The sequence below is a fragment of the Rhodococcus wratislaviensis genome, from assembly GCF_900455735.1.
Classification (GTDB): Bacteria; Actinomycetota; Actinomycetes; order Mycobacteriales; family Mycobacteriaceae; genus Rhodococcus_F; species Rhodococcus_F wratislaviensis.
In genome coordinates this window covers 1,085,001-1,141,942 of record NZ_UAUI01000001.1, presented here as the reverse complement: position 1 = coordinate 1,141,942, position 56,942 = coordinate 1,085,001, and the positions used below count along the sequence as shown (strand labels likewise).

Annotated in this window: 55 protein-coding genes and 1 tRNA gene (2 of these 56 cut by a window edge); 43 read left to right on the top strand and 13 right to left on the bottom strand. The window is 67.6% G+C overall.

What is annotated here, in order from left to right:
- The 3 genes in view from DTA22_RS05235 to DTA22_RS05225 are tightly spaced (at most 19 nt apart) and all read right to left on the bottom strand, a layout consistent with a single transcriptional unit that may run on beyond the window.
- Positions 1-521 carry the 5' portion of a sulfotransferase family protein gene (locus DTA22_RS05235; RefSeq protein WP_112298667.1) on the bottom strand. It extends 637 nt beyond the left edge of the window, so only the first 521 of its 1,158 coding nucleotides appear in the window; the start codon lies at positions 519-521; the stop codon falls past the left edge of the window.
- A gap of 19 nt (positions 522-540) precedes the next feature.
- Complete coding sequence (locus DTA22_RS05230) at positions 541-1,329, bottom strand: SDR family oxidoreductase (protein WP_037238896.1); 789 nt, start codon at positions 1,327-1,329, stop codon at positions 541-543.
- 5 nt (positions 1,330-1,334) lie between these two features.
- On the bottom strand, positions 1,335-2,501 hold the full coding sequence (locus DTA22_RS05225; RefSeq protein ID WP_112298666.1) for a hypothetical protein: 1,167 nt from the start codon (positions 2,499-2,501) through the stop codon (positions 1,335-1,337).
- 93 nt (positions 2,502-2,594) lie between these two features.
- Between DTA22_RS05225 and DTA22_RS05220 the strand changes: the two genes are divergently transcribed.
- From DTA22_RS05220 to DTA22_RS05185, 8 genes are all read left to right on the top strand, one after another.
- The gene (locus tag DTA22_RS05220; RefSeq protein WP_037238782.1) at positions 2,595-3,518 is read left to right on the top strand and encodes a helix-turn-helix domain-containing protein; all 924 of its coding nucleotides are present in this window, start codon (positions 2,595-2,597) and stop codon (positions 3,516-3,518) included.
- Positions 3,519-3,638: 120 nt separating this feature from the next.
- The gene (gene cysD, locus DTA22_RS05215) at positions 3,639-4,556 is read left to right on the top strand and encodes a sulfate adenylyltransferase subunit CysD (RefSeq protein ID WP_037238785.1); all 918 of its coding nucleotides are present in this window, start codon (positions 3,639-3,641) and stop codon (positions 4,554-4,556) included.
- A complete protein-coding gene (gene cysC / locus DTA22_RS05210; RefSeq protein WP_037238789.1) occupies positions 4,556-6,406 on the top strand; it encodes an adenylyl-sulfate kinase in 1,851 nt (616 codons plus the stop codon). Before cysD ends, cysC begins: the two co-directional genes overlap by 1 nt.
- Entirely contained in the window at positions 6,396-7,526 is a 1,131-nt protein-coding gene (locus DTA22_RS05205; protein ID WP_037238792.1) for a 3'(2'),5'-bisphosphate nucleotidase CysQ, read from the top strand. The genes cysC and DTA22_RS05205 overlap by 11 nt, the downstream gene beginning before the upstream one ends.
- A complete protein-coding gene (locus tag DTA22_RS05200) occupies positions 7,523-7,924 on the top strand; it encodes a nuclear transport factor 2 family protein (RefSeq protein WP_037238795.1) in 402 nt (133 codons plus the stop codon). The genes DTA22_RS05205 and DTA22_RS05200 overlap by 4 nt, the downstream gene beginning before the upstream one ends.
- A 7-nt stretch (positions 7,925-7,931) precedes the next feature.
- On the top strand, positions 7,932-8,582 hold the full coding sequence (locus DTA22_RS05195) for a formylglycine-generating enzyme family protein (protein WP_112298665.1): 651 nt from the start codon (positions 7,932-7,934) through the stop codon (positions 8,580-8,582).
- Between the two features lie 80 nt (positions 8,583-8,662).
- Positions 8,663-9,655 carry a phosphotriesterase family protein gene (locus DTA22_RS05190; protein ID WP_112298664.1) on the top strand — a complete coding sequence of 331 codons (993 nt, stop codon included), beginning with the start codon at positions 8,663-8,665 and terminating at the stop codon, positions 9,653-9,655.
- Between the two features lies 1 nt (position 9,656).
- Positions 9,657-10,295, top strand: a complete 639-nt coding sequence (locus tag DTA22_RS05185) for a TetR/AcrR family transcriptional regulator (RefSeq protein ID WP_009474203.1) — start codon at positions 9,657-9,659, stop codon at positions 10,293-10,295.
- A gap of 7 nt (positions 10,296-10,302) precedes the next feature.
- On the opposite strand, the gene DTA22_RS05180 is transcribed toward DTA22_RS05185, so the two are convergent.
- Positions 10,303-10,929, bottom strand: coding sequence for a TetR/AcrR family transcriptional regulator (locus DTA22_RS05180; RefSeq protein ID WP_112298663.1), 627 nt, complete (start codon positions 10,927-10,929; stop codon positions 10,303-10,305).
- A gap of 192 nt (positions 10,930-11,121) precedes the next feature.
- Here DTA22_RS05180 and DTA22_RS05175 point away from each other — a divergent pair, with 192 nt between their 5' ends.
- Positions 11,122-12,498, top strand: coding sequence for an MFS transporter (locus DTA22_RS05175; RefSeq protein ID WP_112298662.1), 1,377 nt, complete (start codon positions 11,122-11,124; stop codon positions 12,496-12,498).
- Positions 12,499-12,550: 52 nt separating this feature from the next.
- On the opposite strand, the gene DTA22_RS05170 is transcribed toward DTA22_RS05175, so the two are convergent.
- From DTA22_RS05170 to DTA22_RS05155, 4 genes are all read right to left on the bottom strand, one after another.
- Complete coding sequence (locus DTA22_RS05170) at positions 12,551-13,534, bottom strand: quinone oxidoreductase family protein (protein ID WP_112298661.1); 984 nt, start codon at positions 13,532-13,534, stop codon at positions 12,551-12,553.
- Positions 13,535-13,619: 85 nt separating this feature from the next.
- Complete coding sequence (locus DTA22_RS05165) at positions 13,620-14,633, bottom strand: NADP-dependent oxidoreductase (protein WP_112298885.1); 1,014 nt, start codon at positions 14,631-14,633, stop codon at positions 13,620-13,622.
- Positions 14,634-14,638: 5 nt separating this feature from the next.
- The gene (locus tag DTA22_RS05160) at positions 14,639-16,159 is read right to left on the bottom strand and encodes an AMP-binding protein (protein ID WP_112298660.1); all 1,521 of its coding nucleotides are present in this window, start codon (positions 16,157-16,159) and stop codon (positions 14,639-14,641) included.
- A gap of 52 nt (positions 16,160-16,211) precedes the next feature.
- Positions 16,212-16,691, bottom strand: a complete 480-nt coding sequence (locus DTA22_RS05155) for a MaoC family dehydratase (RefSeq protein ID WP_037238816.1) — start codon at positions 16,689-16,691, stop codon at positions 16,212-16,214.
- 162 nt (positions 16,692-16,853) lie between these two features.
- On the opposite strand from DTA22_RS05155, the gene DTA22_RS05150 reads away from it, so the two are divergent.
- Genes DTA22_RS05150 through DTA22_RS05100 form a run of 11 tightly spaced genes read left to right on the top strand, consistent with a single transcriptional unit; the run spans position 16,854 to position 28,128 of the window.
- On the top strand, positions 16,854-17,672 hold the full coding sequence (locus DTA22_RS05150) for an SDR family oxidoreductase (protein WP_112298659.1): 819 nt from the start codon (positions 16,854-16,856) through the stop codon (positions 17,670-17,672).
- Positions 17,669-18,481 carry an enoyl-CoA hydratase-related protein gene (locus tag DTA22_RS05145; protein WP_112298658.1) on the top strand — a complete coding sequence of 271 codons (813 nt, stop codon included), beginning with the start codon at positions 17,669-17,671 and terminating at the stop codon, positions 18,479-18,481. Before DTA22_RS05150 ends, DTA22_RS05145 begins: the two co-directional genes overlap by 4 nt.
- Positions 18,468-19,721 carry an acyl-CoA dehydrogenase family protein gene (locus DTA22_RS05140; RefSeq protein ID WP_112298657.1) on the top strand — a complete coding sequence of 418 codons (1,254 nt, stop codon included), beginning with the start codon at positions 18,468-18,470 and terminating at the stop codon, positions 19,719-19,721. The genes DTA22_RS05145 and DTA22_RS05140 overlap by 14 nt, the downstream gene beginning before the upstream one ends.
- Position 19,722: 1 nt before the next feature.
- Positions 19,723-20,505, top strand: a complete 783-nt coding sequence (locus DTA22_RS05135; RefSeq protein ID WP_037238827.1) for an SDR family oxidoreductase — start codon at positions 19,723-19,725, stop codon at positions 20,503-20,505.
- Positions 20,498-21,532, top strand: a complete 1,035-nt coding sequence (locus DTA22_RS05130; protein WP_037238830.1) for a phosphotransferase family protein — start codon at positions 20,498-20,500, stop codon at positions 21,530-21,532. Before DTA22_RS05135 ends, DTA22_RS05130 begins: the two co-directional genes overlap by 8 nt.
- A gap of 10 nt (positions 21,533-21,542) precedes the next feature.
- Positions 21,543-22,304, top strand: coding sequence for a 3-oxoacyl-ACP reductase FabG (gene fabG, locus DTA22_RS05125; RefSeq protein ID WP_112298656.1), 762 nt, complete (start codon positions 21,543-21,545; stop codon positions 22,302-22,304).
- Positions 22,305-22,309: 5 nt separating this feature from the next.
- The gene (locus DTA22_RS05120; RefSeq protein WP_112298655.1) at positions 22,310-23,500 is read left to right on the top strand and encodes an acyl-CoA dehydrogenase family protein; all 1,191 of its coding nucleotides are present in this window, start codon (positions 22,310-22,312) and stop codon (positions 23,498-23,500) included.
- Positions 23,497-24,597, top strand: coding sequence for an acyl-CoA dehydrogenase family protein (locus tag DTA22_RS05115; RefSeq protein WP_112298654.1), 1,101 nt, complete (start codon positions 23,497-23,499; stop codon positions 24,595-24,597). The genes DTA22_RS05120 and DTA22_RS05115 overlap by 4 nt, the downstream gene beginning before the upstream one ends.
- A 35-nt stretch (positions 24,598-24,632) precedes the next feature.
- Complete coding sequence (locus tag DTA22_RS05110; RefSeq protein WP_112298653.1) at positions 24,633-25,616, top strand: NADPH:quinone oxidoreductase family protein; 984 nt, start codon at positions 24,633-24,635, stop codon at positions 25,614-25,616.
- Positions 25,617-25,627: 11 nt separating this feature from the next.
- The gene (locus DTA22_RS05105) at positions 25,628-26,416 is read left to right on the top strand and encodes a RhlG family 3-oxoacyl-ACP reductase (RefSeq protein ID WP_112298652.1); all 789 of its coding nucleotides are present in this window, start codon (positions 25,628-25,630) and stop codon (positions 26,414-26,416) included.
- Between the two features lie 53 nt (positions 26,417-26,469).
- Complete coding sequence (locus DTA22_RS05100) at positions 26,470-28,128, top strand: AMP-binding protein (RefSeq protein WP_112298651.1); 1,659 nt, start codon at positions 26,470-26,472, stop codon at positions 28,126-28,128.
- A 72-nt stretch (positions 28,129-28,200) separates the two neighbouring features.
- On the opposite strand, the gene DTA22_RS05095 is transcribed toward DTA22_RS05100, so the two are convergent.
- Positions 28,201-29,361: a N(5)-(carboxyethyl)ornithine synthase gene (locus DTA22_RS05095; RefSeq protein WP_160118492.1), complete on the bottom strand. Its 1,161-nt coding sequence runs from the start codon at positions 29,359-29,361 to the stop codon at positions 28,201-28,203.
- A 211-nt stretch (positions 29,362-29,572) separates the two neighbouring features.
- A tRNA-Arg gene (locus DTA22_RS05090) sits at positions 29,573-29,648 on the bottom strand.
- 166 nt (positions 29,649-29,814) lie between these two features.
- Between DTA22_RS05090 and DTA22_RS05085 the strand changes: the two genes are divergently transcribed.
- Positions 29,815-32,217, top strand: a complete 2,403-nt coding sequence (locus DTA22_RS05085) for a phosphoketolase family protein (RefSeq protein WP_112298649.1) — start codon at positions 29,815-29,817, stop codon at positions 32,215-32,217.
- A 9-nt stretch (positions 32,218-32,226) separates the two neighbouring features.
- Here the strand turns inward: DTA22_RS05085 and DTA22_RS05080 are convergent, their stop codons facing one another.
- Both DTA22_RS05080 and DTA22_RS05075 read right to left on the bottom strand, forming a co-directional pair.
- On the bottom strand, positions 32,227-32,961 hold the full coding sequence (locus DTA22_RS05080; protein WP_112298648.1) for a DUF305 domain-containing protein: 735 nt from the start codon (positions 32,959-32,961) through the stop codon (positions 32,227-32,229).
- Positions 32,954-33,874, bottom strand: a complete 921-nt coding sequence (locus DTA22_RS05075) for a DUF3105 domain-containing protein (RefSeq protein ID WP_037238855.1) — start codon at positions 33,872-33,874, stop codon at positions 32,954-32,956. The genes DTA22_RS05080 and DTA22_RS05075 overlap by 8 nt, the downstream gene beginning before the upstream one ends.
- 218 nt (positions 33,875-34,092) lie before the next feature.
- Here DTA22_RS05075 and argS point away from each other — a divergent pair, with 218 nt between their 5' ends.
- The 21 genes from argS (at position 34,093) to DTA22_RS04970 (ending at position 55,817) form a co-directional block, all read left to right on the top strand.
- Positions 34,093-35,745, top strand: a complete 1,653-nt coding sequence (argS, locus tag DTA22_RS05070; RefSeq protein ID WP_112298647.1) for an arginine--tRNA ligase — start codon at positions 34,093-34,095, stop codon at positions 35,743-35,745.
- A complete protein-coding gene (gene lysA, locus DTA22_RS05065; protein ID WP_112298646.1) occupies positions 35,742-37,163 on the top strand; it encodes a diaminopimelate decarboxylase in 1,422 nt (473 codons plus the stop codon). The genes argS and lysA overlap by 4 nt, the downstream gene beginning before the upstream one ends.
- Positions 37,160-38,473 carry a homoserine dehydrogenase gene (locus DTA22_RS05060; protein WP_005252944.1) on the top strand — a complete coding sequence of 438 codons (1,314 nt, stop codon included), beginning with the start codon at positions 37,160-37,162 and terminating at the stop codon, positions 38,471-38,473. Before lysA ends, DTA22_RS05060 begins: the two co-directional genes overlap by 4 nt.
- On the top strand, positions 38,470-39,552 hold the full coding sequence (gene thrC, locus DTA22_RS05055) for a threonine synthase (protein WP_037238866.1): 1,083 nt from the start codon (positions 38,470-38,472) through the stop codon (positions 39,550-39,552). Before DTA22_RS05060 ends, thrC begins: the two co-directional genes overlap by 4 nt.
- A gap of 44 nt (positions 39,553-39,596) precedes the next feature.
- Entirely contained in the window at positions 39,597-40,541 is a 945-nt protein-coding gene (thrB, locus tag DTA22_RS05050) for a homoserine kinase (protein ID WP_037238901.1), read from the top strand.
- Positions 40,542-40,869: 328 nt separating this feature from the next.
- Entirely contained in the window at positions 40,870-42,975 is a 2,106-nt protein-coding gene (gene rho / locus DTA22_RS05045; RefSeq protein WP_112298645.1) for a transcription termination factor Rho, read from the top strand.
- A 230-nt stretch (positions 42,976-43,205) separates the two neighbouring features.
- Complete coding sequence (rpmE, locus tag DTA22_RS05040; RefSeq protein ID WP_005252948.1) at positions 43,206-43,448, top strand: 50S ribosomal protein L31; 243 nt, start codon at positions 43,206-43,208, stop codon at positions 43,446-43,448.
- Positions 43,449-43,539: 91 nt separating this feature from the next.
- Entirely contained in the window at positions 43,540-44,619 is a 1,080-nt protein-coding gene (gene prfA / locus DTA22_RS05035) for a peptide chain release factor 1 (protein WP_037238871.1), read from the top strand.
- 53 nt (positions 44,620-44,672) lie between these two features.
- A complete protein-coding gene (gene prmC / locus DTA22_RS05030; protein WP_005571059.1) occupies positions 44,673-45,602 on the top strand; it encodes a peptide chain release factor N(5)-glutamine methyltransferase in 930 nt (309 codons plus the stop codon).
- Positions 45,599-46,255 (top strand): L-threonylcarbamoyladenylate synthase, encoded by a 657-nt coding sequence (locus DTA22_RS05025; RefSeq protein ID WP_112298644.1) that lies wholly within the window; start codon positions 45,599-45,601, stop codon positions 46,253-46,255. The genes prmC and DTA22_RS05025 overlap by 4 nt, the downstream gene beginning before the upstream one ends.
- Positions 46,252-47,433: a glycosyltransferase family 4 protein gene (locus DTA22_RS05020; protein ID WP_005252952.1), complete on the top strand. Its 1,182-nt coding sequence runs from the start codon at positions 46,252-46,254 to the stop codon at positions 47,431-47,433. The genes DTA22_RS05025 and DTA22_RS05020 overlap by 4 nt, the downstream gene beginning before the upstream one ends.
- 38 nt (positions 47,434-47,471) lie before the next feature.
- Positions 47,472-47,945 carry a hypothetical protein gene (locus tag DTA22_RS05015; RefSeq protein ID WP_112298643.1) on the top strand — a complete coding sequence of 158 codons (474 nt, stop codon included), beginning with the start codon at positions 47,472-47,474 and terminating at the stop codon, positions 47,943-47,945.
- A gap of 327 nt (positions 47,946-48,272) precedes the next feature.
- Complete coding sequence (atpB, locus tag DTA22_RS05010; protein WP_052033539.1) at positions 48,273-49,052, top strand: F0F1 ATP synthase subunit A; 780 nt, start codon at positions 48,273-48,275, stop codon at positions 49,050-49,052.
- An 85-nt stretch (positions 49,053-49,137) separates the two neighbouring features.
- Positions 49,138-49,383 carry an ATP synthase F0 subunit C gene (locus tag DTA22_RS05005; RefSeq protein ID WP_005252955.1) on the top strand — a complete coding sequence of 82 codons (246 nt, stop codon included), beginning with the start codon at positions 49,138-49,140 and terminating at the stop codon, positions 49,381-49,383.
- A 7-nt stretch (positions 49,384-49,390) separates the two neighbouring features.
- Positions 49,391-49,948: a F0F1 ATP synthase subunit B gene (locus DTA22_RS05000; RefSeq protein ID WP_037238881.1), complete on the top strand. Its 558-nt coding sequence runs from the start codon at positions 49,391-49,393 to the stop codon at positions 49,946-49,948.
- A gap of 5 nt (positions 49,949-49,953) precedes the next feature.
- Entirely contained in the window at positions 49,954-50,781 is an 828-nt protein-coding gene (locus DTA22_RS04995; RefSeq protein ID WP_174233739.1) for a F0F1 ATP synthase subunit delta, read from the top strand.
- Between the two features lie 62 nt (positions 50,782-50,843).
- Positions 50,844-52,487: a F0F1 ATP synthase subunit alpha gene (gene atpA / locus DTA22_RS04990; RefSeq protein WP_005252958.1), complete on the top strand. Its 1,644-nt coding sequence runs from the start codon at positions 50,844-50,846 to the stop codon at positions 52,485-52,487.
- Positions 52,488-52,535: 48 nt separating this feature from the next.
- Positions 52,536-53,516: a F0F1 ATP synthase subunit gamma gene (locus tag DTA22_RS04985; protein WP_005252959.1), complete on the top strand. Its 981-nt coding sequence runs from the start codon at positions 52,536-52,538 to the stop codon at positions 53,514-53,516.
- Positions 53,517-53,519: 3 nt separating this feature from the next.
- Positions 53,520-54,971: a F0F1 ATP synthase subunit beta gene (gene atpD / locus DTA22_RS04980; RefSeq protein ID WP_005252960.1), complete on the top strand. Its 1,452-nt coding sequence runs from the start codon at positions 53,520-53,522 to the stop codon at positions 54,969-54,971.
- 6 nt (positions 54,972-54,977) lie between these two features.
- On the top strand, positions 54,978-55,346 hold the full coding sequence (locus DTA22_RS04975) for a F0F1 ATP synthase subunit epsilon (protein WP_037238887.1): 369 nt from the start codon (positions 54,978-54,980) through the stop codon (positions 55,344-55,346).
- A gap of 48 nt (positions 55,347-55,394) precedes the next feature.
- A complete protein-coding gene (locus DTA22_RS04970) occupies positions 55,395-55,817 on the top strand; it encodes a DUF2550 domain-containing protein (protein WP_037238889.1) in 423 nt (140 codons plus the stop codon).
- On the opposite strand, the gene DTA22_RS04965 is transcribed toward DTA22_RS04970, so the two are convergent.
- Positions 55,818-56,393, bottom strand: coding sequence for a cob(I)yrinic acid a,c-diamide adenosyltransferase (locus DTA22_RS04965; protein WP_037238890.1), 576 nt, complete (start codon positions 56,391-56,393; stop codon positions 55,818-55,820).
- A gap of 54 nt (positions 56,394-56,447) precedes the next feature.
- Here DTA22_RS04965 and murA point away from each other — a divergent pair, with 54 nt between their 5' ends.
- Positions 56,448-56,942 carry the 5' end (the start) of a UDP-N-acetylglucosamine 1-carboxyvinyltransferase gene (gene murA / locus DTA22_RS04960; protein ID WP_037238892.1) on the top strand. It continues 780 nt past the right edge of the window, so only the first 495 of its 1,275 coding nucleotides appear in the window; its start codon is at positions 56,448-56,450; its stop codon lies beyond the right edge, outside the window.

Below are 56,942 nucleotides of genomic sequence, written 5' to 3'. Positions count from 1 at the left end.
CGCAGCAGTTGCCAGCACTCCTCGACTTCGCTCGCCGACATGTAGTGCACGCCCATGAATTCGGGGCGTTCGATGTGGTGGCGGCTGAAGCCCTCCTCGATCTTCTGGAACACGGGATTCGATTCCCACGTCTCGCGCGGCGGCCGGGGCTGAGGCATCTCGGTCAGCCACATCTCGAGGCCCTGATGAGACGGGTCCGCGGTGAGCAGCCGGTGCAGCGCCGTCGTCCCCGTGCGGGGAAGACCGGTGACGAAGATCGGCCGCTCGATCCGCACGTCCGCGTGTTCGGGGTTCTGCTTCCAGGCCGCCTCGCTCAGCAGCCGCGCCACCAGGGCGCCGCGGAGGAACACCCGGGACACCTTGCTGCCGAGCGGGGTCAGCTGCTCGTCGACGTGATACGAGTCCAGCAGGACGCCGAGGGCCTCGGTGTAGTCGTCCACGCCGAAGTCGGTGAGGCCGGTCAGGCGGGTGGCCGAGGCGTGAAGGTCCTCGACCGTGCCGACGGTGGTGCGCTCGCTCATGATGCTCCGGTTCTCGTCGCTAGTGATGGAATTCGCCGCAGTTGACGTCGAGGCACTGGCCGGTCACGGCGCTCGCCAACGGTGAGGCCAGGAAGATCACGGCGTCGGCCACTTCCTCGGTCGTGGGGAGCCTCTTCAGATCGGTGTTCGCGGCGGTGTGTTCGTAGATCTGCTCGACGGTCGTCCCGTACTTCTCGGCCTGGTGCGTGAAGTACTGCTTCAGCGTGTCTCCCCAGATGTAGCCGGGAGCAACGGAATTGACGCGGATCCCCTGTGGTCCCAGTTCCGTGGCGAGCGACTGCGACGTCGCGAGCAGGGCGGATTTGGCCATCTTGTAGCTGCCGTACCGCTCCTGGGAGTGCCGGAGCACCATCGAGTTGATGTTCACCACCGCCCCGTTCGCCTCGGCGAGCGCGGGGGTGAACAACTGGGTCAGCCGCAGTGCCCCGAGCACGGTCAGCTCGAAACTGCTGCGTATGTGGTCGAATTCCGTGCGGGCCAGCGGTTTCATCGACGGAACCGAGAACGCGTTGTTGATCAGCACGTCGACTGTGCCGTACGCGTCGACGGCCGCGGACACCAGATTCTCGGCCGATGCCTGATCCGTGATGTCGGTCGGGACGGTCACCGCGCGGCGTCCGACGGCGATGATCTCCTTGGCCACTTCGTCGAGGCGCGACGCGGTGCGGGCGGCCAGCACCACGTCCGCGCCCGCGTCGGCGCAGCGGACGGCGAGGGTTCGGCCCAGGGCCGGTCCGACGCCGGAGATGACGACCACCTTGTCCTGCAGGAGTTGTGGAGTAGTCATGGCCGTCACCCCAGCATCCGGTCTGCGACCGCGGCCTGGCGTGCGGCGATGCGTTCGGCGAAGTCCTCGGGCGAGATCTTGTTGGAGTCGTAGTGCGGCAGCGTCCGGTGGATCTCGTCGAACTTCACGACCTCGATGCGGGGACCGTCGTCCGGCGTCAGTTCGCGGGAGACGCGCTGCCAGCGGAATTGCAGGTACCCGCGGAGGTGCCCGACGGTGGCGATCCAGTTGGCGACGCCGGGATTGCGCTCGCTGACGACGAGCCTGATGTGGTCGTCGGGATCCACCTGGGACTGCGCGACATTCAGCGAGGTCTGGTGGTTGACGTAGTCGAGGGAGATATACCACATGCTGCCCAGCTGAAAACCCTGGTAGGGCACATCGGCTTTCGGGACGGTGATGATGATGGCCTCGTCGTCGGCGAGTTCGTAGTGCCCGACGGACGAGTACTGCGTGGCGAGGCCGCCCGGTGTCAGCCGCGGTTCGGTCATCGTGTTCACCGGCAGGTTCAGGTAGAACCACTCCGGGAACTGCAGCCAGGTCTTGACCCGGGAGACCAGGGCTCTGCCCGCACGGGCGTAACGCTTCTCGACGGCTTCCCGCGTGAGCGGGCCCGGAGCCGTACCCGTCGCATCCGCCCTGGCGATGCGGATGGTGCCGCGCTGCTGGCTCCAGTCGCTGTAGACCTCTCGGACCACCAGTTGCGACGAACCCGGTGCGAGGGTGAAGTAGTTGCGCCTGCCGGCGCTGTCGTCGGGGCCGAAACGCACCTCGAACGAGCCGTCGGGGGCGATGTCGATCTCCCGGTCGTCGAACGCGGTGACGCTGCCGGGAACGTGTGCGGCCGTGTAGTTTCCGCTCAGCACCTGGAAGCTCAGGTCCGCGGTGGTGCCGCGCCGCCCGGTGACCACGTATTCGCCGTCGTCGTCGATCCGCGCGCCGAAGTACAGGGTGTCGGGGTTGTCGAGACCCATCTTCATGTACGGGCCGGTGCCCGAGATGAACGTCGGGTGCGACCGTTCGGTGGCCCAGGCCGCGTGCGTCGTGGCGAGAATGCCGCCGGCGAGGTATTGGTAGCCCTCCAGCAGATCCTGTTCGGTGCGGATGTGGGGGGCGCTCTCGATCAGTTTCTCGGCCTCGGCCATGGCGTCGGCGAATGGGTCGGTCAGCACACCGTGCTCCTCACGATGGGGGTGGTACAAATATGTACCTGCGTGGTAGAACGTTGATGAACCGACAATAGAACGTGTTCTAAGGAGTGGTCAATGGGACACGAGGACGAGACGCCGGACAGGGCGCAGGGCCGGCGGTCGCCGCCCACCGAACGTGTGGTGCAGGTGCTCGACTTCCTGGTGGCGCGCAAGGAGCACCGCTTCGGGCTGTCGGAGCTGGCCCGGCAACTCGACATCAGCAAGCCCACCTGTCTGGGAATCCTCACCGAACTGGCCCGCGGCGGCTACCTCGTCCGGGATCCCGCCACGAAGACCTACGGCCTCGGGCCCGCACTCATCGCGGCCGGCCGCGCGGCACAGCAAGGATTCGCGGCCGGGCCGGTGGCGCGCAGGCATCTCGCCGTGCTCAGCGAGGAGTTCCGGACCACGTGCACGGCGTCGGCGGTGGTCGGCGACCGCATCGCCGTCCTGGAGCTGACCAGTCCGCCGGGCGTGCGAGCGGCCGCCAAGGTGGGGGAGATGTACCCGTTCGCGCCGCCCGTCGGCCTGATGTACGTGCTGTGGGACGGCGACGACGCGCTGCAGTCGTGGTTGCGGCGGGAGCCGACCCTGCCGGTGCGCCTCGACCGCGACCGGTTGCGCACCGTGGTGGACGAGTGCTCCCGCACCGGGTATCTCGTGGAGACGCTCACTCCGGTCGGTCAGCGCCTGCACACGCTCATGGCCGGGGTCGCCGCGCACGACCTGCCGCCGGAGTTGCGCGACGTGCTCGGTGAGATGGTGTCCAGCCTGGGGGAGCGGGTGTACCTGGACGCCGAACACGCGGACCCCGCCGCGCCGCACCCCGTCAGTCTCATCGCCGCGCCGACGTACGACGCCGAGGGGCATCAGGCCATGGTCCTGACGCTCTATGTGGGCGCCGAACTCGCGCCGTCCGACATCGCCCGGCGGGGCAAGGCTCTCGCCGCGGCCGCGGACGCGATCACGACGGAGGTGGGCGGCCGCCGGCCGCGGTGACGGTCGGGCATTGACCGCTATCTGAAACACGTTCTATTCTCGGAGGTGCATTCTTTTTCGACCGGGCTGGTCCAAATATGGACCAGTGGCCGGTAAGGCACTCGCGACGAGGAGTCGCCCATGACCGCACCGCCCGTGTACGAGTTGTCCCACCTCGGCGCGCTCGAAGCCGAAGCCGTGCACATCTTCCGAGAAGTGGCCGCCACGTTCGAGCGTCCGGTTCTGCTGTTCTCCGGCGGCAAGGACTCGGTGGTGATGCTCCACGTGGCCGCCAAGGCATTCTGGCCCGCGCCTCTCCCGTTCGCCGTCATGCACGTCGACACCGGTCACAACTTCGACGAGGTCATCGAGTTCCGCGACCGGACCGTCGAACGCCTCGACCTGCGCATGGTGGTGTCCAGCGTGCAGGACGACATCGACGCAGGCCGCGTCAGCGAGGAGACGGGTCCGCGGGCCAGCCGCAACCGGCTCCAGACCACTGCGCTGCTGCGTGGGATCCGGGACAACGGTTTCGACGCCATCTTCGGCGGCGCCCGCCGCGACGAGGAGAAGGCCCGCGCGAAGGAACGGGTGTTCAGCTTCCGCGACGAGTTCGGGCAGTGGGATCCGCGGGCGCAACGCCCGGAGTTGTGGAGCCTCTACAACGGCAGGCACCGCAAGGGGGAGCACATCCGGGTGTTCCCGCTGTCCAACTGGACCGAACTCGACATCTGGCAGTACATCAGCGGGGAGAAGATCGAACTACCGCCCCTGTATTACGCGCACCGCAGGGAGGTCGTGCCCCGCGACGGAATGCTGTTGGCGCACACCCGGTTCCTCACCCTGCTTCCCGGTGACGAGCCGTACGAGGCCCTCGTCCGATTCCGGACCGTCGGCGACGCCACGTGCACGGGCTGCGTCGAGTCGTCGGCAACCACCGCCGAGGCGGTGGTCACCGAGGTCGCCGCGAGCAGGCTGACCGAGCGCGGGGCCACCCGGGCAGACGACCGGATCTCCGAGGCCGGCATGGAAGACCGCAAGAAGGAAGGGTACTTCTGATGCCGCAGCTACTCCGGGTCGCGACCGCAGGCAGCGTCGACGACGGCAAGTCCACCCTCATCGGCCGGCTGCTGTACGACTCCAAGGCGATCTTCGAGGATCAGCTCGAGGCGGTCGAACGCACCAGCCGCGAACGGGGCGACGAGCACGCCGACCTGGCACTGCTCACCGACGGTCTGCGCGCCGAACGCGAGCAGGGCATCACCATCGACGTCGCGCACCGCTACTTCGCCACACCGCACCGCAAGTTCATCATCGCGGACACCCCCGGACACGAGCAGTACACCCGGAACATGGTGACCGGCGCGTCGACCGCCGACCTGGCCCTGATCCTCGTCGACGCCCGCAAGGGGATCCTCGAGCAGACGCGCCGCCACGCCTTCATCGCCAGCCTCCTCGGAATCCCGCACCTCGTGCTGTGCGTCAACAAGATGGATCTCGTCGGGTGGTCCGAGGACCGGTTCGAGGAGATCAAGGAGGAGTTCCGGCAGTTCGCGATCAAGCTGGAGGTCCACGACCTCACGTTCATCCCGGTGTCGGCACTGCGCGGCGACAACATCGCGCAACGCACCGTCAACATGCCCTGGTACGAGGGAGGGTCGCTGCTGCACTATCTCGAGCAGGTGCACGTGGCCTCCGACCGCAACCTCATCGACGCGCGGTTCCCGGTGCAGTATGTGGTCCGGCCGCAGCGCCGGACCGATTCCGCGCTGCACGATTTCCGTGGGTACGCAGGCACGGTCGCCAGCGGGGTGTTCAAGCCGGGCGACGAGGTGGTGGCACTGCCATCCGGATTCACCTCCACCGTCAGCGCCATCTGGGGTCCCGGCGGAACCCGCCTCGACGAGGCGTTCGCACCGTCGGCGGTGTGCGTGCAGCTCGCCGACCAGCTGGACGTGAGCCGCGGAGACGTGCTGTGCCGCCCCAACAACCGTCCGCTGGTCGGGCAGGAACTCGACGCGATGGTCTGCTGGTTCAGCGAACAGTCGTCGCTGACGCCGGATGCGCGGTACACGCTGCTGCACACCACCCGCGCAACCAGGGCGTCCGTCGTGCGGCTCGACTACCGCCTCGACGTGAACACCCTGCACCGCGACGAGTCCGCACAGTCGCTCTCGCTCAACGAGATCGGCCGTATCCAGTTGAGGACGTCGCAGCCGCTGATGTTCGACCCGTACCGCCGCAACCACGTGACGGGCAGTTTCATCCTCGTCGACGAGTCGACCCGGAACACCGTCGCCGCGGGCATGATCACCGGGCCGACGCTGTCCCGGTCCAAGGTGGTGTGGCACGCCGCGGCCGTCTCGCGGGAGGAGCGGGCGACCCGGGGTCGCACGGTGTGGCTGACCGGACTGTCGGCGTCGGGGAAGTCGACGGTGGCGGTGGAACTCGAGCGGCGCCTCGTCGCGGCCGGGGTGCCTGCCTACCGTCTCGACGGCGACAACCTGCGTCACGGTCTCAACGCCGACCTCGGTTTCAGTGCGGAGGACCGCGCCGAGAACGTGCGTCGCGTCGGCGCCGTGGCGCAACTGCTCGCCGACTCCGGGGTGGTCGCGATCGCGTCGCTGATCAGCCCGTACCGCGCCGACCGGGACCTGGTCCGGGAGCAGCATCGGGCTGCCGGGCTCGACTTCGTCGAGGTGTTCGTCGACACGCCGGTGGAGCAGTGCGAGGCGCGGGACCCCAAGGGCATGTACGCGAAGGCCCGCGCGGGGGAGATCACCGGATTCACCGGGGTCGACGACCCGTACGAGGCCCCGGAGAACGCCGAACTCGTCCTCCGGCCCGGGGACGGCACGCCGACCGAACAAGCCGAGAGAATTATGGAATTGTTGAGACGTGATCACTGACGCACGACTCGCGGCCGACATCGCCTCCGGTGCCGGTGCCCTGCTGCTGGACATCCGCACCGCGGGACTCGGATCGGCGGACGGTCGTGAACTGGGCAGGCGCGGCGACGTCGCCGCCGACGCCTTCATTCTCGGCAAGCTCTCGGCGGAGCGACCCGACGACGCGATCCTCTCCGAGGAGTCGGCCGACGACCGGTCGCGGCTGGAGCGTTCGCGGGTGTGGATCATCGACCCGCTCGACGGTTCCAAGGAGTACGGACTGCCCGGGCACTCGGACTGGGCCGTGCACGTCGCGCTGTGGGAACGCGGTCGCGGCATCACGGCGGCAGCAGTCGCGCAACCGGCGCTGGGCGCCGTGTATGCCAGTGACGACGACAGTCACGCCGTGCATGCCGAGCAACTCCCGGCACGACCACGGATCGTCGTGTCCGCCAGCAGGCCCCCCGTGTTCGTCGACGCCGTCGCGACGGAGATCGGCGCCGAGGTCACCACCATGGGTTCGGCCGGAGCGAAGGCGATGGCCGTGCTCCGTGGAGACGTGGACGCCTACATCCATGCGGGCGGGCAGTGGGAATGGGACTCGGCCGCACCCGTCGGCGTCGCCGCGGCAGCGGGCCTGCACTGCTCGCGGATCGACGGAACCCCGTTGGACTACAACGAGTCTCACCCGTACCTGCCCGACCTCCTGATCTGCCGGCCGGAGCTGGCCCGGCCCCTGCTCGCCGCGATCGCGACACACGCCACCGACACGGCCGACAGTGGCCGGGTCGCGATGGCCAGGGCCTACATCGATGCGCTGGTCAGCCACGACGCCACCAAGGTCCGTCTCGCGGACAACGCATGGCGGGTGGAGAACGGGCAGCATACGGGCGAATCGGGGGCCTTCATCCGGGACGAACTCGAGAACGGCCTGCAGTATCAGGCCATCCAGGCCGTGCGCGAACTCTCCTTCCACGAGTGGGGCGACAATGTGGTGGCCAGGTTCGTGCTCGACCTCGGGGCCACGCCCACCGAGGTGACGTCCGTCCGGATCACGGAACACTTCGACATCCCGGCCGGGGCGATCCAGTCCGTCATGGCCATCATCGAACCGTCCGCGATCGAAAGGGAGAACCGATGACCCCGGATCAACTGGTCACCCAATTCTGCGCCGAGTGGATCGAACCCGATCCGGCGAAGATCGCGGAGTACTTCGCGGAAGACGCCGTCTACCACAATATTCCGATGGAACCTGTCATCGGGCGGGACGCGATACGCGAATTCGTCGCAGGGTTCACCGCGGCTTTCGGCGGCATCGACTTCCGGGTTCACCGGCAGGTCACCGACGGCGGGCAGAGCCCCAACGCCGAGGAGTCGAGCGGTGTGGTGATGAACGAGCGGATCGACGTGTTCACGCTGAACGGCAACGTCGTCGAACTGCCCGTCGTCGGGGTCTTCGAGATCACGGACGGCAAGATCACCACCTGGCGCGACTACTTCGACATGGCGCCGATCCAGGCTGCTGCCGGCGGTGGATAGCGCTTCCATGATCGCCGTCCCCGCCGGGCAGGTGACGCTGTCGGACCGGCGAACCACCCGCAGCTGGAGCGTCGATCTGGGTGCCTTCGAGGTCGCCGTCCACCCGGTGACGCAGGGAGAGTACGCCGAGATCACCGGCGAGTGGCCGGGCACGACTCGGGGGGCGCGCCTGCCTGTCGACGGAGTGTCGTGGCGGGACGCGATCTTGTTCTGCAACACCCTGTCCGAGCGCGCCGGGCTTACCGCCGCCTATCGCGTGGCCGGCGACGACGTCATGTGGGACACCGCAGCTGACGGGTACCGGCTTCCGGCCGAGGCCGAATGGGAGCGCGCCTGCCGGGCGGGCACCACGGGTCCGCGGTACGGCCCGCTCGACGCGATCGCGTGGTATCGCGGCAACTCCGACGGCCGGTCGCGAGACGTGGGCGGCAAGCAGCCGAACGCATGGGGTCTGCACGACACCCTGGGCAATGTGTGGGAGTGGTGCTGGGATCTGTACGACCCCGAGGTGTACGGCACGTACCGGGTACTGCGCGGCGGTGGATGGTTCGACGAGCACTGGAGTTGTCGTGCGTCCGTGCGGCGTCGCAGTCACCCGACCTGTCGCATCGACGACGTGGGATTTCGCCTCGCCCGCGGGGTATTCGCTCCAAATTAAATATTGACGTCAGGTTCAAGTTAGCTCTACGCTGAGCTCGGGAGTATGACGACGGTCACACCCGGAGAGGGCGAGTCTGCATGAGCCAGATCAACACGGTCCGCGGACCGATCGACAGCGCCGAACTCGGACGCACGTACATGCACGAGCACGTGTTCGTGCTGACGCCCGACGTGCAGCAGAACTACCCGGACGAGTGGGGGAGCGAGGACGAGCGGGTCGCCGACGCCGTCACCAAGCTGCGCGCGCTCGCGGGGCAGGGCGTCCGGACCATCGTCGACCCCACCGTCGTCGGCCTCGGCCGGTACATTCCGCGCATCCAGCGGGTCGCCGAACAGCTTCCCGAGCTGAATATCGTTGCGGCAACCGGGCTGTACACCTACGACGACGTGCCGTTCTTCTTCCACTACCGCGGTCCGGCGCTGGATGCGATCGTGGGGGCCGAGGTCCCCGACCCGATGGTGGACATGTTCATGAAGGACATCGAAGTGGGGATCGCCGACACCGGGGTCCGCGCGGGACTGCTCAAGTGCGCGATCGACCACCAGGGGCTCACGCCCGGTGTCGAGCGGGTGATGCGGGCCGTCGCGAAGGCGCATCGCCGCACCGGCGTGCCCATCACCGTGCACACCCACCCCGGCAGCGAGGCCGGATTGCACGTCAGACGCGTGATGTGCGACGAGGAGGGGGTGCGGCCGGACCGGATCGTGCTCGGGCACAGCGGAGACAGCACCGATGTCGAGCATCTGACCAGCCTTGCCGAGGCGGGCTTCGTCCTCGGGATGGACCGGTTCGGGATCAATCTCGAGACGACGTTCGAGGCCCGCGCCGACACGCTCGTCGAGATGTGCCGCCGGGGATTCGCGGGGCAGATGGTCCTGTCTCAGGACGCCTCCTGTTACATCGACTGGATCGACCCCAACCTGATGGCCGCACTCCCGCAGTGGCACTACCTGCACATCGAGAACGACGTGCTGCCGTACGTCCGCGAGCGGGGTGTCACCGAGAAGATGATCACCGAGATGCTCGTCGAGGTGCCTCGGCGATACTTCGAGAACGTCGACACCTACTGACATGTCGCGCCCGCGAATCGCACCCACGCCGCCGGTCACGGCCCGGGGCGTCCGCACCCGCGATCGTCTCGTCGCCGCGGCCCGGGTGGTGTTCGAGCGCGAGGGGTACCTCGACGCCCGTCTCGTCGACATCAGCAAGGAGGCCGGACTCTCGACCGGATCGTTCTACACCTACTTCACGAACAAGGAGGAGGTGTTCGCGGCGGTCGTCGAGGTCACGCAGAACGATCTGCTGCATCCCGGCATGGGACGGGTCGCGGACGAAGGCGACGTGCACGCGGTCGTGGAGGCGAGCATTCGGGCCTACCTGCACGCGTGCCGCCGGAATGCGCGACTGCTGGCCCTGCTCGAGCAGGTCGCGCACGTCGACCCCGCCTTCCGTGAACTCGAACGCTCGCGGGACGAGACGTTCTACCGCCGCAACGCGCGGGCGATCGCCGATCTGCAGGACCGCGGTCTCGCCGACGCGTCGCTCGATCCGATGCTGACGTCGAAGGCGTTGTCCGCCATGGTCGGAAGGATGGCCTACAGCTATTTCGTCGGACCGCCGAGCGAGCGGCGATCGCTCACGTTCGAGCAGTTGACCGCCGGACTCGCGCGGATGTGGACGAACGCGCTGCGCGTCCCCGACCGCGTGTGAGGAGCTGTCAGTAGCCGGGTGCGTGGAGGATGCGCAGAACGAGGTCGGCGTTGATGTCGCCCAGCTCTTCCGGTGTGAATTCGCCGTCGGGGCTGTACCACCGGCAGATGTCCACCGCGAGCGACATGATCGCCAGGACCGCGACGCGGGGGTCGGGGATCAGGAACACCCCCTGATCGATCCCGTTCTGCACCTCTCGGATCGCCGCGACCCGGATCTGGAGCCGGGTCTCGGCGACCACCTCGCGGTGGTCGGGGGCGAGATGCCTGCTCTCGTACTGGGCGATGCGCGCGCGCCGGAAGTTCCGGGCGTGCATGATGCTGAATTCGCGGACCAGTGCCCGGACGCGGTCGATGGGGTCGGTGAACGGCGCCACGGCGTTCAGCACCAGCTCGAGCGCTCGCTCGTTCGACCGGCGGACGAGCTGGAACAGCAGATCCTCCTTGGAGGGGAAGTGCACGTACATCGCGGAGGGGCTCATCCCGGCCATGGTGGAGATGTCCCTCGTGCGGGTGGCTTCGAAACCCTTGTCGGAGAACAGTGTCGTCGCCGCGCGGAGCAGGCGTTCCTCGGATGTCGGCGGACCAGGGCTCGGCTCCTCGGCCGCGGACACGTCGTCTCGCAGTTCGGTCATCGGTGGTCCTCTCCGCCGTTTCGAGCTTCGTCCGCACCGGCGGGATTCGGCAAGATCAATCCCCTCGAGTGATTGACATCACACAGCTATTCAAACACACTAAGCAAGCGCTCACTGACTTGAAGTTGGCGTCATGTTCTGAAAAATCTCATTCCCACACCCATACGAAGACCTATCTCGAGGAGTGATCGGATGACTACATCCGCGGTGCAGCCGAGTAAGGACGCAGCCGGCGACACAGCCGTCTCGCGCACGCGTGCGCATCGGAAACTGCTTGCGGCGGGACTCGTCGGCAGTTCGATCGAGTGGTACGACTTCTTCCTGTACGGAACCGCTGCGGCACTGGTCTTTCCGCACGTCTTCTTCCCCGACTCGTCGGCGTTGATGGGCACCCTGCTCTCGTTCAGCACCTTCTGGGCGGGCTTCGTCGCACGCCCACTCGGCGGCCTCGTCGCCGGTCACTTCGGTGACAAGTACGGCCGCAAGCCGGCCGTCGTCACCTGCCTGCTGTTCATGGGACTGGCGACGTTCCTCATCGGCTGCCTTCCGGGCGCCGCGACCATCGGCGTCGCGGCCCCGATCCTGCTGGTGACCCTGCGGTTCGTCCAGGGCCTCGCGTGCGGTGGTCAATGGGGTGGGATCGTCCTCCTGCTGACCGAATCGGCGAGCCCGAAGCGCAGGGGATTCTCCGGGACCTTCGGCCAGATGGGCGTCTCCTTCGGCGTCCTGCTCGGCAACCTCGTGTTCCTCGGCGCCACCGCGGCGATCTCGAACGAGGCGTTCCTCGACTGGGGCTGGCGGATCCCGTTCTTCGCGAGCGCACTCCTGTTCCCGGTCGTGCTGTACATCCAGACCAAGGTCGAGGATACCCCCGAATTCCGGGACCTGCAGGAGGAGGCGCAGAAGAAGAACAAGACCGTCGTCCGCGCACCGCTGACTCAGGCGATCCAGGAGCACTGGCGCAAGATCCTGCTCGGCTGCGGCCTGCTGGCGGCCACCAACTCCCTGTTCTACATCTCCATTGCCGGCGTGCTCAGCTACGGCACCGCGGAACTGGGTATGAAGCGGAACGACCTGCTCGCGATCTCGCTGCTCAGCGCCGCGCTCACGGTCGGTGTCGTGCTGTGGTCCGGGCACATGTCCGACAAGATCGGGCGCAGGCCGATGATCCTGATCGGCGCGGCGATGATCATCGTGTGGGCGTTCCCGTACTTCTGGCTGATCAACACCCGGAACCTGCTGCTGTTCTTCATCGCCGTCACGGTCGGCAGCGTCTTCCAGTCGATGACCTATGGCCCGATCGCCGCGTACATGGGTGAACTGTTCGCTCCCAACGTCCGGTACTCGGCCGCGTCGCTCGCGTACCAGCTGGCGGCGATCACGGTCAGCGGCGGCACGCCGTTCATCATGACGGCGCTGATCGCCAAGACCGGAACCACCACGTTCGTCGCCGTCTTCGTCGCGCTGATGGGACTGGTCACGTTCCTCTGCGCGTGGAAACTCCGCGAGACCAACACCGCCGAAGTCCGGAACGATCCCACCGCCGTTCCCGGCGCCCAGTTCTACTAGCCGACTCCACGGGGCGGCGTGGGGTGGCTGGGATCCAGCCACCCCACAGCTGTCAGTTCGGCACCGTCAGCACGATCCGGCCCTCGCAGTCCCCGGATTCGAGCAGGCGGTGCGCCTCGGCGGCCTGCGCCAGCGGCAGCGTGGTGTGCGGCATGTTCACCGTGCCCGCGGCCGCCCATTCGATCGCGCGGCGCGCGGCGGCCTCGGCGGCGGTCGGATCCTGCATCAGCAGTCCGCCGACGTTGAAACCCAGGACGGCGCGGTTGGCGAGCCACAACTCGTTGGCACCGATCCGCACGTCGTCCTCTCCACTCGCATTGCCCACGGCGAGAAGCCGGCCCAGCGGTGCGAGCACCTCGAGGCTCTCGGCACGCAACCGGCCGCCGACCGGGTCCACCACGATGTCCACCGAATCGATGCCCGCGTCCGACAGCGCGCTGCGAAATCCGTTGCTCGACACCACGAGGTCGTATCCGTACCGCTCGGCCTCCGCCGCACGCCGGGACGACCGAACCGTGCCCAGCACCTGCGCGGCGCCGAGATGACGGGCCACCTGTGCGGTGATGCCCGAGAGGGCCCCTGCGGCGCCGTGGATCAGCACCTGGCTTCCCGGACCGACATTGCCCACGAGTTCCAGTGACAGCAGCGCCGTGGTGGTGTTCGGGACCACCGCCACCGCCTCGGCGGCATCGAGGCGAGGGTCGACGGCATCGAGCGGGATCGTGATGGCCGCATCGGCCACCGACACCTCCGCGTAGCCGCCCGCGGTGGGGCGAGAGAGCGTCACCACGGGCTGGCCGACCCGCAGATGATGCACTCCGGCACCGACTTCCCGCACCGTTCCCGCCACCTCGAGGCCCGGCACGATCGGTGGTGCCCCGCCGAACTCACCACGACGCATGAGGATGTCCGCCAACCCGACCGCGGCGTGCGAGACGTCGATACTCACCTGGCCGGGCCCCGGATCGGGGACAGGGAGGTCTGCCGTCTCCAGGACGTCAACCTCGCCGAAGCGTGAAATGGTGATCGCGCGCATGGCCTACCTCGTCATCTCGTCGTCGCACGGGTACGGCCGCCACCGTAGTACGGTGACGGCCGCATCGAGCCCTCCGGGCGTGCTGTCAGTGGTTGCCGATCTCCAGCACGAGTTTTCCGGTGTTGGCGCCGTCGAACAGCAGATTGAGTGTGCGGCCGAAGGCTTCGACGCCCCCGGTCTCGACCTGTTCGCGGGTCACGATCTCACCGGCGCGGATCCACTCCGACATCGCCTCCATGCCCTCGGGGAACCGGTCGAGGTAGTCGAACACGATGAACCCGGTCATCGACGCCCGGTTGACCAGTAGCGACAGGTACCGGGACGGGCCGGGCTGCGGGTCGGTGGCGTTGTATCCGGAGATCGCGCCGCACAGCGCGACCCGGGCGTTCTTGCGGAGCCGGCCGAGTGCGGCGTCGAGGATCTCGCCGCCGACGTTGTCGAAGTAGATGTCGATTCCGTCCGGTGCGGCGGCGCGCAGGGCCTTACCGACCGATCCCGCCTTGTAGTCGATCGCCGCGTCGAACCCCAGATCCTCGGTCAGCCACGCGCACTTCTCGGGACCGCCGGCGATGCCGATCACCGTGGCGCCCTTCAGCTTGGCGATCTGGCCGGCGATGCTCCCGACCGCCCCCGCCGCTCCCGAGATGAGCACGGTGTCGCCCTTCTCCAGCTTGCCGACGTCCGTCAGGCCGAAGTAGGCGGTCATTCCGGGGAACCCGAGCGCGCCCAGCCACGTCGGCGCCGGGGCGAGCGACTCGTCCACGGCGAGAGCGCCGCGGCCGTCGGAGATCGCGAACTCCTGCACGCCGAACTGCCCGGAGACGAGCTGTCCCTCCGGGAACTTCGCGTTCTTCGACGCCACCACCCGGCCGACGGCGTGGGTGCGCATCACCTCACCGATCGCCACCGGCGGCACGTACGACTTCACGTCGTCGAGCCATCCGCGCATCGCGGGATCGAGGGACACGTAGTTCACCTTCACGGTGAATTCGCCGTCCGCGGGTTCGGGGATCGGTTCCGACGTGATCTCCCAGGTGGAGTCGTCGGGTCGGCCGACCGGGCGCTTCGCCAGTCGGACCTGCCTGTTCACGGATGTCACGGTGTTCACCTTTCGGGTACTTCTGCGGTCAGTGCGTCGTTCTTCAGTGCTGTCCGGTCGATCGACCGCTTGAGGATCTTTCCCGTCGACCCCTTCGGGAGGGAGTCGACGATCGCGACGATCCGGGGAATCTTGTATGCGGACAGTCGTTCCCGCGCCCAGCTGGTCAGCTCGCCGCCGTCCAGACCGGAACCGGGGACGGTGGCCACCACAGCGGCCACCTCCTCGCCGTAGTGATCGTCGGGAACACCCACGACGGCGGCCTCGAGGATGTCGGGGTGTGTGTACAGCACCTCCTCGACTTCACTCGGGTACACGTTGTAGCCGCCGCGGATGATGAGGTCCTTCACCCGATCGACGATGCGGAGGTCCCCGTCCGCGTCGATCTCGCCCAGATCCCCGGTACGCAGCCACCCGTCCGGGTCCAGGACGGCCGCGGTGTCGGACGGTCGGTTCCAGTAGCCCTTCATCACGGTCGCCCCCTTCACGAACACCTCGCCGACGGTGCCGGGAGGGCAGGCGACGTTGTCGTGGTCCCGCACCTGGACCTCCAGCCGTGGCACCGCGCGCCCGGTGTAGCCGATCTTGCCGCCGCGGTCGATGTCGTTGAACGTCCCGAATGCGGTGGTCTCGGTGAGCCCGTATCCCTCGAGGATGGTGCACCCGAAGCGGGACTCGAACTCGCGGGCCACTTCACCCGGCAACGATGCGCCTCCGGAGATGGCGATGCGGAGCTGCGTGAAGTCCTGCGAGTCGGCGCCGTCCGCGGCGTGTAGCATCGCGTTCCACATCGTCGGCACGCCGGCCATGATCGTGAGCCGGTCGCGTCGCAGGAGTGCGAGCATCGCGGCCGGGTCGAACCTCGCCAGCAGCGACAACGACCCACCGCCCGTGAACGTCGCCATCATGACCGAGGCCTGACCGAAGACGTGGAACAGCGGAAGCCCGGTGCCCGTCCGGTCGTCACTCGAACCGCGACTGCATTCGGCGCCGATCTCACCGCCGGACAGTAGGTTCCCGACCGTCAGTTCCGCGCCCTTCGGCCGCCCGGTGGTGCCGGACGTGTAGAGGATCGCGGCGGTGTCGTCGCGGTCCCGCGCGGCGACGGGGACCGGCTCGGCGTCCGATGCCGCGGCGTCGGGTGCGAGCGCCCAGACGGGGATGCCCAACCCTGACGCGGCGTCGCCGATCGCCGGCCCGAGCTCGTGCCACACGATGGCGAGCGCGGCGCCGGCGTCGGCGAGGACGTATTCGGTCTCGGGCCGGGTGGACATCGTGTTCACCGGGACCACGACGCACCCCGCCGCCTGAATTCCCAGATACGCCACCACGAACTCGGGCACGGAGGGTGCGGCCAGGAGGATTCTGTCGCCGGGGGACAGGCCCGCTTCGGTGAGTGCCCCCGCATACCGGGTGCTCGCGTCGCGCAACTGCCCGTACGTCAGGGTGCTCTCCGCGCCCCGCAATGCGATGTTGTCGGGAGTGGCGTCCGCGTGGCGGGACACCGGATCGATCACATTTGCCATGTCGTCAACCTCCGACGCGGTACAGGATTTTCGGCCTCGACGGCACGGGCGGTTATCCGGCCTCGACGACGCGGGCGACGGATTCGGACACGACCACCGGCTTGTCGGAGCCCTCGCGCTCGACGACCTGGCTCATGGTCACCTGGATGCCGCCTCCGACCTGTTCCGCGGACTGCACGGTGGCACGCATCCGGATGCGTGAACCCACCGGCACCGGCGCGGGGAAACGGACCTTGTTGTAGCCGTAGTTCAGGCTGTGGGCGAACCCGTCGAACCGCAGCAGGGTCGACGACAGTGCCGGTCCGAGGGACAGGCTGTACAACCCGTGCGCGATGGTGCCGCCGAGTGGGCTGGCGGCGGCGCGCTCGGGATCGATATGGATCCACTGGTGGTCGCCGGTCGCATCGGCGAAGGCGTTGACGCGTTCCTGGGTGACGTCGTGCCAGTCGGTGGGGCCCAGCTCCTTGCCGATCAACGCCGTGAGCTCGTCGAAGCTCGCGGGGCGAACGGGCAGTGCGGTGGTGTCGGTCATCTGTCTCCCTCAATTCCGGGTGGTGCAGGGCCTGGATGTGTCACGTTGGCTGCATCGAACTTCGAGGTGTTCGTCGAACTCCAACACTTGAACTTGACGACGGATTCAACTATACAAAAGAGAGACGCGAGTCACAACGCACGGCGAAGGAGAGGACACCTCGTGAAGGTTGCACAGAAGGTCGCCATCGTGACCGGCGGTGGAGGCGGTATCGGCGGGGCGATCGCAGACCGTCTCGCCGACCAGGGTGCCAAGGTGCTGGTCGCCGATCTCGACCCGAACGCAGCCGCCGCGGTTGCGGACGGAATCAACGCACGCCACCCCGGAACTGCCCTCGCCGAAGGCGCCGATGTCGCGGACACCGACCAGATCCGGCGCATCATCGACCGCGCCGAGACCGAGTTCGGCCCGGTCGATCTCTACTTCGCCAACGCCGGCATCGCGGGAGCACCCGGTCTCGACGCCGACGACGCCGGCTGGGATCTCGCGATCGACGTCAACGTCCGCGCCCACGTCCGCGCCGCCCGGCAACTCGTGCCGAAGTGGGTCGAGCGGGGCGAGGGGTACTTCGTGTCGACCGCGTCCGCGGCCGGGCTCCTCACCCAGATCGGCTCGGCCACCTACGCGGTCACCAAGCATGCGGCCGTCGCGTTCTCCGAGTGGCTGTCGGTCACCTACGGGGACAACGGAGTCCGGGTCAGCTGCCTCTGCCCGATGGGAGTCGAGACGAAGTTGATGCGCTCCGGCGAGAACTCGGGTGATCCACTCGGTGTCGCTGCCACCCGGGCCGTCGTCTCGGCAGGCGACGTGCTGCAGCCGGAGCAGGTCGCCGACATCGTGCTCGACGCCGTGGACCGGGAGACGTTCCTGATCCTGCCCCACGAGAGCGTCCTCGCCATGTACCGGCAGAAGGGGTCCGACTACGACCGCTGGCTGCGCGGGATGCGCCGCTACCAGAGTTCGCTGCTGGAGCACGCGTGACACCCGTGCACGCGGACCTGGTCCTCGCCGAGCGGCGCGGACCGGTCCTGGTGCTGACTTTCAACCGGCCGGACAAGCTGAACGCCTGGACCGACGACCTCGAGGACCGGTACTTCACGCTGCTGAGCGACGCCGAGGACGACCCCGGCGTACGCGCGATCGTCGTGACCGGAGCCGGGCGCGGGTTCTGCGCCGGCGCCGACCTCGGACGCCTGCAGGCCGTCGGTGACGTCTCCGAAGCGGACCTCCTCCGGCCGCGCCCCCGCGACCTTCCCGCGACGCTGCGCAAGCCGCTGATCGGGGCGATCAACGGGGTCGCCGCCGGGCTCGGAATGGTGGAGGCCCTCTACTGCGACGTCCGGTTCGCCTCCGCGTCCGCCCGGTTCACGACCGCCTTCGCCAAGCGGGGGCTGATCGCCGAATACGGCATCTCCTGGCTGCTGCCCCGGCTCGTGGGACGCAGCCGGGCCACCGACCTGCTGCTGTCGAGCCGCGTGGTGGACGCCGAGGAGGCACTGCGCATCGGACTCGTCGACCACCTCGCGCCGGACGGTTCGGTCGTCGACGCCGCGGTCGCCTATGCGGAGCAGTTGTCGACGCACTGCTCCCCGACGTCGATGGCCGTCATCAAGGACCAAATACAGAACGATGCGGACGGCACCTACGCCGAGTCCGTGGCCCGGGCGGAAGGCCTGATGTTGCAGGCGTTCCGCGGGGCCGATCTCGTCGAGGGCGTACAGAGTCACCTCGACAAGCGCACACCCACGTTTCCCTCACTACCCGTCAGGAGTTCCCATGTCCCTGTTTGACATCTCGGATCGCGCCCAGCAGTTGCAGACCGATCTGCTGGAGTTCATGGATTCGCATGTGTATCCGGCGGAGGCGGTGTACGAGGAGCAGATGCGGGAGTCGGGTGATCCGCATTTCCAGCCGCCGGTGTTGGAGGAGTTGAAGGCGGAGGCGCGGCGTCGGGGGTTGTGGAATTTGTTCCATCCGCATCCGGGGACGGGTGCGGGGTTGACGAATCTCGAGTATGCGCCGTTGGCGGAGATCATGGGGCGCAGTCATATTGCGTCGGAGGCGTGTAATTGCAATGCGCCGGATACGGGCAACATGGAGGTGCTCGAGTTGTTCGGTACGGCCGAGCACAAGGAGAAGTATCTGAGGCCGTTGCTGGAGGGGACGATGGCGTCGGCGTTCGCGATGACGGAGCCGGCGGTGGCGAGTTCGGATGCGACGAATGTGGAGTTGTCGATGGTCCGGGACGGTGAGGAGTATGTGCTCAACGGCCGGAAGTGGTTCGCGTCGAATGCGTTGCATCGTAATTGCCGGGTGTTGATCGTGATGGGGAAGACGGATCCGTCGGCGGCGCCGCATCGGCAGCAGTCGATGATGGTGGTGCCGATCGATGCGCCGGGGGTGACGGTGATGCGGGGGTTGCCGGTGTTCGGGTATCAGGATCGTGAGGGGCATGCGGAGATCGATTTCGCGGATGTGCGGGTGCCGGTGGCGGATGTGCTGAAGGGGGAGGGGGAGGGTTTCGCGATTTCGCAGGCGCGGTTGGGTCCGGGGCGGATTCACCACTGCATGCGGGCGATCGGGATGGCGGAGCGTGCGTTGGAGTTGATGTGTCGTCGGGCGTCGTCGCGGGTGACGTTCGGCAAGCCGGTCAGTGAGAATGCGAATATTCAGGATTGGATTGCGGAGGCGCGGATCGAGATCGAGATGATCCGGTTGTTGACGCTGAAGGCGGCGTATCTGATGGATACGGTGGGCAACAAGGAGGCGCGGACGGAGATCGCGGCGATCAAGGTGGCGGCTCCGAATATTGCGTTGAAGATTGTGGATCGGGCGATTCAGGTGCACGGTGGGGCCGGCGTCACCGACGACTTCCCCCTCGCCATGGCCTGGGCGCACCTGCGCACGCTGCGCCTGGCGGACGGTCCCGACGAGGTCCACAAGCGCGCCATCGCGCGGCAGGAACTCCGGCTGTACCGCGACACCGCCGTCAGCGCCTCCACCAACGGACACAAGGTTGCGGTGAGCTGACATGGCCGGACTCGACCTCACCGGACGCACCGCGATCGTCACCGGCGCCTCGCGGGGCATCGGCCTGGCCGTCGCCCAGGCCATCGCGGCCGCGGGTGGCAACGTGGTGCTCACCTCGCGGTCCCAGGAATCGGCCGACGCCGCCGCGGCCCAGGTCGGGGGCACCGCGATCGGAGTCGCCGCCCACGCCGTCGACGAAGAGGCCGCCCGGCGCTGCGTCGACGTCACCCTCGAGCGTTTCGGCAGCCTGGACATCCTGGTCAACAATGCGGGAACGAACCCTTCGTTCGGGCCGATCATCGACCAGGACCACGCGCGATTCGCCAAGACCTTCGACGTGAACCTGTGGGCGCCGGTGCTGTGGACGGGACTCGCCACGAAGGCGTGGATGGGTGAGCACGGCGGAGCCGTGGTCAACACCGCCTCCATCGGCGGCATGGCGTTCGAGGCGAACATCGGCCTGTACAACGCGTCCAAAGCCGCCCTGATCCACGTCACCAAGCAACTGGCACTGGAACTCTCACCGAAGGTGCGGGTCAACGCCGTCGCCCCGGGTGTGGTGCGGACCAAGCTCGCCGAGGCGCTCTGGAAGGAACACGAGCAGGCCGTGTCGGCGTCCACGGCGATGGGGCGGATCGGCGAACCCGAGGACATCGCGTCCGCGGTCGCGTTCCTCGTCTCCGACGCCGCGAGCTGGATCACCGGCGAGACCATGGTGATCGACGGCGGTCAACTGCTCGGCGACGCCGTCCCGTTCCGGCAGGGGGCCCAGCTCGGTGTCTAGCGTGGACGTCGTCGGCATCGACACCGAGGCCGTGGGCCGCTGGTTCGGCACGCTCGGCATCGACAGTGCCGGACCGTTGACCTTCGACCGGATCGGCCTCGGCCAGTCGAACCTCACCTACCTGGTCCAGGACCGGGCGGGTGGCAGATGGGTGCTCCGGCGCCCACCCCTCGGACACCTGCTGGCGTCGGCCCACGACGTCGCCCGCGAGGCGCGGATCCTCTCTGCCCTCGAGGACACCGCGGTGCCCACCCCTCGGGTCTTCGGGCTCACCGACGACCCGGGGGTGACCGAGGTACCGCTGCTCCTGATGGAGTTCGTCGACGGCCAGGTCGTCGACCGCATGTCGATCGCGGAGTCCCTGACCCCGGAACGTCGCCGGGCGATCGGTCTGTCGCTGCCGCGAACGCTGGCGAAGATCCACGCGGTGGACCTCGACCGGACCGGGTTGACCGACCTGGCCAGCCACAAGCCGTACGCGCAACGTCAGCTCAAACGGTGGTCGGGTCAATGGGAGAAATCGAAGACCCGCGAGCTGCCCGCCCTCGACGACCTGACACGGCGGCTCGCCGCCTCGGTCCCGGAGCAGCGGGAACTGACACTGGTGCACGGCGACTTCCACCTGCGCAATGTCATCACGTCCCACGAGACCGGGGAGGTGACCGCGGCCCTGGACTGGGAGTTGTGCACCCTCGGCGACCCGCTCGCCGACGTCGGCAGCCTGCTCGCGTACTGGCCGGAGCCGGGCGAGACCACCGGCGGCGACTTCCCGGCGTCCACCCTCGACGGTTTCCCGGACCGGGTGGAGATCGCCGGGGTGTACCTCGACGAAACCGGGCGCGACCCGCAAGCCCTGGCGTTCTGGCACGTCCTCGGCTTGTGGAAGGTCGCGGTCATCGCGGAGGGTGTCATGCGCCGTGCACGGGACGAACCGCAGAACAAGGCGGCGGCCGGCACCCCGACCGTCGAGCGCATCGACGACCTCGTGGCCAAGGCGTGCGACATCGCCGCCCGGGCCGGAATCTGATCGAACGACGATGGAGAACTTCATGAAGAGAACGGCAATCGTCACCGGCGCGGCACGGGGCATCGGTGCCGCGGTGGCGAAGAAACTGGCGAGCGACGGGTATGCGGTGGCCGTGCTCGACCTCGACGAGTCCGCCTGCGCGGCAACCGTCGACGCCATCGAGTCGACCGGGGGCCGGGCACTCGCCGTGGGCGCGAACGTCGCCGACGAGGCGTCGGTGACTGCGGCAGTCGAGCGGGTGGCGAACGAACTCGGTGCCCCGACGATCCTGATCAACAACGCCGGAATCACCCGCGACAACCTGCTGTTCAAGATGACCGTCGACGACTGGGACGCGGTCATGAACGTGCACCTGCGCGGTGCGTTCCTGATGTCGCGGGCCGTGCAGCAGCACATGGTCGACGCCGGGTTCGGGCGCATCGTGAACCTGTCCAGCACCTCGGCGCTCGGTAACCGCGGGCAGGTCAACTACTCGGCCGCCAAGGCCGGCATGCAGGGCTTCACCAAGACACTCGCCATAGAACTGGGCAAGTTCGGTGTCACCGCGAACGCGATCGCCCCCGGCTTCATCGAGACCGAGATGACCGCCGCCACCGCCGAGCGGGTGGGTGTCGGCTTCGAGGACTTCAAGAAGGCGGCGGCGTCGCAGATCCCGGTGAACCGCGTCGGGCAGCCCGAGGACATCGCCAACACGGCGTCGTTCCTGGCGAGTGAGGGAGCCGGATTCGTGTCCGGGCAAGTGATCTACGTGGCCGGCGGACCGAAGGACTGAGGAACATGACCACTGACGAACAGGCGATCGTACGCGAGCTCGGCGATCGCGTCGCGACCCTCGTCGAACGGAACGACCTGTCGGACCCGGCCGGGTTCCTCGGAGCCCGATTCGACGCCGGCCTCGCGTGGGTCCACTTCCCGCCGGGTCGCGGCGGGCTCGGTCTGCCGCAGAGCTTCCAGGCGCAGGTCGACGCCGAACTCGCCGCCGCCGGAGCGCCCGGTCCGGCGAAGGGCCGCAACGGGATCGGATTGGGCATGGCCGCGCCGACCATCGCCGCGTTCGGCACCGAGGAACAGCAGCAGAAGTACCTGCGGCCGATCTTCACCAGCGAGCACATCTACTGCCAGTTGTTCAGCGAACCGGGGGCGGGCTCCGACCTGGCCGCGGTCGCGACGCGAGCCGTCCGTGAGGGTGACGGCTGGACGGTCAACGGGCAGAAGGTGTGGACGTCGGGGGCGCAGAACGCGCAGATGGCGATCCTCGTGGCCCGGACGGATCCGACGGTGCCCAAGCACGCCGGGCTCACCTACTTCCTGTGCGACATGAGCGATCCCGGTATCGACGTCCGGCCGTTGCGGCAGATCACCGGTGAGGCCGAGTTCAACGAAGTGTTCCTCACCGACGTCCACATTCCCGATACCGATCGGCTCGGTGACGAGGGGCAGGGCTGGCGGGTGGCCACCGCGACCCTCAACAACGAGCGCGTCGCGATCGGCGGTTCCGCGGCCGCCCGCGAGAGCGGCATGATCGGACCGGTGGCCCAGGCCTGGCGCGAGCAACCCGAACTCCGCGACCCCGCGATGCACGACGAACTGCTCCGGCTGTGGGTCGAAGCGGAGGTCGCCCGGCTGACCGGGGAACGCCTGCGGCAGCAACTCGAGGCCGGGCAACCCGGCCCGGAGGGATCCGGCCTGAAGCTGGCCTTCGCCCGGCTCGCGCAGACCATTTCGGGTTTCGACATCGAACTCCACGGCGAGGCCGGGCTGCGGTACGACGACTGGACCATGCGCCGACCCGACAAGGTCGACTTCACCGGCCGTGAACCCGGCTACCGGTACCTGCGCGCGAAAGGCAACTCGATCGAGGGCGGCACGTCCGAGATCCTGCGCAACGTCATCGCAGAACGCGTCCTCGGCCTCCCGCCGGAGCACCGCGTCGACAAGGACATCGCCTGGAAGGACCTGCCCCGATGAGCACCGCAGATCTGCTGTACTCCGACACGGAAGACGCCCTGCGCGACTCCGTCCGCCGCCTCCTCGCGGACCGCTGCCCACCGGAACTGGTGGTCGGGGCGTACGACCGGGCACCCGCCGACTTCTCCGGTGTGTGGAAATCCCTCGCCGTCGAACTCGGACTGGCGGGCCTGCTCGTCCCCGAGGACCTGGGCGGCGCCGGCGCCGGCGCACGTGAGGCCGGAGTGGTCATGGAGGAGATCGGACGTGCCGTCGCGCCCGTCCCGTACCTTTCCAGCGCCGTGCTCGCGACGGTCGCCCTGCTGAAGGCGGGAGACACAGGAACGGTCGGCGCACTCGCCGACGGGACGACCACCGGTGCACTCACGGTCGGGCTCGCGACCGCACCGGGGCGGTTCACCCCGACCGTGCGCCGGGCGGGCGACGCCCTGACCGGCACCGTGACCAGTGTCGCGGGCGTCTCGGAGGCCGACATCCTGATCGTGCCCGTGGAGGGTCCCGGTGGACTCGAACTGCACACGGTGCCCGCCGGCACCGCGGGCGTCACGGTCACGCCCGTGCTCGCGCTCGACATGACCCGGCCGCTGTCGGATGTCGTGTTCGACGCCGCCGCGTCCACCCGCATCGACGACGGCAACGCCGCGGCGGCGGTCCGTGAGGCCCTCGTCGTCGGTGCCGCACTTCTCGCCTCCGAGCAACTCGGACTCGCGCAGTGGTGCTTCGAGACGACCCTGGCGTACGTCAAGGAGCGAACCCAGTTCGGCCGCGCCGTCGGCTCGTTCCAGGCGATCAAGCACCGCCTCGCCGACCTGTGGCTCGAGGTCACCTCCGCGGCCGCCGCCGCCCGCTACGCCGCGGACACCGCAGCCCGGGGCGACGCGGACGCCGAGGTCGCCGCTGCCGTCGCGCAGGCGTACTGCAGCGACGTCGCCGTCCACGCCGCCGAGGAGTGCGTCCAATTACACGGCGGGATCGGTATGACGTGGGAATACCCCGCACACCTGTATCTGAAGAGGGCAAAGAGCGATCAGCTCGCGTTCGGCACCGCCTACCGTCACCGTGCGCGCCTGGCCGACCTGATCGACCTGCCCGCGTAACCCGAGCTCCATCACCGACAGTCAGGAAGCAATCCATGAAGGCATGGCGTGTCCACGAACTCGGCGAGCCGCGCACCGCGCTGCAACTCGAGGAGGTCCCGGACCCGACGGCAGGCCCCGGCCAGGTGCTGGTGAAGGTTCTCGCCGCACCGGCGAACTTCCCCGACGTGCTGCTGTGCCGCGGCGAGTACCAGATCAAGCCGCCGCTGCCGTTCACACCCGGAGTCGAGCTGTGCGGCGAAGTGGTGGCGGCCGGGGACGGCGTGACCCGCTTCGCCGTCGGCGACCGGGTGATCGGCAACCCCAACCTGCCCGGCGGCGGATTCGCCCAGCTGGCCGTGATGGACGAGGCCAACACGTTCGCCGCCCCGTCCACGCTCGACGACGCCGAGGCGTCGGCGTTGAGCATCGGCTACCAGACGAGCTGGTTCGCACTGCACCGGCGCACCCAGCTGAAGCCGGGGGAGACGCTGCTCGTCCATGCCGCCGCGGGCGGAGTGGGCAGCGCCGCAGTGCAATTGGGCAAGGCTGCCGGAGCGAAGGTGATCGGCGTCGTCGGAGGCGCCGACAAGGTCGAGTACTGCCGCCGGCTGGGGGCGGATCTGGTGATCGACCGGCACACCGACGATTTCGTTCCGCTGGTCAAGGAATTCACCGGCGGACACGGCGCGGACGTCGTCTACGACCCGGTCGGCGGCGACGCCTACGCGAAGTCCACCAAGTGCATCGCTTTCGAAGGCCGGATCCTGATCATCGGCTTCGCAGGCGGCACCATCCCGACACCCGGCCTCAATCACGCCCTGATCAAGAACTACTCGATCATCGGACTGCACTGGGGTCTGTACAAGCAGTACAACCAGCAGGCGATCGCCGACTGCCACCAGGAGCTGACCCGCCTCGCCGACTCCGGTGCGATCAAACCGCTCATCAGCGAGCGGCTCTCGCTCGCGGACGTGGCCGACGGCATCGGCCGGCTCGGTGACGGCAGCACCGTCGGCCGCCTCGTCTTCCAACCCTGAAGGGAACGCACATGGACATGGGTTCACTGTTCGACGTCGCGGGCAAGACCGTGGTGGTCACCGGAGGTTCGCGGGGAATCGGCCGGATGATCGCGCAGGGATTCGTCGAGGCCGGGGCGACCGTGATCATCTCCGCCCGCAAGGCCGAGGCGTGCGAGAAGGCCGCGGCCGAACTGTCCGCGACCGGGCCGGGGACGTGTCACGCACACCCCGCCGACCTGTCCACCGACGAAGGGATCGAGAGCCTCGTGGCGCGGGTCGCCGAGGTATCGCCCCGGCTGGACGTCCTGGTGAACAACGCCGGAGCGACGTGGGGTGCGCCGGTCGACGATTTCCCCGCAGCCGGTTTCGACAAGATCTTCGACATCAACGTCAAGGGCGTGTTCATGCTCACGCAGGCGTTGCTGCCGAGTCTGCGGGCCGCGGCGACGGACGATGACCCCGCCCGGGTGATCAACATCGGATCGATCGACGGACTCGTGGTGTCGGGTAGCGAGAACTTCTCGTACGGGGCGAGCAAGGCCGCGGTCCACATGCTCACCCGCAAGCTCGCAGCGACGCTGGCCGCCGAGCGGATCACCGTCAATGCCATTGCCCCCGGACCGTTTCCGAGCAAGATGATGGCATTCATCCTCGACGACCCGGAGCGCAAGGATGCGGTCGAGGGATCGGTGCCGCTCGGCCGGGTCGGCACACCGGAAGATGTCGCGGGCACCGCCATCTTCCTCTCCTCGCGTGCCGGGGCCTACCTCACCGGCACCGTCGTTCCCGTCGACGGCGGGATCTCGGGAACACGCTGAACAACACGTCAGACAGTCGGGACACCGAACGAGCGAGAGGCGGTACGGCGGCGATGAGCTGGTACGACGACAGGCCCTGGATGGACCGGTACGACGAGAGCACGCGTTCCGTAGGGGAGATTCCCGCGCGGACAGCGCTCGACATGTTCTCGGCCGCGGTCGAATCCGCCCCGGACGGGCCGGCCATCCGCTACCTCGGCGGCACCCTCGACTACCGCGAGGTCGACGAACTCAGCGACGGTGTGGCCGCCTACCTCGCGGAGAACGGGTTCGCGAAGGGCAACCGGCTCGCGATCTACCTGCAGAACATCCCGCAGTTCGTGCTGGCGTTGCTCGGCACGTGGAAGGCGGGCGGTGTCGTCGTCCCGCTGAACCCGATGTACCGGGACGAGCTCTCCCACATCCTCACCGACGCCGGAGTCACCGCGATCGTGTGCAGCGAGAACGCATGGGCCGATCGGGTGGCGGAGCGGGCAGCCGCCGCGGGTGTGCGGATCGCGCTGACCGCGAGTGAACTCGACATCCAGACGTCGGACGACGCACGGGTGTTCGGGGGAGTGACCCGGGCGCGCGCCGAGGGCGTGCCGGACGTGCTCGAGGTGGCCCGGGCGCGCGCGGGCGCCGACGTGCCCGATCCCGGTCTGGTCCCCGACGACATCGCGCTCGTGTCCTACACGTCCGGAACGAGTGGAGTCCCCAAGGGAGCGACCAACACCCACCGGAATCTCACCGTCAACGGTTCCATCCTGCGCCTGTACGAGAGCAAGCCCGCCGGTTCGCCGATCTTCGCGCTCGCACCGCTGTTCCACATCACGGGCATGGTGTGCCAGTTGCTCACCGCGATCGACCTGGCATCGCCGCTGATCCTCGCGTACCGCTTCGACGCAGGGGTCGTGCTCGACGCCCTCGAACGGGAGCGGCCGGTGTTCATGGTCGGCCCGTCCACCGCCTACATGGCGCTGATGGCCCACCCCGACTTCTCCGGTGAGCGCTTCGCCTCGCTGGAGGCCGTGATGTCCGGTGGCGCCCCGCTGCCCCCCGCCATCGTCGAACGGTTCCGGGAGCTGACCGGAAAGTACATCCGCAACGGCTACGGGCTCACCGAGACCAGCGCGCCGTGCGTCGTCGTCCCGCCGAACCTGGAGGCGCCGGTCGACCCGTCGTCGGGCACGCTGGCGATCGGCCTGCCCCTTCCCTCCGCCGTGATCCGGATCGTCGGCGAGGACGGGCACGACCTGGACGCCCTCGAGGTCGGGGAGATCGCCGTCGACGGGCCGATGGTCGTGCCCGCCTACTGGAACAAGCCGGACGCCACGGCACAGTCGCTGCCCGGCGGCAGGTTGCTCACCGGCGACGTGGGATTCATGGACGCCCAGGGCTGGGTGTACGTCGTCGATCGCAAGAAGGACATGATCAACGCGTCCGGGTTCAAGGTCTGGCCCCGCGAGGTCGAGGACGTGCTGTACCGGCACCCGGCGGTCCGGGAGGCCGCCGTCGTCGGCGAGCCGGACAGCTACCGCGGCGAGACCGTCGCCGCGTTCGTCAGCCTCCGGCCCGGGCAGACGGTCGAGACGGACGACCTCGTCGACTACTGCCGGGAGCGGCTGGCCAGCTACAAGGCCCCGAGGCGGGTCGTGATCGTCGACGATCTACCCAAGACGGCCAGCGGGAAGATCCTCCGACGCGAAATGCGCCGCAGCACCCCGGCCTGAACCCGCCACCGTCCCGGACGAACGGGACGCTCGTTCCGTCAGATCGAACGAGCGTCCCGTTCGTTCCGTCAATCAGGCGACGACCGGGTGCGGGTAGTCCGCCGCGCGGTGCTGGAACGACAGGATCCGGGGGTTCTGCACGACTCCGTCGCGGATCTCCACGGCCCGCCGGATCGTGTCGCTGCGGTCCCAGGCGGCGGGTCCGTCGAGGACCGTCCCCAGATGGGGGAGCAGGGCCTCGCTGATCTCCCAGGTCGCCGAATTCCACAAGTAGGACGGGCTGTGATCGACCGCGTAGTAGCGGACGTTCTCGCCGATCATGAACGTCGGATCGGCGAACGACGTGGGCCGGGCCCAGCTGAAGCCCATTCCCTCGTCGCAGGACACGTCGACGACGAGGCTGCCGGGCAGGAGGGTCTCGACGTCCGAGTCGATCAGGAATGTCAGCGGCGATTCCGTGTCCTGCAGGACGCAGTTGACGATGATGTCGTGCCGGGCGAGGAACCCGGCCAGCGGCACCCGGCCCTCGTCCGTCGTGACGTGGCTGCGGCGCGGATCGGCGTCGTCGTGATCGAACTGCACGATCTCCGCGGAGTGGATCGGGGAGCTCACCGCGGTGACCCCGCGCTGCGTGACGACGTGGACGTCGTGGATGCCCAGGGCGTTCAGCGCGGTCACGGCGCCGCGGGCGGTGGCACCGAAGCCGAGGACCACGGCGCGGAGGCGGCGGCCGTAGTCGCCGGTCGAACCCGCGATCGACAGGGCGTGCAACACCGAGCTGTATCCGGCGAGCTCGTTGTTCTTGTGGAAGACATGCAGCTGGAACGACCCCTCGACGCTCCAGTGGTTCATGGCCTCGAACGCGATCAACGTGAGGTGGCGATCGACGGCCACCTGGGTGAGCTCCGTGTCCTGGACGCAGTGCGGCCACCCCCACAGGATCTGGCCGTCACGCAGATCCGCCAGATCCTTCGCGAGAGGTTTGGGCAGCAGCAGGACGTCGGACTGCTCGATCAGCTGCTCCCGGGTGCGCAGACCGCCCACCGACAGGGCCAGCTGCTCGTCGGAGACACCGAACGGCTCGCCGTAGCCGTACTCGAGATGGATGCGGCCACGGAGATCGGGGTCGATCCGGTCGAAGTGGAGCGGATGGATCGGGAGCCGGCGTTCGTCGGGCTTACTCGAACGCGCGACGACGCCGAGGGTGAGTGGATGAGAGCGGTGTTGCTGCACAGGGGTGTCCCTTGGTCGACACTGCCGGAGAGAGTCTTCGGCAGAGAGTTGTTGCCGCGGAACCCGCATTGGAGGAGGCCAGCGTTCGATCGATGGGCGCGGCATCTGCCGGCGCGGCTGCAGCTCTCGACAAAGCCCGAGGAGATCACTCGGGGAAGACTGGTAGCACCAGAGAGAAAGGCTGCGCCGCGACAGGCGACGCAGTTTCTCGTGGTGCCCCCGGCAGGATTCGAACCTGCGACCTTTCGCTCCGGAGGCGAACGCTCTATCCCCTGAGCTACGGGGGCGCACCGGAAAACCGGTGTGCCGATTGGGCTGGCCAATGGTAGCGCATGGGTAGTGGGATCGACCAAATCGGTCCCCCTTCTTCGTGGACTCGCCCCGGTAGCGGCCCGAACACGCCTAGTGTCGGGAGGACGTGGACGCTCGCGAACTCTCGGGGAGGGGTCGAGGATGACCGATGGACGGCAGGTGGGGTCGAAGGACTCCGACGGGCACTATTCCGATTCCGACCTCGAGCTGGACCTGCGGTGGTGGGCGGCGGCCAACTACCTGACGGTCGCGCAGATCTACCTGCAGGACAACACGCTTCTGCGGGAGCCGCTGCGCCCCGAACACATCAAACCCCGGCTGCTCGGGCACTGGGGGACCAGCCCGGGTCTGTCGATGATCTACGCCCTGCTGAACCGTCTCATCCGCCGGACCGACACCGACTGTCTCTATGTGACGGGTCCCGGGCACGGTGGTCCCGCGCTCGTCGCCGCCACGTACCTGGAGGGGACGTACTCGGAGGTGTATCCGGGCGTGTCCCGCGATGCCGCGGGTATCCACCGGCTGTGCCGGCAGTTCTCGACGCCGGGTGGCATCCCGAGTCACGTCAGTGTGCAGACGCCGGGCAGCATCCACGAGGGCGGCGAGCTCGGCTACGCTCTCGCGCATGCCGCCGGGGCGGCGTTCGATCACCCGAATCTGTTGGTGGCATGCGTGATCGGAGATGGTGAGGCCGAGACGGGGCCCCTGTCCGGTTCGTGGAAACTCCCCGCCTTCCTCAACCCGGAACGCGACGGAGCGGTGCTGCCGATCCTGCACGTCAACGGAGCGAAGATCGCCGGGCCGACCGTCTACGGCCGCAGCAGCGACGCAGACGTCGAGGCGTTCCTCGGCGGTCAGGGGTGGGCGCCGACCGTCGTCTCCGGCGACGACCCGCGGCAGGTCTTCCCGGCGCTGCATCGAGCCCTCACCGAAGCGCACACCGCGACCTCCGACCTACAGCGGGAGGCACGGGCCGGCCGGCGTGGCGCCGCGAAGTGGCCGGCGATCGTCCTGCGGACCCCGAAGGGCTGGACCGGTCCGCGCACAGTCGACGGCGTGCTCGTCGAGGGCACCCACCGAGCCCATCAGGTTCCGCTGTCGGGCGTGCGGACCAACGAGGCGCACCTGCGTCAGCTGGAGGAGTGGATGCGGTCGTACGGCCCGGGCGAACTGTTCGACTCTGCCGGCGCACTCGTCCCGGACCTCGAGCGACTGGCGCCGCAGGGTGACAAGCGGATGGGTTCGTCGCCGTACGCGAACGGCGGCCGCCTGCGTGCGGATCTTCCCGTGCCGCCGCTGGAGAAGTACGCGCTCGCCATCGAGAAACCCGGCACCACCCACCACGAGACCACCCGGGTGCTCGGGGAACTGCTCCGCGACCTGTACGCCGCCACCACCACACCCGACGGCGGTGGATACTTCCGGCTGTTCTGCCCGGACGAAACGTCCAGCAACCGGTTGGGCGCCGTGTTCGACGTGACCGACCGCTGCTGGCAGCTGCCGGTCACCGACTACGACGACGGGCTGTCGGCCCGCGGCCGGGTGATGGAAGTGCTCAGCGAGCACCTCTGCGAGGGATGGCTCGAGGGGTATCTGCTGTCGGGGCGGCACGGGCTGTTCGCCAGCTACGAGGCGTTCGCGATGGTGAGCGTGTCGATGCTCGTCCAGCACACGAAGTGGCTGCAGCATGCGGTGGACCTGCCGTGGCGGGCGCCGGTGGCGTCGCTGAACGTCCTGCTGACCAGCACCTGCTGGCGCAACGATCACAACGGTTTCAGTCATCAGGGGCCGGGCATGATCGACGCCGTCATCCCGCTGGCGCCGGACGTCGTCCGGATCTGGCTGCCACCCGACTCGAACACCCTGCTGTCCATCTCCGACCACTGTCTCCGCAGCACCGACCACGTCAATCTCATCGTCGTCGACAAGCAGCCGCACCTGCAGTACCTGACCCTCGAGGACGCCCACGCGCACTGCGCCGCCGGGGCCTCGGTGTGGGAGTGGGCGGGGACGGAGGCCGCGGCGGGCGCCGACCCGGACGTCGTGCTCGCGGCCGCCGGGGACGTACCGACCCAGGAGATCCTCGCCGCGGCGCAGTTGCTGCGCGAACACACGCCGGACCTGGTCACCCGGGTGATCAACATCGTCGACCTCATGGGGTTGCTCACACCCACCGAGCACCCGCACGGATTCGACGCACGGATGTTCCTGGACCTGTTCACCGCGGACACGGACGTGGTGTTCGCGTTCCACGGATACTCGCGCGCCGTCCACGAGCTGATCCACGGGCGCCCTGCCCCGGACCGGTTCCATGTCCGCGGCTTCAGCGAACAGGGCACCACGACCACACCGTTCGACATGGTCGTGCTGAACAGGATGAGCCGCTATCACCTGGTCCTCGAGGCATTGCGACGTACGCGGAGAGAACCGGCCGGTGCCGTCGAACTGGCCGACTTCTGCCTCCGGCAACTCGAACGGCACGGCGAATACGTCGTCGCGCACCTCGAGGACATGCCCGAGGTGCGCGACTGGACGTGGTCGTGAAGCCGGAGGTCATTTCATCGGGAGGGGAGCGGCGCCCTTCGCGGTGAGCATGTTCGTCATCACCGTCGCCTCGCTCTGCTGCGTGTCCACCATCGTCTGCGCGAGAGAGCGCACCGCGTCTTCCGACGCGTGCTGAGCCGCATATTCCATCATCGGGAGTCCGCCCTGGTGGTGACGCAGCATCAGCTGGAGGTACAGGACGTCGACGGCCGGACCGGTGGCCTGACGCAGCGCGGCCATGTCCTCCGACGACGCCATGCCCGGCATCTTCGACATCGAACCCATGTGCCCGCTGTCGGCGGTTCCGTGGTCGTGACCGTCGGAGTGCTCGGATTCCATCCAGCCCATGTAGCCGCCGGACGGCAGCGCCGGCTGATCCCACAGGGCGAGCCAGCCCTGCATCTGCCCGAGCTGGTTCTGCTGTGTGGTGAGGATGTCGTACGCGAGCCCGCGCACCGCCGGGTCGGTGGCGCCCGCCAGCGCGATCGCCGACATCTCCACCGCCTGGCTGTGATGCACGCTCATGTCCTGCGCGAATCCGACATCGACGGAACCGGCCTCCGGAACCGGGGCACCGGAGTCCTCGAGCGGAAGCCGGGCGAGGAACCCGAGCGCGAATCCGAGGGCGATGGCGCCGATCAACCCGATGACCAGGAGCGCTGTGCGCTGACTGGGTCGGGACGGGGCCGGATCGTCGGCGGAGTCGGTCTCGGGTCCGTACCCGGGTTCGGCAGAACTAGCCATTGCTGCCCTCGGCCGGAGCCTGCTGCAGATCGGACGGCAGCTGCAGGTCGCTCGGGAGCTGCATGCCGCTGGGCAGCTGCGCTCCCGCGCCACCGGATTCCGACTGGTCGGGGCTGATGCCGCCGCCGTCCATCGGGACCGCGTCCGCGCCCGGCGCGCTCGGGTCGAACGGCGGCGGGTTGTCGGGGTCGAAACCGGAGCCCGGGATGGACGAGCAGCTCGCGCCGACCTCCGGGTAGGTGTTCTTGTTGATCCGCAGCGCGGTGATGAACTGGTCGATGCGCTCGTCGTCGACGCTGTCCAGCTTCAGCTGGTGGCCCCACGACTGCAGCGAGACCGGGCTGTCGAGGCCCGGGTACGGCGACAGCAGCGTGTACGTCTCGCCGTCCACCTTGTCCTTCAGCGTCTCGACCTGGTCGGCGGACAGCTCGTCCGGGTTGTAGGCGATCCATACGGCGCCGTGCTCGAGCGAATGCACAGCGTTCTCGGTGCGGATCGCGTTCGGGTAGACCGTGCCGGTGCACGTCGCCCAGATGGCGTCGTGCGGGCCGCCGAACGGGGGCGACTGGTCGTACGCGACGCGCTGCGTCGGCTGGATGTGGATGCCGGCCGGGTAGTCGACCTTGACGACGCCGTCGATGTTGACCGACGGGTCGGGATTCTCGGCGCTCGGCGCGTACTTCGCGGCTTCTTCCTTGGCCTGGTACTTGGGGACCAGGTTGATCGCGAGGATCGCCACGAGTGCGAGAACGACAGCTCCGGCGCCGATCGTCAGCCAGGGGATGTTCCGCGGAGCGGACGCGCCACCCTTGACTTTCGCGCCGCCGCTCTTCTTCTTGGCGGCCTTGATGGCCTTCGCCGACTTCGCGCCCGAGTTCTTATCGGGACCGCGACTTTCCGAACCGCTTGGCATCGATTGTGATCTTTCGGTGTGTGGGTTACGGGCGCTCGACCCCCGGAAACCGGAAGCTGAGGGCCGGGACTCAGGGCGATACCACTGTACTTTCCCACCCTGAGCGCAACCTGGGAGAGTGGCCGCGGCCACGCTCGCCGGCGGTCGCCGGGCCCGCGGGGGCACTCGCGGCAAGGCGGATCACCGCTCGGGACGCGTTGGCCATAGGATAGATACCTGTGACTCCAGCTGACCTTGCCGAACTGCTCCGCGGAACCGCCGCGAAAGTGCTCGTCGAACGCGGACTCGACGTGTCCGTGCTTCCCGAAACTCTCACGGTCGAGCGTCCGCGCAATCCCGAGCACGGCGATTACGCCACCAACGTCGCGATGCAGGTGGCCAAGAAGGTCGGTACCAACCCGCGTGAGCTGGCCGGCTGGCTCGCCGAGGCGCTGACCGCGGCCGAGGGCATCGACAGCGCCGACATCGCGGGCCCGGGCTTCCTCAACATCCGCCTCGCCGCCGACGCGCAGGGCGCGATCGTCGCGAAGATTCTCGACGAGGGTGCCGCCTTCGGGTCCGGCCACACGCTCGACGGCAAGAAGATCAACCTCGAGTTCGTCTCCGCCAACCCGACCGGACCCATCCACCTCGGTGGAACGCGCTGGGCCGCTGTGGGCGACGCACTGGGCCGGATCCTGTCCACCCAGGGCGCGGCGGTCACCCGCGAGTACTACTTCAACGACCACGGCGCCCAGATCGACCGGTTCTCCCGCTCGCTGATCGCGGCCGCCAAGGGCGAGCCCGCCCCCGAGGACGGCTACGCGGGCGCTTACATCGCCGACATCGCGGCCCAGGTGCAGCAGCAGCGCCCCGACGTCCTGGAACTGCCCGCGGGCGAGCAGCAGGAAGTCTTCCGCGCCATCGGCGTCGACCTGATGTTCGCCCACATCAAGCGCACCCTGCACGAGTTCGGCGTGGATTTCGACGTCTACTTCCACGAGAACTCGCTGTTCGAGTCCGGTGCGGTGGAGAAGGCCGTCGAGACGCTCAAGGATTCCGGCAACCTCTTCCAGGAAGACGGCGCCTGGTGGCTCAAGAGCACCGACTTCGGCGACGACAAGGACCGCGTCGTCATCAAGAGCGACGGCAACGCGGCGTACATCGCCGGTGACATCGCTTACTTCCAGGACAAGCGTTCCCGCGGCTTCGACCTGTGCATCTACATGCTCGGTGCCGACCACCACGGGTACATCGGCCGGCTCAAGGCGGCCGCGGCCGCATTCGGCGACGACCCCGACACCGTCGAGGTGCTGATCGGCCAGATGGTGAATCTGGTTCGAGACGGTGTGGCCGTGAAGATGAGCAAGCGCGCCGGTACGGTCATCACCCTCGACGACCTGGTCGAGGCGATCGGCGTCGACGCGTCGCGGTACGCGATGATCCGGTCGTCGGTGGATTCGAGCATCGACATCGACCTCGAACTGTGGACGAGCACCGGCAACGAGAACCCGGTGTACTACGTGCAATACGCGCACGCCCGCCTGTCGGCGATCGCCCGCAACGCCGCCGACCTCGGCATCGCCGTCACGGAGCCCGACTTCTCGCTGCTCGTCTCGGAGCAGGAGGGCGATCTCATCCGCACCCTCGGCGAGTACCCGCGCGTCGTCACCAGTGCCGCGAATCTGCGTGAGCCGCACCGCATTGCGCGGTATCTCGAGGAGCTGGCCGGTGCCTACCACCGGTTCTACGGCGCCTGCCGGATCCTGCCCCAGGGCGACGAGGAGGTCGGCCCGCTGCACATCGCGCGACTGGCGTTGTGCGACGCGTCCCGTCAGGTCCTGTCCAACGGGCTCGCCCTGCTCGGCGTCAGCGCACCGGAGCAGATGTGAACGCGCACCCCGCAGGTCCCAAGCACGCCGAACAGCTGCACGCACCCGGGCTGCCCGAACGTCCCGCCGACGCGGCCGAGTTCGCCGCACTCTCTCCCGAGGTGTGGCCTCGCAACGCCCACCGCGGCGCGGACGGAGTCGTGAGCCTGGCAGGCATCCCGGTCACCGAACTGGCCGAGAAGTACGGCACCCCACTGTTCGTGGTCGACGAGGACGATTTCCGGTCCCGGTGCCGCGACATGGCTCGTGCGTTCGGGCCCACCGCCAAGGTGCACTACGCGTCCAAGGCGTTCCTGTGCGGCGAGATCGCCCGCTGGGTCGCCGACGAGGGCCTGTCCCTGGACGTCGCATCGGGCGGCGAACTGGCGGTCGCCCTGCACGCCGGATTCCCGGCGGAGCGAATTGCCATGCACGGCAACAACAAATCGGTCGCCGAGCTGAACGCCGCCGTGTCGGCCGGGGTCGGGCACATCGTGCTCGACTCTGCCACTGAGATCGACCGCCTCGACAAGGTTGCCGCCGAAGCCGGTGTGGTGCAGGACGTTCTGATCCGCGTGACGGTCGGAGTCGAGGCGCACACCCACGAGTTCATCTCCACGGCCCACGAAGACCAGAAGTTCGGGTTCTCGCTCGCGGGCGGAAAGGCGATCGACGCGGTCCGCCGGGTCTTCGCCGCCGGCAACCTGCGGCTGGTGGGACTCCACAGCCACATCGGCTCGCAGATCTTCGACGTCGACGGCTTCGAGTTGGCCGCGCACCGCGTGATCGGGCTCCTGCGGGACGTCGTCGCGGAGTTCGGTGTGGAGAAGACCGCCCAGATCTCGATCGTCGACCTCGGTGGCGGCATGGGAATCTCCTACGTCCCCACCGACGACCCGCCGCCGGTCGACCAGCTCGCCGCCAAACTCGGCGACATCGTGCGCAACGAGTCGGCGCTCGCCGGTCTGCCGGAGCCGACGCTGGCCGTCGAACCCGGACGCGCGATCGCCGGACCCGGCACGGTGACGCTGTACGAGGTCGGCACCATCAAGGACGTCACCGTCGGCAGCAACCTCACCCGCCGGTATGTCAGCGTCGACGGCGGAATGAGCGACAACATCCGTACCGCGCTGTATCAGGCGGAGTACGAGGCCAAACTGGTCTCGCGGGTCAGCGACGCGGCGCCGGTGGTGTCCCGCGTCGTCGGCAAGCACTGCGAGTCCGGCGACGTCGTGATCCGCGACACCTGGATGCCCGAGGACATCGACGCCGGCGATTTGCTCGCCGTCGCGGCCACCGGTGCATACTGCTATTCGATGTCGAGCAGGTACAACCTGCTCGCCCGCCCTGCCGTGGTGGCGGTGCGCGACGGACAGTCGCGCGTGATCCTCCGGAGGGAAACCGTGGAAGACCTGCTGAGCTTGGAGGTACAGGAGTGACGAGCGAATCGGCGCATCGCGCTATCGGTGTGGCCGTCCTCGGCCTCGGCAACGTCGGGAGCGAGGTCGTGCGCATCCTGCGGGAGCACAGCGAAGACCTCGAGGCTCGCGTCGGTGCCCCGCTGGAACTGCGTGGAGTGGCCGTGCGCCGCCCCGGCAAGGACCGCGGAATTCCCGAGGAGTTGCAGACCACCGACGCGGAGTCACTCGTGGCCCGCGACGACGTCGACCTCGTCGTCGAGGTGATCGGCGGCATGGACCTGCCCCGCAAGCTGATCCTCTCGGCGCTCAACTCGGGCAAGTCCGTCGTCACCGCCAACAAGGCGCTGCTCGCCGATCACACCGGTGAACTGGCCGAGGCCGCGGAACTGCACAACGTCGACCTCTACTTCGAGGCCGCCGTCGCCGGCGCGATCCCCGTGATCCGCCCGCTCATCCAGTCCCTCGCGGGTGACCGGGTGAACAAGGTCGCCGGAATCGTGAACGGAACCACCAACTTCATCCTGTCGGCGATGGACGAGACCGGCGCGGACTACGCCGCGACCCTCGCCGAGGCCGGACGCCTGGGATACGCCGAGGCCGATCCGACCGCCGACGTGGAGGGCTACGACGCCGCGGCCAAGGCGGCCATCCTCGCGTCGATCGCGTTCCACACCCGGGTCACGGCCGCCGACGTGTACCGCGAGGGGATCTCCAAGATCACCGCCGCCGACCTGACGTCGGCCCGCGCACTCGACTGCACGATCAAGCTGCTGTCCATCTGCGAGCGGATCACCACCCCCGAGGGCAAGGAGCGGATCTCCGCGCGGGTCTACCCGGCGCTCGTGCCGCTGGAACATCCGCTGGCCTCGGTCAACGGTGCGTTCAACGCCGTCGTCGTCGAGGCGGAGAACGCCGGACGCCTGATGTTCTACGGGCAGGGCGCAGGCGGCGCCCCCACCGCGTCGGCCGTGATGGGCGACCTGGTGATGGCCGCGCGCAACAAGGTGAACGGTGGCCGCGGACCCCGCGAGTCCAAGTACGCCAAACTGAAGATCGCGCCGATCGGCGACATCCCCACGCGCTACTACGTCAACATGCAGGTGACGGACAAGGCCGGGGTCCTGTCGGCGGTGGCTGCCGAATTCTCGCAGCACGGCGTCAGCATCTCCACCGTGCGGCAGGAAGGCGCCGGCGACGGTGCCCGCCTCGTCGTCGTCACCCACGTCGCGACGGATTCTGCTCTGTCGGAAACCGTTGAGGCACTGAGCAAACTCGAATTCGTCACCGCTGTGACCAGCGTGCTGCGACTGGAAGGCACCGAACAATGACCGGCACCCGTAACCCCGTTCACACCCCCTGGCCGGGGCTGATCGAGGCTTACCGCGACCGCCTCGCCATCGGACCGAACTGGAAGACGGTCACCCTGCGCGAGGGCGGCACCCCGCTGCTGCCCGCCGGGCACCTCTCGGAGCTCACCGGGTGCGACGTCTACCTGAAGGTCGAGGGGCTCAACCCGACCGGTTCGTTCAAGGACCGCGGCATGACGATGGCCGTCACCGACGCGCTGGCCCGCGGTCAGCAGGCCGTCCTGTGCGCGTCCACGGGCAACACGTCCGCTTCCGCCGCCGCGTACGCCGCCAAGGCGAAGATGACCTGCGCCGTGCTGGTTCCGCAGGGCAAGATCGCGATGGGCAAGCTCGCGCAGGCCGTCATGCACGGCGCGCGGATCATCCAGGTGCAGGGCAACTTCGACGACTGCCTCGAACTGGCCCGCAAGACCACTGCGGAGTTCCCGACGATCGGGCTCGTGAACTCGGTCAACCCGGTCCGCATCGAGGGCCAGAAGACCGCGGCATTCGAGATCTGCGACGCGCTGGGCAAGGCCCCCGACGTGCACGCGCTCCCGGTCGGCAACGCAGGCAACATCACCGCGTACTGGCGCGGGTACTCCGAGTACTACGCGGACGGACTCACCAGCGTGAAGCCCCGTATGCTCGGCGTCCAGGCCGCCGGCGCCGCACCGCTCGTCCACGGCGCACCGGTGAAGGACCCGGAGACGATCGCCACCGCGATCCGCATCGGCTCGCCCGCGTCCTGGAACGGTGCGGTCAACGCCAAGGAAGAGTCGCACGGCGCCTTCCGGGCGGCGACCGACGACGAGATCCTCGAGGCGTACCGGCTGATCGCCAGGACCGAAGGGGTGTTCGTCGAGCCCGCCTCGGCCGCGAGCGTCGCCGGTCTGCTCGCCGCCCGCAAGGAGGGCTGGCTGGACTCGGGGCTGACCGTCGTCTGCACGGTCACCGGAAACGGTCTCAAGGACCCCGACACGGCGTTGGCGGGTATGCCTGAGGTTCAACCGATCCCGGTCGATCCTGTCGCTGTCGCGTCGGCCCTCGAGCTGGCGTAGTGGTGGCGCCCACGCCCACCACGCCGCAGGACCACACCGCTGCCATGACACAGACCCTCCCCACGGGCCTCACCGTGACCGCCCGCGTGCCTGCGTCGAGCGCCAACCTCGGTCCCGGCTTCGACACGCTGGGCATCGCGCTCGGACTGTACGACGAGATCACCGTGACCACCACGGGTTCGGGGCTGAAGATCCGAGTCGAGGGCGAGGGTGCCGACGACGTGCCGTGGGGTCCGTCCCATCTCGTGGTCCGGGCCATCGAACGTGGACTGGAATCGGCGGGTGTGTGGGCGGACGGCCTGGATGTGGTGTGCCGCAACGCGATACCCCATTCGCGGGGCCTGGGTTCGTCGGCCTCCGCCGTCGTCGGGGGACTGGCGGCCGCCAACGGTCTGGCGATCAAGCTCGACCCCGAACTCGGGCTGTCGCTCGATCAGCTCGTCCAGCTGTCGTCCGAATTCGAAGGGCACCCCGACAACGCGTCGGCGAGCGTGCTCGGCGGCGCCGTGGTGTCGTGGAGTTGCGCGGGCGAGCAGACCGACGGAGCTCCCGCGGCCACCGACATCTACTCGGCCGTCGCGTTGAAGGTCCATCCCGCGATCCGCGTCGTCGCGCTGGTGCCGGGGGAACGCTCGTCGACCGCCCACACACGGGGTCTGTTGCCCGAGACGGTTCCCCACCGGGACGCGGCCTTCAACGTCAGCCGCGGGGCCCTCGCTGTGGTGGCGCTCACAGAGCGTCCCGACCTGCTGATGGCGGCCACCGAGGACCGACTGCATCAGACGCAGCGCGCTCCGGCGCTTCCGCTCACGACGCGATGGATCGCCGTCCTCCGCAAGGCGGGTATCGCCGCCACCGTGTCCGGAGCCGGACCGACCGTCCTCGCATTGACTACGGAGCCTTTCCCCGTGGATCTTCGAACGCAGGCCGAGGCCGAGGGGTTGCAGGTTCTCGAACTGGACGTGGCGGACGGCGTCCGGACCAGCTGACACGCCGTAGGGGCTTCTCCTTGCCCCTACGGTCGTTCACAGCTATCCTGGGCAATGTCCGTACATCGTGCGCATCAGACGCCGGTGCTTCACCAGGGCAATTACTCCAGGTCAATCGGGGTTGACGGCTCCTGGCACGATCCTCCGCACTATCTGTCGTGTAGGGATTGCGAGTACGCGCCTGTTTCAAAGGTGATGTGATGGCGGGCAAGCCGGCAGTTCTTCACATGCAACTACGTACGGCACATCCGAATTCGGTATTCGAAACCGAATTACGGGACGAACCCTCGACTCTGCGCAGCGCGAGTGAGGGAAGGAAAGGACCTCCGTGACCGATACGGACCTCATCGCCGCTCCTGTGCGCGCCTCCTCGGTGGATACCGTTGGCGCGCAGGCAGGCGACTCTTCACAGGCGTCATCGACCGCACCCGGCACCGGTGCCGTGACAGCCTCCACCAAGCGCGCCGAGGCGCGCCGGGGTGCCGGGCTGTCCGGAATGGTGCTCACCGAGCTCCGCACTCTCGCAGGTGAGCTGGGCATCAAGGGCATCTCGGGGATGCGCAAGGGCGACCTGATCGCCGCGATCAAGGAGCGTCAGGGCGGCTCTTCCGCTTCGGCCGCTGCTGCGACCGAAGCCGCTCCCCGGACCCGGGCGACGCGCGCAAAGCGCGAACAGTCCGCTCAGACCGAACTCGAAGTGACTCCCCAGGCGGAGACCACCGAGAAGGCCGCCGAGCCCAAGACGGCCGAACCCCCGACGGGCGACGGCGCAGCCGCCGACACCGACACCGCCGAAGGCGGCCGTCGCGGGCGTCAGCGCCGCGGATCCGCGCGTCGGGCAGGCGCACCCGAGCAGGGTGACCAGGGCGGCAACGCTCAGGACACCGTCTCGGCGAATGCCGCGGACACGCAGCAGGCCGAGCGCAAGCAGGCCGACGATCGTCAGGATTCCGCCGAGAAGCCGGCCAAGCAGGACGGCTCCGGCGAACAGGGCGGCGACCGCAACCGACGTGAGCGGGGCGGCGACCGCGGTGACCGTGGCGACACCCGGGGTGACCGCGGCGACACCCGTGGTGACCGCGGCGAACGCGGTGACCGGGGCGATCGGGACAACCGGGGCGACCGCAGCCAGGGCAACAACGGCCCGCGCAACAACGACAACCGTCCGGGCGACGACGAGGAAGGCGGTCGCGGACGCCGCGGACGCCGCTTCCGCGAACGTCGTCGTGGACGCGACCGCGGCGAAGGCGGCGGCGGTGACGCCCGCGAGACCGAGATCCGCGAGGACGACGTCCTGCAGCCGGTCGCCGGCATCCTGGACGTCCTCGACAACTACGCGTTCGTGCGGACCTCCGGCTACTTGGCCGGACCGAACGACGTCTACGTGTCGATGAACCTGATCCGCAAGAACGGTCTCCGTCGCGGCGACGCCATCACCGGCGCCGTCCGGGTCGGACGTGAGGGCGAGCAGGGCAGCCAGCGCCAGAAATTCAATCCGCTGGTCCGCATCGACACCGTCAACGGTGGCGACGTGGAAGCGGCCAAGAAGCGCCCCGAGTTCGGCAAGCTCACGCCGCTGTACCCGAATCAGCGGCTGCGTCTGGAGACGACGCCGAACATCCTGACGACCCGTGTCATCGACCTGGTGATGCCGATCGGCAAGGGACAGCGTGCGCTGATCGTGAGCCCGCCGAAGGCCGGTAAGACCAGCGTTCTGCAGGCCATTGCCAACGCCATCGCGACCAACAACCCCGAGTGCTACCTCATGGTCGTGCTGGTCGACGAGCGTCCCGAAGAGGTCACCGACATGCAGCGTTCGGTGAAGGGCGAGGTCATCTCCTCGACCTTCGACCGTCCGCCGGGAGACCACACCTCGGTCGCCGAGCTGGCCATCGAGCGTGCGAAGCGTCTGGTGGAGGCGGGCAAGGACGTCGTCGTCCTCCTCGACTCGATCACCCGCCTCGGCCGTGCGTACAACAACTCGTCGCCTGCCTCGGGACGTATCCTCTCCGGTGGTGTCGACTCGACCGCGCTCTACCCGCCGAAGCGTTTCCTCGGTGCTGCGCGCAACATCGAGAACGGCGGTTCGCTCACGATCATCGCGACGGCCATGGTCGAGACCGGTTCCACCGGCGACACCGTGATCTTCGAGGAGTTCAAGGGCACCGGTAACGCCGAGCTGAAGCTCGACCGCAAGATCGCGGAACGTCGTGTGTTCCCGGCCGTGGACGTGAACCCCTCGGGTACACGTAAGGACGAGCTGCTGCTCAGCCCGGACGAGGCCGCGGTGCTGCACAAGCTCCGGCGCGTGCTCTCGGGTCTCGACTCGCACCAGGCCATCGATCTCCTGATCGACCGCCTCAAGAAGAGCAAGAGCAACATCGAATTCCTCATGCAGGTGTCGAAGACTGCTCCGGGCGCGATCGACGACTGATCATCGACCCGAAGCGGGGCCCGGCGACTTTTTCGGTCGCCGGGCCCCGCTGTTTTTCCCTCGGGAACCCCTGTGGAACAAAACGCGGACCACCCGCGTTGACCACACCGCAAGCACAAATGCCGATTGGGATCGCGAACCTGCGATCTGGCATACTGAGCGGCTGAGTCCGGTTCCGGTTCACGTCTTCGAACGGCGAAGGCGACCCGGCGACCATTGAAAGGGACACCATGAAGTCAGGCATTCACCCCAATTACGTGGCCACCACCGTGGTCTGTGGTTGCGGAAACACCTTCGAGACCCACAGCACCAAGGAGACCGGACGTATCAACGTCGAGGTCTGCTCGCAGTGCCACCCGTTCTACACCGGCAAGCAGAAGATCCTCGACACCGGTGGACGTGTCGCCCGCTTCGAGGCTCGCTACGGCAAGCGCGCCGGCAAGGGCGCAGCCAAGGAATCTGCAGAGTCCTAGCTGTTCCGCCGACGCCCGTCCTGCGATAATTGCAGGCCGGGCGTCGGCTTTTTTGTGCCTATTCCCGAAAGAACGCAGAGCGGAGCGAATCATGGCAGGGACCACCCAGCCTTCGGCCATCGACGACATCCTGGCCGAACATGCCGGCCTGGAGCAGCAGTTGGCGGACCCGGCCCTGCACAACGACGCTTCCGCGGCCCGCAAGGCGGGCAAGCGATTCGCCGAGCTCGCGCCGATCATGGCGACGTACACCAAGCTCAAGTCGGCACAGGACGATCTGGATGCCGCGCGTGAGCTCGCCGCCGACGACTCCAGCTTCGCCGCCGAGGTGCCCGACCTCGAGGCGCAGGTCCTCGAACTCGACAAGACCCTCACCGACCTCCTGGCCCCCCGCGACCCGCACGACGGTGACGACGTGGTGCTCGAGGTCAAGTCGGGGGAGGGCGGCGAGGAATCCGCGCTGTTCGCCTCCGACCTGGCGCGAATGTACGTCCGGTACGCCGAGCGTCACGGCTGGCGTGTCGAGATCCTCGACGCGACCGTATCCGATCTCGGTGGATACAAGGACGCGACGCTGTCGATCAAGTCGAAGGGCGATGTGCGTGACGGGGTCTGGGCGCGACTGAAGTTCGAGGGCGGTGTCCACCGCGTGCAGCGCGTACCCGTCACGGAATCGCAGGGACGCGTCCACACGTCCGCCGCCGGTGTCCTCATCTACCCGGAACCGGAAGAGGTCGAGGAGGTGCAGATCGATGAAACCGATCTGCGCATCGACGTCTACCGCTCCTCGGGCAAGGGTGGTCAGGGCGTCAACACCACCGACTCCGCGGTCCGTATCACGCACCTGCCCACCGGAATCGTCGTGACCTGCCAGAACGAGCGCTCTCAGCTGCAGAACAAGGCCCGCGCCATGCAGGTGCTCGCCGCGCGGCTGCAGGCGGCGGCCGAGGAAGCCGCGGATGCGGAGGCGTCGGCAGGCAGGCAGAGTCAGGTGCGCACCGTCGACCGTTCCGAGCGCATCCGCACCTACAACTTCCCGGAGAATCGCATCACCGATCACCGGATCGGCTTCAAGTCCCACAACCTGGATGCGGTCCTGGACGGCGAACTCGACGCCCTCCTCGACGCCCTGGGCAAGTCGGACCGTGAGGCGAGGCTCGCCGCGGAGTAACCGCGAAGCGGGACCGCGCCACCGGACGGCGGGCCGCGTGGCAGTCTGTACCTGTGAGTCGCCTTCCTCTTCGCCTGGCCCTGATCGACGCAACCGCGCAACTCGACGAGGCCGGGGTGCGTAGCTCCCGTGCGGATGCCGAACTGCTCGCGGCCCACCTGCTGGGGGTGGAACGGACCCGGCTCGGCCTCGTCCCGCTGGTCGACGAGTCGGTGATCGACGCCTACAAGAAGATGGTCGACCAGCGCGCCAAGCGGATTCCGTTGCAGTACATCCTCGGTACCGCCGCGATGGGGGACATCGACATCGAGGTCGGCCCCGGGGTCTTCGTGCCGCGTCCCGAGACGGAACTGCTGCTCGGGTGGGCGCTCGCGTTCCTCGGAAGCTGCGATCAGCATCCGCCGGTGGTGCTCGACCTGTGCACCGGGTCGGGCGCGCTCGCGCTCGCGATCGCCAACGCCCGGCCCGACGCCGTCGTGCACGCCGTCGAACTCGAACCGCACGCGCTCGCATGGGCCCGGCGCAACGCCGACGCCCGCGAACAGGCAGGTGACGCACCGATCCGGCTGTATCAGGGCGATGTGACCGACCGGACGTTGCTGGCCGGGCTGGAAGGCGGCGTCGACCTGATCGTGGCGAACCCGCCGTACATCCCGGAGGGCGTCGAGCTCGAACCCGAGGTGGCCGACCACGACCCGCACAGCGCGCTGTTCGCCGGCCCGGACGGTCTGTCCGTCATCAAGCCGATGATCTCGAACGTCGCCCGCTGGTTGCGGATCGGGGGAGCGGTCGGCATCGAGCACGACGACAGCAACGGGTCCGACGTGGCGGCACTGTTCGCGTCCCGCCGGGTGTTCGGCGAGGTCGCGGAGCACCCGGACCTCGCAGGCAAGCCGCGCTTCGTGGTCGCCCGGCGCGTCGCCACCGATATCGAGGCGCAGCGTGCAGGGGCCGTCGCCGAGGGTGAAAGAATGGGCGGGTGAGTACCGTTTACGACTGTGGCCTTCCCGATTCACGCTCCGCCGGAATGAGTGCGGCCAAGAATGCGCTGAAGGCCGGGCGGCTCGTCGTGCTCCCCACGGACACGCTGTACGGGATCGGCGCGGACGCATTCGACAGCGAGGCTGTCGCCGCCCTCCTGCGGGCCAAGGGTCGCGGACGCGACATGCCGGTTCCCGTGCTCGTCGGCTCGTGGAACACGATCGACGGCCTGGTGTACAGCGTGCGCCCGCAAACGCGCGACCTCATCCGGGCGTTCTGGCCCGGCGGGCTGAGTCTCGTTGTGGAACAAGCACCTTCGCTGGCGTGGGACCTCGGCGACACCCGGGGCACGGTCATGCTGCGCATGCCGCTGCACCCCGTCGCCCTCGAACTGTTGCGCGAAGTCGGACCGCTGGCGGTGTCGAGCGCGAACGTCTCCGGACGGCCGCCCGCGACGACGGTCGAGGAAGCGCGCGAGCAGCTCGGCGGATCGGCGAGCGTGTACCTCGACGGTGGTCGGGCCGAACAGGGGCAGGCATCGACGATCGTCGACCTCACCGGCGCGACCCCCCGGATCCTGCGTCAGGGCGCCGTGCCCACCGGCGATGTCGCCGACGTGCTCGGAGTGACGGCGGAGAGTCTGTCCGCCCAGTGAGTGCTGCCGAATCGGCCGGCGTGGCGCTGGCCCAAGCAGGTGGGGGCGCGGGTGTCCCGCTGCGTGAACTCCTGCTCGTCCTCTTCACCGCTGCGGTGGTCACCTACCTGGCGACCGGGGCCGTGCGGCTGTTCGCACTCCGGTTCGGGGCCGTGGCCGTGCCGCGGGATCGCGACGTCCACGTCACCCCGACGCCGCGTCTCGGCGGGGTCGGCATGTATCTCGGCATGCTCGTCGCGTTGTTGTTCGCGCAGCAGCTACCCGCGCTCACCCGGGGATTCGAGTTCACTTCCGACATTCCCGCGGCCCTGGTCTCGGGGTTCGTGATCGTGCTGGTGGGGGTCGTCGACGACCGGTGGGGCCTGGACGCGCTCACCAAGTTCGTCGGCCAGGTCACCGCGGCGGGCATCCTCGTCGTGATGGGGGTGAGCTGGTTCATCATCTACATGCCGTTCGGGGACGGCAGCACCGTCATCCTCGACCAGCTCCAGGCCGGTCTCGTCACCGTGGGTGTCGCGGTCGTGATGGTGAACGCCATGAACTTCGTCGACGGCCTCGACGGCCTCGCGGCGGGCCTCGGCCTGATCTCCTCCCTCGCGATCTGCGTGTTCTCCGTGGGACTACTGCACGATCAGGGCGGCGACGTCAGCGCGTATCCGCCCGCGCTGATCGCCGCGGCGCTGGCAGGTGCGTGTCTCGGATTCCTTCCGCACAACTTCCAGCCCGCCAAGATCTTCATGGGCGACTCCGGCTCCATGCTGATCGGGCTGATGCTCGCGGCCATCTCCACCAGCGCGTCCGGTCGCATCCCGCTGACCGCCTACGGCACCCGCGACCTGCTCGGTCTTCTCTCTCCGCTGCTCCTCGTCGGTGCCGTCATGTTCATCCCGATCCTCGACCTGCTGCTCGCCGTGGTCCGGCGTACCCGTGCGGGGGTGAGCCCGTTCAGTCCCGACAAGATGCACCTCCACCACCGGCTCCTGCAGATCGGGCACTCGCACCGTCGCGTCGTGCTGCTCATCTACTTGTGGGTCGGTGTCCTCGCGTTCGGTGCGGTCGGATCTGCCCTGTTCGACCGTCGCGTCGTCGTCCTCCTGGTCGCGGGAGGCCTCGTCTTCGCACTGGTCGTCACGGCCGTCCCGTCGATTCGCGGACAGCAGCACGACCGTCGCGGCTGACCGGAGGGTTGCCGCGGACCGGCGAAGATCCACTACCCTTGGCGACCGTGACGTTCACCCCCGCCTCCGCCCCTGATCACACCGCGTCGTTGCGGGCTGCCGTCCGCTACGGAGTTCTCGGTCTGATCGTGCTGGCAGTGGTCGGCTCGATCATCGCATTTCTCGTCGCGGGCAAGCCCGGTCTGTACGGCGCACTTCTCGGTGCGGCAGTCGGGGGAGGGTTCATCCTGTGCACCGCACTGGGTGTGCTGTTCACCGCGAAACTTCCGGCCTTGACGGCGGGAGCGGTACTGCTCGGTACGTGGTTGTTGAAGATGATTCTCGCGATCACGGTCCTGGCGATCCTCAAACCGCTCGACTTCTACGACAAGACGGCATTGGTGCTGGTCATGGTGCTGTCGCTGGTGATCGTGCTGGGAGCGGAAACGTTCGGAGTCCTGGGAACCAAGGCGCCGTACGTCGAACCTGCGCCCACGGACGACGCCGGATCGCCGGAATCGGACGATAAGTAGTACTACGAGATGTAGTAAAATTGAATCGACCCGGACCCCGTCTACACGATGTCGTAGATGACTTGCTAAGGTCTGGGTCAAGCGAGAGCAATGAGAGTGCGAGTAAGTTACTCGCCGGTATTGCATGCTTGTAGGTGGCCGCACTTTCAGGGCCGCCGAGTCGACGAGAGTCGCCGACACCGACAGACGCTGGACTCGAACAGTCCGCAGCAGCTGACGAATACGCGAGTCGAGCTTGTCGACTTGTTTGATCGTCAATGTCCGATCGAACCGCAGTCAACGAAGGCTGCGGACCGACTACGGGAGAGAACGCTGAGCGTCATCAACGTGGCCGCTGGAGAATTCCACGCGCCTTCCCTGAACGACTTCTTCCCGCCCGCGGTCCTGTTCGAAGGGACTCCGTTCGAACTCGACCGCCTGATGCTGGTTCGCATCCTGCTGTCCGGACTGATGATGCTCTTCTTCGTCATCGCGCTGCGCAGCCCGAAGATCATTCCGCGCGGTGTCCAGAACATCGGTGAGATCGCGCTCGACTTCGTCCGGATCAACATCGCGGAAGAGATTCTCGGCAAGGAGCAGGGCAAGCGCTTCCTGCCGGTCATCACCACCATCTTCTTCCTGGTGCTCGCCAGCAACCTCGGCAGCATCATCCCCTTCATCAACATCTCGCCGAACGCGCGTATCGGCATGCCGCTCGTGCTCGCCGCCCTTGCGTACATCGTGTTCAACTACGTCGGCATCAAGAAGTACGGCTTCTTCAAGTACGTGAAGAGCAGCATCGTGGTCCCCGGGGTTCCGCTTCCGCTGCACTTCCTGCTCGTGCCGATCGAGTTCATCTCGACGTTCGTCCTCCGGCCGTTCACGCTCATGGTTCGTCTCATGGCCAACATGCTGGCCGGCCACATCCTGCTGGTGCTGTTCTTCAGCGCCACCCAGTACTTCTTCTTCATCTCCGGTGGCTTCCAGGCCGTGTTCGGTGTGGCCTCGCTTGCCGCCGGCATTGCATTCACCTTCTTCGAACTGCTGGTGATCTTCCTGCAGGCCTACGTCTTCGCGCTGCTCACGTCGGTGTACATCGATCTGGCGCTGCACGCGGATTCGCACTAGCACCACAAGTTTCACGACCAGCTACACCAAGAACTGAGCCTCCCGCCGAATCCGGCGGAGGTCAACAGAAAGGGAACGGAACACCATGAGCCTCGCCTACCTCGCTCAGGAAGCTGTCCAGGAAACCAACTCGACGGGTTTCGGAGCCATCGGCTACGGCCTCGCCGCGATCGGCCCCGGCATCGGCGTGGGCATCGTCGTCGGTAAGGCGATCGAGGGAATGGTTCGCCAGCCCGAGATGGCCGGACAGGTTCGTACCACGATGTTCCTCGGTATCGCCTTCACCGAAGCCCTCGCGCTGATCGGCCTCGTCGCCGGCTTCATTTTCTAAGACCGTCATGGCAGCCAACATCGCAGTCCTCGCGCAGGAAGAGAGTCACAACCCTCTCCTGCCCGAGACGTATGACATCGTTTGGTCGATCGTCTGCCTGGTCATCGTTGGTTTCGTCTTCTGGAAGTACGTCCTTCCGATGTTCCAGAAGGTCCTTGCCGAGCGAACCGAGCAGATCGACGGCGGCATCAAGCGGGCCGAAGAGGCCCAGGCCGAAGCGAAGGCGGCGCTCGAGCAGTACCGCGCTCAGCTCGCCGAAGCTCGCACCGAGGCTGCGCAGATCCGTGAGGACGCGCGCACCCAGGGGCAGCAGATCATCGCCGAAATGAAGGCACAGGCTCAGGAAGAAAGCGACCGCATCGTGGCCGCCGGTCACAACCAGTTGGTTGCCCAGCGTCAGCAGATCGTTGCCGAACTGCGCGCCGACCTCGGCCGCACCGCGGTCGACCTCGCTGAGAAGGTCATCGGTGAGTCCCTCGCCGACGACGTCAAGCGGGCCGGCACGGTCGATCGATTCCTGAACGAGCTCGACTCCATCGGCGCAAATTCCGCAGCAGGGAAGTGAGCACCATGTACGCAGCGAGCCGTGAGGCCTTGACGCAGACCCGTGCTGCGTTGTCTTCGGCCTTGGGATCCGTCTCTGCCGGAGCAGCCACAGCGGCCGCGGCCCAGATCGGGGCCGAGCTGTTCTCGGTCGTCGAGATCCTGGACGAGCAGCGCACTCTCCGGAGTGCCCTGTCGGACACCTCGACGCCCGGGAGCGTTCGCGAAGGTCTGGCCGAGCAGGTATTCGGTGGCAAGGTCTCGGCCGAGACCCTCGCCGTCCTGAAGGCGGCGGTGGGCCAGGACTGGTCCGTCACCTCCGACCTGCTCAACTCGCTGGTGCTCGTCGGTCGGGAATCGCTGCTGAAGGCAGCGGCCGATCAGGGACAGCTCGACGACGTCGAGGACGAACTCTTCCGCCTCGGCCGCATCGTTGCCGGTGACCCGAAGCTCGAGCAGGCACTGTCCGACCGTTCCGTACCGGCGAAGAGGAAGCGCGAACTGCTCTCCAAGCTGCTGTACGGCAAGGTCACCGCTGTCGCCGAGGCGCTGGCGAACCAGGCAGTGGGCCGGTTGAAGAACTCCGCACCCGCGGACGCCTTCGACGAACTGTCGAATCTGGCAGCAGCACAGCGGGAAGCAGTTGTCGCCAAGGTGCGCAGCGCTGCTCCGCTGTCCAGTGAGCAGTCTGATCGGCTGACCGCCACCCTCACCCGTACCTACGGGAAGCCGGTGACGGTTCACGTGGAGGTCGATCCTGAACTCCTCAGCGGCTTGGTCGTCCGGGTGGGCGACGAGGTGATCGACGGCAGCGGCGCGGGACGTCTCGCAGCGTTGCGGAAGTCCCTCAAGTAGTCCGCAACCGAACCCCATACCCCAGATCTTTTCGAAGACCAGACACCGAGAGCAGGAAAAACATGGCGGAGCTGACGATCTCCTCCGACGAGATCCGTAGTGCGATCGAGAACTACACCGCGAGCTACTCCCCGGAGGCCTCCCGCGAAGAGGTCGGCCTTGTGACCGACACCAGCGACGGCATCGCGCACGTCAGTGGCCTGCCTTCGGCGATGGCCAACGAACTGCTGGAGTTCCCCGGCGGAATTCTGGGTGTCGCGCTCAACCTGGATGCCACCGAGATCGGTGCCGTCATCCTGGGCGATTACGAGAACATCCAGGAAGGCCAGGAAGTCAAGCGGACCGGCGACGTGCTGTCGGTACCCGTCGGCGACGCCTTCCTCGGCCGCGTCATCAACCCGCTCGGCCAGCCGATCGACGGCCTGGGCGAGATCGAGAGCAACGAGACCCGCGCCCTCGAACTGCAGGCTGCCTCGGTGCTCGAGCGTCAGCCCGTCGAGGAGCCGCTGCAGACCGGTATCAAGGCCATCGACGCGATGACCCCGATCGGTCGCGGACAGCGTCAGCTCGTCATCGGCGACCGTAAGACGGGCAAGACCGCCGTCTGCATCGACGCGATCCTGAACCAGAAGGCCAATTGGGAGACCGGCGACGAGAAGCAGCAGGTTCGCTGCATCTACGTCGCGATCGGCCAGAAGGGCTCCACCATCGCGGGCGTCAAGGCTGCCCTCGAGGAGCAGGGCGCGATGGAGTACACCACCATCGTCGCCGCCCCGGCCTCCGACTCCGCCGGTTTCAAGTGGCTCGCGCCCTACACCGGCTCCGCCATCGGCCAGCACTGGATGTACCAGGGCAAGCACGTCCTGGTCGTGTTCGACGACCTGACCAAGCAGGCCGAGGCGTACCGCGCCATCTCGCTGCTGCTGCGCCGCCCGCCGGGACGTGAGGCATACCCCGGTGACGTCTTCTACCTGCACTCCCGCCTGCTGGAGCGTTCGGCCAAGCTGTCCGACGCCCTGGGTGGAGGCTCGCTGACCGCGCTGCCGATCATCGAGACCAAGGCCAACGACGTCTCGGCCTACATCCCGACCAACGTCATCTCCATCACCGACGGTCAGGTGTTCCTCGAGTCGGACCTGTTCAACAAGGGTGTCCGCCCCGCCATCAACGTCGGCATCTCGGTGTCCCGAGTCGGTGGCGCCGCGCAGACCAAGGGCATGAAGAAGGTCTCCGGTTCGCTGCGTCTGGAGCTGGCCCAGTTCCGTGAGCTCGAGGCGTTCTCCGCCTTCGCCTCCGACCTGGACGCCGCCTCGAAGGCACAGCTCGAGCGTGGTGCCCGCCTGGTGGAGCTGCTCAAGCAGGATCAGTACAGCCCGATCCCCGTCGAGGACCAGATCGTGTCGATCTACCTCGCCGGCGAAGGTGTCTTCGACAGCGTGCCCGTCGGTGACGTCCGCCGCTTCGAGGCCGAGCTGCTCGACGAGCTGCACCGCACCGCCTCCGGCGTGTACGAGAGCATCAAGGGTGGCAAGGCCCTCGACGCCGACAACGCCAAGGCACTGGTCGAGGCCACCGACAAGTTCAAGGAAACCTTCATCGCGTCCGACGGAAGCCGGGTCGTGAACGAGGCCGAGGCTGAAGCTCTGGACGCCGGCGAGGTCGGCCACGAGCAGATCAACGTCAAGCGCACCACCGTCAGCAAGTGAGCGGCCTGCCCATGATGCTGCGAAACATGAAGGGAGAGTGATCGATCGATGGCAAGCATTCTCGAACTGAGGTCTCGCATCAAGTCGGTCAACTCGACCAAGAAGATCACCAAGGCCCAGGAACTGATCGCGACCTCGCGCATCACGAAGGCGCAGTCGCGCGTCGCCGCGGCAAAGCCGTACGCCGAGGAGATCACGAAGGTTCTGTCGGAGCTGGCGAGCGCGTCGGCTTCGCTGGATCACCCGTTGCTCAACGAGCGCACCGATCCCAAGCGTGCCGCCGTCCTGGTCGTCACCAGCGACCGCGGTATGTGCGGCGGATACAACTCCAACGTCCTCAAGGAGGCCGAGGAGCTGTTCCAGCTGCTGCGCAGCGAGGGCAAGGATCCGGTCATCTACGTGCTCGGATCCAAGGGCCTGGGGTACTACACGTTCCGTGGCCGCGACTTGGGAGGTGCGTGGACCGGGTTCTCCCAGGATCCGGGCTACTCCGACGCTGCCAAGGCGAGCCGGCACCTGGTCGACCTGTTCATGGCCGGATCCGGCTCGGAGGTCCCTGCGCCGAACGGCGAGGGCACCATCGAAGGCGTCGACGAGCTGCATATCGTCTACACCCGCTTCGTGTCGATGCTGACCCAGTCTCCCGAGGTTCGCCGCATGGCTCCCCTCGAGGTGATGGTCTCCGAGGAGCACGTCGAACTCGGCGAGGACATGCTGTCGAACGGTCACGGGTCCAGCGACTCGGAACCGGTCGCCGGATACAACTTCGAGCCGGAACCCGACAAGTTGCTCGGTGCCCTGCTGCCGAAGTACATCAGCACCCGCATCTACTCCTCGCTGCTGGATGCTGCGGCGTCGGAGTCGGCTGCCCGTCGTACGGCGATGAAGGCCGCGACGGACAACGCAAACGAACTGGTGAACACGTTGAGCCGTCAGGCAAACCAGGCTCGCCAGGCCCAGATCACCCAGGAAATCAGCGAGATCGTCGGCGGCGCGAATGCGCTTGCCTCGAGCGCAGGAAGTGACTAAGCAATGACCGCAGCAGTAACCGAAAACAACGGGGCAGGCTCGGGTTCGTCCGTCGCCGGCCGCGTCGTGCGGGTCATCGGTCCCGTCGTGGACGTTGAATTCCCGCGTGGCGCTATTCCTGAACTGTTCAACGCCCTGCACGCCGAGATCACGCTCCCCTCGGTCGCCAAGACGCTGACCCTCGAGGTCGCACAGCACCTCGGCGACAACCTGGTGCGCACCGTCTCGATGCAGCCCACCGACGGCCTGATCCGCGGCACCTCGGTGTCCGACACGGGCAAGCCGATCTCGGTTCCCGTCGGTGACGTCGTCAAGGGCCACGTGTTCAACGCACTGGGCGACTGCCTCGACGCTCCCGGCACGGGTCGCGACGGCGAGCAGTGGGGCATCCACCGCAAGCCACCGGCCTTCGACCAGCTCGAGGGCAAGACGGAGATCCTCGAGACCGGTATCAAGGTCATCGACCTCCTCACCCCGTACGTCAAGGGTGGAAAGATCGGTCTGTTCGGTGGTGCCGGTGTCGGCAAGACCGTTCTGATCCAGGAAATGATCACCCGTATCGCCCGCGAGTTCTCCGGAACCTCGGTGTTCGCAGGCGTCGGTGAGCGCACCCGTGAGGGCACCGACCTTCACCTCGAGATGGAAGAGATGGGCGTCCTCCAGGACACGGCCCTTGTCTTCGGCCAGATGGACGAGCCGCCCGGAACGCGTATGCGCGTCGCCCTGTCCGCGCTGACCATGGCGGAGTACTTCCGCGATGTCCAGGGCCAGGACGTGCTGCTGTTCATCGACAACATCTTCCGTTTCACCCAGGCCGGTTCCGAGGTGTCGACCCTGCTCGGTCGTATGCCTTCGGCCGTGGGTTACCAGCCGACCCTGGCTGACGAGATGGGCGAGCTGCAGGAGCGCATCACCTCGACGCGAGGCCGCTCCATCACGTCGCTGCAGGCGATCTACGTCCCCGCCGACGACTACACCGACCCGGCGCCGGCAACGACGTTCGCGCACCTCGATGCCACCACCGAGCTGTCGCGTCCGATCTCGCAGATGGGTATCTACCCCGCTGTGGACCCGCTGACCTCCACCTCCCGCATCCTGGAGCCCGGCATCGTCGGTGCCGAGCACTTCCGGGTTGCCAACGAGGTCAAGCGCATCCTGCAGAAGTACAAGGAACTGCAGGACATCATCGCCATCCTCGGTATGGACGAGCTGCAGGAAGAGGACAAGGTGCTCGTCGGCCGTGCCCGCCGTCTGCAGAAGTTCCTCGGCCAGAACTTCATCGTCGCCGAGAAGTTCACCGGTGAGCCCGGCTCCGTGGTGCCGCTCCGCGACACCATCGAGGCGTTCGACCGCATCTGCAAGGGCGAGTTCGATCACCTGCCCGAGCAGGCGTTCAACAGCTGTGGTGGACTCGACGACGTCGAGGCTGCAGCCAAGAAGATCGCCGGGAAGTAGTCGACGATGGCTGAGATGACCGTGGAACTCGTCGCCGTGGAGCGACGGTTGTGGTCTGGTTCGGCGACTCTCGTCAGCGCACAGACGACCGAGGGCGAGATCGGTGTCATGCCTGGGCATGAGCCGGTTCTCGGACAGCTGGTCGAGGCCGGAGTGGTTGCGATCACGACGGCCGACGGTGAGCGTATCGTCGCTGCTGTGCACGGCGGATTCCTGTCCGTGACCGCGAAGACAGTCACGATCCTCGCCGAGTCAGCCGACTTGGCCGAGGACATCGATGTGGAAGCGGCCAAGGCCGTGCTCTCGGAGAGTGGAGACGATCTCGAGGCGATTGCTGTCGCCAAGGGTCGGATCCGCGCTGTAGAGCGCGCTTAGGCTGCACGAGAAAGACCGCGACGGAGCCGACGAACAGTGACAATCGGAATGACTGTGTTGATCATTCTGGTTGTGCTGCTCGCGGCCTTCGTCGCGGTTTTTCTGTATCGGCTTGCAGTACTGCGCCGCGGTGGCACCGCGGCGATCCTCCGGGTGACGCCTGCCCCGGGGGACACCGGGTGGCGTCACGGCGTCATCCGCTACGGCGAGGGTTCTCTCGTCTTCTTCAAATTGTCGAGTTTGCGTCCCGGCCCTGATTCGCGCATCGAACGCCAGGGCATCGAAGTCGCAGGTCGTCGCAGCCCGGAGGGCTCCGAATTCGACATCATGTCCGAGGAAATCGTCATCCTGTCGGTCAAGGACCGTGGTAGCTCGTACGAGATCGCATTGGACGGGGGAGCGTTGACCGCGTTCCTCTCCTGGGTCGAATCGCGGCCGTCCGGCCGATCGGTTCGCGGTCGCCGACTCTGATCAGGACTTCCCGGCTCCCGGCTTCCAGAGCACGTCGCCCTCAGGGTTCGCGAGCCTGCTGACGATGAACAGCAGGTCCGACAGCCGGTTGAGGTATTTCGCCGGAAGGACGTTGGTCGTCTCCGGGTTCGCGTCGACCGCCGCCCATGCGGAGCGCTCGGCACGCCGGGTCACGGTCCGCGCCACGTGCAGTAGAGCTCCGAGTGCCGTGCCGCCGGGGAGAATGAAGGAGTTCAGCGGCGCCAGGCGTTCGTTCAGTTCGTCGCACCAGCGCTCGAGACGGTCGATGTACTCGTCGGAGATGCGCAGCGGCGGGTACTTCGGTTCGGCCTCCACCGGGGTGGACAGGTCGGCGCCGGCGTCGAACAGGTCGTTCTGGATCTGCCGCAGGATCGACCGGATCTCCTCGGGCGGGTCGCCCAACGCCACCGCGACACCGATCGAGGCGTTCGCCTCGTCGCAGTCGGCGTAGGCGATCAGCCGCGGATCGTTCTTCGACACACGGGAGAAATCGCTGAGTCCGGTGGTCCCGTCGTCGCCGGTCCGGGTGTAGATCTTGGTGAGGTGTACGGCCATAGCGTTACGGTACCGGCCTCCGGGGTCGGCATCCCTGGCTCTAGGCTGTGTTCTGTGAGCGAACGCTTCCTTGTCACCGGCGGTAACCGCCTCGTAGGTGAAGTGTCTGTCGGGGGCGCGAAGAACAGCGTTCTCAAGCTGATGGCGGCAGCGCTGTTGGCTGAGGGCACCACAACTGTCACCAACTGTCCGGACATCCTCGATGTCCCTTTGATGGCCGACGTCCTGCGCGGCCTCGGCTGCGAGGTGGACCTCGACGATTCCATCGTCCGGATCACCACACCCGCGGAGCCCAAACACCACGCCGATTTCGCGGCGGTACGTCAGTTCCGCGCGTCGGTGTGTGTGCTCGGACCGCTGGTTGCGCGGTGCCGTCGCGCCGTGGTCGCGCTACCCGGTGGTGATGCCATCGGTTCGCGGCCCCTCGACATGCATCAGTCGGGGCTGCGGTTGCTGGGCGCCCACAGCACGATCGAGCACGGCTGCGTAGTGGCGCAGGCCGACGACCTGCACGGTGCGAACATCCGGCTCGCATTCCCATCCGTGGGG

Excerpts from the sequence above, each read along its gene's own strand:
- DTA22_RS05190 (WP_112298664.1), top strand. The coding sequence starts at position 8,663 with ATGAGCCAGATCAACACGGTCCGCGGACCGATCGACAGCGCCGAACTC.
- rpmE (WP_005252948.1), top strand. The coding sequence starts at position 43,206 with ATGAAGTCAGGCATTCACCCCAATTACGTGGCCACCACCGTGGTCTGT.
- DTA22_RS05080 (WP_112298648.1), bottom strand. The coding sequence starts at position 32,961 with ATGGCTAGTTCTGCCGAACCCGGGTACGGACCCGAGACCGACTCCGCC.
- DTA22_RS05110 (WP_112298653.1), top strand. The coding sequence starts at position 24,633 with ATGAAGGCATGGCGTGTCCACGAACTCGGCGAGCCGCGCACCGCGCTG.
- DTA22_RS04970 (WP_037238889.1), top strand. The coding sequence starts at position 55,395 with ATGACTGTGTTGATCATTCTGGTTGTGCTGCTCGCGGCCTTCGTCGCG.
- DTA22_RS05115 (WP_112298654.1), top strand. The coding sequence starts at position 23,497 with ATGAGCACCGCAGATCTGCTGTACTCCGACACGGAAGACGCCCTGCGC.
- DTA22_RS05085 (WP_112298649.1), top strand. The coding sequence starts at position 29,815 with ATGACCGATGGACGGCAGGTGGGGTCGAAGGACTCCGACGGGCACTAT.
- DTA22_RS04995 (WP_174233739.1), top strand. The coding sequence starts at position 49,954 with ATGTACGCAGCGAGCCGTGAGGCCTTGACGCAGACCCGTGCTGCGTTG.
- DTA22_RS05135 (WP_037238827.1), top strand. The coding sequence starts at position 19,723 with ATGGCCGGACTCGACCTCACCGGACGCACCGCGATCGTCACCGGCGCC.
- DTA22_RS05100 (WP_112298651.1), top strand. The coding sequence starts at position 26,470 with ATGAGCTGGTACGACGACAGGCCCTGGATGGACCGGTACGACGAGAGC.
- thrB (WP_037238901.1), top strand. The coding sequence starts at position 39,597 with ATGACACAGACCCTCCCCACGGGCCTCACCGTGACCGCCCGCGTGCCT.
- DTA22_RS05170 (WP_112298661.1), bottom strand. The coding sequence starts at position 13,534 with ATGCGCGCGATCACCATTTCACGCTTCGGCGAGGTTGACGTCCTGGAG.
- DTA22_RS05200 (WP_037238795.1), top strand. The coding sequence starts at position 7,523 with ATGACCCCGGATCAACTGGTCACCCAATTCTGCGCCGAGTGGATCGAA.
- DTA22_RS05160 (WP_112298660.1), bottom strand. The coding sequence starts at position 16,159 with ATGGCAAATGTGATCGATCCGGTGTCCCGCCACGCGGACGCCACTCCC.
- DTA22_RS04965 (WP_037238890.1), bottom strand. The coding sequence starts at position 56,393 with ATGGCCGTACACCTCACCAAGATCTACACCCGGACCGGCGACGACGGG.
- DTA22_RS05195 (WP_112298665.1), top strand. The coding sequence starts at position 7,932 with ATGATCGCCGTCCCCGCCGGGCAGGTGACGCTGTCGGACCGGCGAACC.
- fabG (WP_112298656.1), top strand. The coding sequence starts at position 21,543 with ATGGAGAACTTCATGAAGAGAACGGCAATCGTCACCGGCGCGGCACGG.
- cysC (WP_037238789.1), top strand. The coding sequence starts at position 4,556 with ATGCCGCAGCTACTCCGGGTCGCGACCGCAGGCAGCGTCGACGACGGC.
- DTA22_RS05005 (WP_005252955.1), top strand. The coding sequence starts at position 49,138 with ATGAGCCTCGCCTACCTCGCTCAGGAAGCTGTCCAGGAAACCAACTCG.
- cysD (WP_037238785.1), top strand. The coding sequence starts at position 3,639 with ATGACCGCACCGCCCGTGTACGAGTTGTCCCACCTCGGCGCGCTCGAA.
- DTA22_RS05155 (WP_037238816.1), bottom strand. The coding sequence starts at position 16,691 with ATGACCGACACCACCGCACTGCCCGTTCGCCCCGCGAGCTTCGACGAG.
- thrC (WP_037238866.1), top strand. The coding sequence starts at position 38,470 with ATGACCGGCACCCGTAACCCCGTTCACACCCCCTGGCCGGGGCTGATC.
- prfA (WP_037238871.1), top strand. The coding sequence starts at position 43,540 with ATGGCAGGGACCACCCAGCCTTCGGCCATCGACGACATCCTGGCCGAA.
- atpD (WP_005252960.1), top strand. The coding sequence starts at position 53,520 with ATGACCGCAGCAGTAACCGAAAACAACGGGGCAGGCTCGGGTTCGTCC.
- atpA (WP_005252958.1), top strand. The coding sequence starts at position 50,844 with ATGGCGGAGCTGACGATCTCCTCCGACGAGATCCGTAGTGCGATCGAG.
- DTA22_RS04985 (WP_005252959.1), top strand. The coding sequence starts at position 52,536 with ATGGCAAGCATTCTCGAACTGAGGTCTCGCATCAAGTCGGTCAACTCG.
- DTA22_RS05230 (WP_037238896.1), bottom strand. The coding sequence starts at position 1,329 with ATGACTACTCCACAACTCCTGCAGGACAAGGTGGTCGTCATCTCCGGC.
- DTA22_RS05000 (WP_037238881.1), top strand. The coding sequence starts at position 49,391 with ATGGCAGCCAACATCGCAGTCCTCGCGCAGGAAGAGAGTCACAACCCT.
- DTA22_RS05120 (WP_112298655.1), top strand. The coding sequence starts at position 22,310 with ATGACCACTGACGAACAGGCGATCGTACGCGAGCTCGGCGATCGCGTC.
- DTA22_RS05180 (WP_112298663.1), bottom strand. The coding sequence starts at position 10,929 with ATGACCGAACTGCGAGACGACGTGTCCGCGGCCGAGGAGCCGAGCCCT.
- DTA22_RS05075 (WP_037238855.1), bottom strand. The coding sequence starts at position 33,874 with ATGCCAAGCGGTTCGGAAAGTCGCGGTCCCGATAAGAACTCGGGCGCG.
- DTA22_RS04975 (WP_037238887.1), top strand. The coding sequence starts at position 54,978 with ATGGCTGAGATGACCGTGGAACTCGTCGCCGTGGAGCGACGGTTGTGG.
- DTA22_RS05140 (WP_112298657.1), top strand. The coding sequence starts at position 18,468 with ATGTCCCTGTTTGACATCTCGGATCGCGCCCAGCAGTTGCAGACCGAT.
- DTA22_RS05175 (WP_112298662.1), top strand. The coding sequence starts at position 11,122 with ATGACTACATCCGCGGTGCAGCCGAGTAAGGACGCAGCCGGCGACACA.
- DTA22_RS05185 (WP_009474203.1), top strand. The coding sequence starts at position 9,657 with ATGTCGCGCCCGCGAATCGCACCCACGCCGCCGGTCACGGCCCGGGGC.
- DTA22_RS05105 (WP_112298652.1), top strand. The coding sequence starts at position 25,628 with ATGGACATGGGTTCACTGTTCGACGTCGCGGGCAAGACCGTGGTGGTC.
- DTA22_RS05220 (WP_037238782.1), top strand. The coding sequence starts at position 2,595 with ATGGGACACGAGGACGAGACGCCGGACAGGGCGCAGGGCCGGCGGTCG.